A 57,671-nucleotide genomic window follows, 5' to 3' on the forward strand; every position below is an offset into this window, starting at 1 on the left:
CGGTAACACGGGTTCGAATCCCGTACGGGTCATTATATGATGGAGGATTAGCTCAGCTGGGAGAGCATCTGCCTTACAAGCAGAGGGTCGGCGGTTCGAGCCCGTCATCCTCCACCATTATATCATCGCGGGGTGGAGCAGTTCGGTAGCTCGTCGGGCTCATAACCCGAAGGTCGCAGGTTCAAATCCTGCCCCCGCAACCAAATTTTAAAATGGTCCGGTAGTTCAGTTGGTTAGAATGCCTGCCTGTCACGCAGGAGGTCGCGGGTTCGAGTCCCGTCCGGACCGCCATTTAAATACTTAGGCTCGGTAGCTCAGTTGGTAGAGCAACGGACTGAAAATCCGTGTGTCGGCGGTTCGATTCCGTCCCGAGCCACCACCTATGCCGGTGTAGCTCAATTGGTAGAGCAACTGACTTGTAATCAGTAGGTTGGGGGTTCAAGTCCTCTTGCCGGCACTGTTTTTTCAAAATTTAATGTGGAGGGGTAGCGAAGTGGCTAAACGCGGCGGACTGTAAATCCGCTCCCTCAGGGTTCGGCAGTTCGAATCTGCCCCCCTCCACCATTTATAGGGGCATAGTTTAACGGTAGAACAGAGGTCTCCAAAACCTCCGGTGTGGGTTCGATTCCTACTGCCCCTGCCAAATTTATGACATCTTGAGATTATGGCGGTTGTGGCGAAGTGGTTAACGCACCAGATTGTGGCTCTGGCACTCGTGGGTTCGATTCCCATCAATCGCCCCATATTATCATTGGGCTATAGCCAAGCGGTAAGGCAACGGACTTTGACTCCGTCATGCGTTGGTTCGAATCCAGCTAGCCCAGTCTCACTTTTTATATCAACTGCATATAATGTATTAAGTCCATTAAAAATGCGGAAGTAGTTCAGTGGTAGAACACCACCTTGCCAAGGTGGGGGTCGCGGGTTCGAATCCCGTCTTCCGCTCCAATTACGGCGGCATAGCCAAGTGGTAAGGCAGAGGTCTGCAAAACCTTTATCCCCGGTTCGAATCCGGGTGTCGCCTTCTTATTGCCGGGGTGGTGGAATTGGCAGACACACAGGACTTAAAATCCTGCGGTAGGTGACTACCGTGCCGGTTCAAGTCCGGCCCTCGGCACCAATTTTACTTACATGGTAAGTTGAATTGGTGTTTGTGTTTTATCATTATAACTAATCATATTAATGATCTACATAAGTAGATCATTTTTTTAATGCTTTGATTTATCATAACAAGTTAAGTTCCGATGCCTATTATAAAGCGGCTGTATAGCTAGTCTTTCAACACTTTTATTTTATATTTCCATAAAAACTTTTTTTGAAATACGTTGACACTTTATGAGATCCATGATATATTTATATTCGTCGGTTAGATACGACGTAAAACTTGCCGGTGTGGCGGAATTGGCAGACGCGCACGACTCAAAATCGTGTTCCTTCTGGAGTGTCGGTTCGACCCCGACCACCGGTATACTGAAAAACCCGTTTCTTAATAGAAACGGGTTTTTATTTTTTATTAAAGAAAAGGAGCCGAGGCTCCTTTTTATACTTACTCAGCGTATTGGTCTAGGATCTCTTCTAGCACCTCTTCTAGCTCTTCGGTATCTTCAAGCTCTGATTGGCTGAAACGGACGCGTACAAGCTGTTCTCCGTCATTATACATCTCTTCCAGCCACCCTCGGAGTCCTCTTGCCCTGCGGTCGACTTCGAAAATGATTTCCAAACCGTCTTCGTCTAAAAGGAAAATGAGCTCTAATTCATCAAGCATCTGACGATAATATCCGGAAGTCGGAACGAATTCGAATTCTTGAACGAACGGAAGACGACGCTGGAAGTAGGGCGCTTGTTCGCAGTCTGCTTCGTTAAGACGGAAGCCCAGGTTTTCGATTGCTTCAAGCACATTTTCAATCCAAGGGTGTGCTTCAACGAAAATGCGGTCATGATCGGATTTATCGATACCGCCTTGAATGTCAAGGTCTGTCACCACGGCAACCTCTACTTTCCCTACAGTGATCGGCGTATCTAGAGGCAGAGTGAATGTGAACGGAAATTGATGCTCTTCACCAGGCTGTATGGTAAATGAACCAGTGACCCGGAAAGAATGAATTGTAGCGTATTTCCGGTGCTCTTCATCGTCTTTTACAATGACATACCGTGTGCTAAGCTGTAAATCGATATAACGGATGTCCTGAGCGATTTTTCCGCCTTTGACATGTACCGTTCCCTGTACTTCTTCTCCTGGAAAATATGCGTCTTTTTCTAAAATTGTATCTACTTTTGCAGCTCCAATTCCGGCACTTGCCGCAAGCTTCTTAAAAAATGACATGTTAGATCTTCCCCTTTTTCTTTTTTCTCAACAGATATACGTAAGAAGGAGGAAAAAAGATTCATCTGATTCATACTTTTTTCCTATTATTCGTCTCGGCCTAGGGACAGACTAAGAATAATATTGAAAATAAAGGAGTGGATGGAAGTGAATAAAGAAAGTTTGGTTGCAGATGAATTACACAGAATGTTTTTGGCTGGTGAGCTGCAAATCACAGTAGAGGAGGATATAAACAATATTTCCGAAAGGCTGAGAAACGGCGATCTCAGTTTAGACCGATTAAGCGGTGAAGACGCGTTTATAAAAGAAACGGTAAATGAGGCTTTAAGAAGAGTGGAGCAATAAAAAAGAGATGGCATCTCATCTTTGAGATCCCGTCTCTTTTTGTGGTCTTTGCTGTAAGATAAAAGCGAATCGATTTGGAATTGCTCACCCGATCCACCCCTTTTCTAACAGAAAATCTGACAGTTCATCATGGAAATAAACAGCTGTATCTAATTGATCATGCAACGCTTTTCTGATGTGGGGATTTTCGGCTTCTGTTATTGCGACAGTGTATTTGTTAATGCTGGTTTTTATTGTTGTCAACAAATCAAGAATATCTTTGGGACAAAGACTTTGTTCAATGGGAAACCACCTCCTTTGTTTTTTTAGCAGCTCCTGATAAGAAAGTATTTGACTTTGTTTCTTGCTTCTATACAAAATGCTATAATAAGCAACAAATTTTGTTGGGGGGTGTGATGATGAAGCAGATTATTGCGATGGGGGGCGGGGGTTTTTCGATGGAGCCGGATAATTTGTCCCTCGATCAATATATCCTCAATCAATCAAAACGAGAGCAGCCTCGTATTTGTTTTTTGCCGACGGCGAGCGGAGATTCCCAAAACTATATTCAGCGGTTTTATCATGCATTTCAAACACTGGATTGTGTGCCGTCTCACTTATCTTTGTTTAAGCCGCCATCAACAGATTTAACTTCTTTTGTTATGGAAATGGACGTGATTTATGTTGGCGGGGGAAATACGCGGAATTTACTTGTGTTATGGAAAGAGTGGGGGCTTGACCAGATTCTCAGGGAAGCATGGAAGAACGGTGTGGTTTTAGCTGGATTAAGTGCCGGTGCGATCTGCTGGTTTGAAGAAGGGGTGACGGATTCAGCCGGACCGCTGACAAGTTTGAAAAGTTTAGGTTTTTTGCAAGGGAGCTTTTGTCCCCATTATGACGGGGAAAAGGATCGGAGACCGGCATACCACCAGCTGATATCTAACAAGTTCTTATGCAGTGGCTATGCAGCGGATGATGGGGCTGCTCTCCATTTCATAAATGATCAGCTGTTTCAGACTGTGAGTTCAAGGTCGGGTGCAAAGGCATATCGGGTGATGATGGCTGAACATGAAATAGCTGAAATCCCGTTGCCGGTCAAATATTTAGGGTGAAATTGGCTGAATATTATCTATATTCCTCTTTTTTTCAGATTGATTTTATGATAAGATGAGTGCGAAATCAATAGTTACTGGGGGTGCCCGCTTTCGGGCTGAGAGAGAAGGCAAGCTTCTTAACCCTTTGGACCTGATCTGGTTCGTACCAGCGTGGGGAAGTAGAGGAATTGTTTTTGTTATTGTCTTGCTGGGCAATAATATGTTTCTTTCTGACTGTAACCGGGTTCATTTATATGAATCCGGTTTTTTGTGCTGGTTATGGGCTTGATTTTGTCCTTTCAAACATAGAAAGGGGAAGGAAAAGGAATGCAAAACAATTCAGTGCAGCAAGCCAACATTTCCATTATGTCAAGTTTTTCAGGCAGCAAGAAGGTATACGTGGAGGGCTCTTCTTCGGACATCCAAGTGCCGATGAGGGAGATTCTATTGAGTCCGACGACGGGATCGTTCGGCGAAGAGGAAAACGCGCCTGTGCGTGTCTATGATACAAGCGGACCGTATACGGACCCTGAAGTAACCATTAATATTCAAGAAGGATTAAAGCCGCTCCGCCAAAAATGGATCACAGAGCGCGGTGACGTGGAAGAGTATGAAGGTCGGGCTATAAAACCAGAAGATAACGGTTATAAAAAAGCAAATCCAAACGTAAGCTACCCAGGATTAAAGCGGAAACCGCTGAGGGCGAAGGCAGGTCAAAATGTCACACAAATGCACTATGCAAAAAAAGGGATCATTACACCTGAGATGGAATTTATAGCCATTCGTGAGCATGTGTCTCCTGAATTCGTCAGAGACGAGGTAGCCAGCGGCCGGGCGATTATTCCTTCAAACATTAATCACCCTGAAAGTGAGCCAATGATTATCGGTCGGAATTTTCATGTGAAGATTAATGCAAATATCGGGAATTCAGCGGTTACGTCATCCATTGAAGAAGAAGTGGAAAAAATGACGTGGGCCATCCGCTGGGGAGCAGATACAATGATGGATCTCTCTACCGGAAAAGATATTCATACGACGCGTGAATGGATTATCCGCAATTGCCCCGTGCCTGTGGGAACTGTTCCGATTTATCAGGCGCTTGAAAAAGTAAACGGCGTAGCGGAGGATTTAACGTGGGAGATTTATCGTGATACGCTAATCGAGCAGGCAGAGCAGGGAGTGGATTATTTTACGATTCACGCGGGTGTTTTGCTTAGGTATGTACCGCTGACTGCCAAACGGACAACTGGTATTGTGTCACGCGGGGGAGCGATTATGGCGCAGTGGTGTCTGGCTCATCATCAAGAAAGCTTTTTATACACACATTTTGAAGAAATATGTGAGATTATGAAAATGTATGATATTGCTTTCTCTCTTGGGGATGGTTTGCGTCCCGGATCAATTGCTGATGCCATTGACGAAGCGCAGTTTGCTGAATTAGAGACGCTTGGAGAGCTGACGCAAATTGCCTGGAAGCATGATGTTCAGGTGATGATTGAGGGTCCTGGACATGTTCCGATGCATAAAATCAAAGAGAACGTCGATAAACAAATGGACATTTGTAAAGAAGCGCCTTTTTACACATTGGGGCCGTTGACAACGGATATTGCTCCGGGATATGACCATATTACTTCAGCGATCGGAGCGGCGATGATCGGTTGGTATGGGACAGCAATGCTTTGTTATGTAACGCCGAAGGAGCATTTAGGACTGCCAAACCGTGATGATGTTCGTGAAGGAGTCATTACATATAAGATCGCTGCGCACGCTGCGGACCTTGCAAAAGGGCATCCCGGAGCGCAAATCCGGGATGATGCGTTATCGAAAGCCCGTTTTGAATTCCGCTGGCGGGATCAGTTTAATTTATCTCTTGATCCGGAGAGAGCCCTTGAATACCATGATGAAACCCTGCCTGCTGAAGGAGCAAAAACCGCTCACTTTTGTTCCATGTGCGGTCCGAAATTTTGCAGCATGAGAATTTCACAGGATATTCGGGATTATGCGAAGAAAAACGATCTCAGTGAAGCAGAAGCCATAAATAAAGGATTAAAAGAAAAAGCAAAAGAGTTTGTCGATACGGGAAGCAATTTATATCAATAAAAAAGATGAAGATGGAGCATGCTCCATCTTCATTTTTTTAGAAAAACAGAGAGCGTCGAAGCGGAGGAATACTCTGTTCAAAGCGGAAAACATTTTCTGGATCATATTTCGTTTTGACACGGCGGAGTCGTTCAACGTTTTCGCCGTAATATGTTCTTGGCCAGTTTCTGATTTCGATATCTGGCCAATTTACGTAGTCTCCCATCGTTTCTTTCGAAAGGGACGTTCTCAGCCCCTCAATCCAGCGGACATTTTGTCTTTTTTCTCCAGGGGATGTCCAGTTTGTTAAGTATTCCTGGGCAATGATTGCGTCACGATAATAAAATGCCGTTTGGTCGGGAGCGATCCGTCCGGCTGCCCCGCCGAGTGCTTGCTGCCAGACACTGGCGTTTTGATTCGGAGCGTGCTCTAAAAAGTGTTTTAGTGTTGAAATCGCACGTTCTGATAATGGCTTTTCAATGAAAGAGCCGGAGCGTTTCATTTTTTGAGGCTGATTGCCTCCCGGGCTGTTAAAAAAGGTTACCGCTTCAATGAATGGCGTTGTTTTTACCATTCCGCTTGTCGGACTTCCTGCTTTCAATAAAGGCTTTAACAGTTTTTTTAACTCTGTTTTTGGCCCGACAAATTGGCCGAGGGCTTCTATGCGGTTTACTTCTTTAGGCCAAAACTCTATTGATGATGTAAGCCGGTCATCTGTATACGGGGCCCAGTGCTGCCACGTATTAAATACTTCCTCAAAATCATCCCATCCCCATGTAATAGAAAAAATCGACACTTGAGAGATGGGCACTGCTTTAAATGTCATGGAGGTGACTATGCCGAAATTGCCTCCTCCGCCTCCCTGAGACGCCCAAAATAAGTCTGGATGATTTGAACAGCTGACTGTAATCAGATCAGCGCCCTCTTTTTCGTCTGCTACGATCATCTCAAGCTGCACGAGGCTGTCGCAAGTAAGGCCGGCAGCCCTTGTTAAAAGTCCAATTCCCCCTCCGAGAGTTAAACCTGTGAGCCCTACATTAGCAATGGTGCCTGCGGGAAGCGTCAGGCCGTATTGCCAGAGTGTCCGATAGACTTCTCCCAATTCAGCCCCCGCTTCAATATAGGCCAGCTTTTTATCCTGATTCACAGTTATTTTTTTCATTTCGCTTAAATCAATAACAAGACCGTTATTTAAAAGGGAAAAGTTCTCATAGCTGTGTCTGCCGCCTCTAATACGGAAAGGCACACGGTTTTCACGCGCCCATTTCAGCGCATTGAGTGCATCCTGTTTGTTTTGGCAAAACACAATGATGTCAGGATACCTTTCTAAGCTTAGGTTAATATTGGTTCTTGCTTCGTTATAGCCCGGATCATCCCGTGTCACGATACGTCCGGTCAATTTTGTCTTTTCCACACTCCCACATCTCTTTCTCTCGTATTCTAGTTTCTCTAGTTTATGCGTCAGGGGAAAAGAGTGTATAAGGAAAAAGCGGGGATGCAATCTGAAACAGTGTCAACACCCTAAAAAATAGTTGACAGGTCGGTATTGTATGAATTAACATGGTCAGTACAAATTTTTCAAATTTATCGCGCTGATCGGAACACCGAAGGCTCTTATCGTTTAGATAAGGGCCTTTTTTGTATGAAAAAGGAGGGATTATTGATGGGAGTCAAAAAAGAAAAAGGGAGAAAACGATTCAGGAAGCGAAAAACCTACGGGAATCAGATTTTGCCGCTTGAGCTGCTGATTGAAAAAAACAAACGAGAGATTATAAACAGCGCGGAACTCATGGAAGAAATTTATATGAAGATTGATGAGAAGCATACGCAATGTGTAACTAAATATAAAAAAACCCGCTGACTACAGCGGGTCAGCTTGTAGAGAAAACGATGTTTTTTCTACAAGCTTTTTTGTTTTGTAATGTTTCTTTAGATTTTCAGCTGATTTCAAAAACAGAAAAAGAGCTCCCACATACCTAGCTCTGCTTGGCTAGGTATGTGGCAATCTTCTTCATGTTCTGGCATGCGGCTGTGAGGAGAACTTGTTCGCTCACATTCCGTTTTCCCCTCAACCTGCAATAGCGAAGCCCGTGCAGTTGTTTTGAATCTGCAAAGCTTCGCTCTATTTTTTCTTTTCTTTTTTTGTAGAGGTTTTTTCCTGAAACAGACAAGCGATTTTGCCTGATCTTTTCTTTGTGGTCTTCCCATACATGCCGGGTGATGACTTTCTGATGTTTTTTTGATTTTGTGCAGTTTTCAAGAAAAGGGCATGAGGAACATGTTTCAGGATTTGATTTATATGACCTGTATCCTTTTCGGTCAGTTGTTGAGTATGTGAGTGTTTGCTGGTTCGGGCAAATGTACCTGTCTTTTTCAATGTCGTAATGAAATTTCCATTTTGGAAACAAGCCTCTAGTAGGGTGATATCGTCTGTGGGCAATGACGCCAAAAATATGACGGTCAGATAATCCTTTACAGATAGGAGCTGTTAAATATCCGGAATCAAGGGCGACAGCTTCTACTTGAAAACCAAATCGTGCGATTTGGTGATCTAATCGGTCAAGATAAGGCACGGAATCATGGACATTTCCCGGTGTGACATGGGCATCGGTGATAATGTTGTATTTCATATCCGTTGTGCGGTGATCTAAATAGAAAAAACCTTCTGGTTTGTTTTCGCGATACAGATATCCACTTTCGGGATCAGTTGTACTGTGGCGGATCTCTTTTTCAGCTTTCACCTCCTCTTTGACTATTAGTGGCTTTTTTCCGTGTTCCTCTCGATCTTCTTGGATGGCGTCATTTAAATCTTTGATATAGTTTTGTGTATCCTGTTCAATCGTTTTTCTTGTGTATTTATGCTTGTTGGCATTGGCTTTAAGGTGAGTGGAATCGGTGAATAGGACACGTCCGCCCACCATGTCATGATTGATGGCCTGAAGAACGATCTCATCAAAAATATCTTGGAAGATGGTTGTATCTTTAAAACGTGTGCGTCTGTTCCAGCTGATGGTGGAGTGGTGTGGAACTGGATCGTTTATGTTCAATCCGAGAAACCATCTGTACGCCATATTGTAGTAAATTTCTTTTTCGAGCTGTCTTTCTGAACGGATACCATAGAGGTATCCGATAAACATCATTTTGAATAAAATCAGCGGATCAAGTGAGGGGCGGCCTTTGTTTTCACTGTAGTAAGGCTTAACCTTTTCAATGATAAAAGAGAAGTCTATGTATTTATCGATTTTTCGAAGCAGATGATCCTCTTCGACAAGTTGGTCGAGAAGAACAAATTCAGCTGCGTTTTGAGAAGAATTTCTTGTGTGGAACATGGGAAAGACACCGTCCTTTTGAAGTCTCTCTTTTATTTTATTACAGAAGAATGGATATTTTAAGAAAAAATAAAGGCTGTCGAGATTTTCTCGACAGCCTGACCCGCTGACTACAGCGGGTTTTTGCATTTCTACATTAAGCATCTTTTTTAATCGGCAATCCAAGGCCTTCTGCCACGCGTTTTCCGTATTCAGGATCCGCTTTGTAGAAGTGCTCGATTTGACGAAGCTTGATTTCTTCTTTTTCTACCGGCTTCATAGCATTAACGATATTTTCAACAAGGCGGGTACGTTCATCTTCACTCATTAAACGATACAGATCACCGGCTTGAGTGTAGTGATCGTTGTGATCGTAGCTTACGCTGTCAGCGATACCTTGTACCGGATATGCTGCTTGCTTATCCTCAGGTGACTCTTTTGGACCGCCGAAGCTGTTAGGCTCGTAATACACAGATCCGCCGCCGTTATCGTCAAAGCGCATTTGTCCATCACGCTGATAATTGTTTACTTTGTTGCGTGCGCGGTTGATTGGCAGCGCTTGATGGTTTGCACCGACACGGTAGCGGTGTGCATCATGATAAGCAAACAGTCGGCCTTGAAGCATTTTATCCGGTGAAACATCAATACCAGGCACGAGGGTTCCAGGTGAAAATGTCGCTTGTTCTACCTCTGCAAAGTAGTTTTCCGGATTTCTGTCTAGAACCATGCGTCCGACCTCGATTAACGGGTAGTCTTTTTGAGACCAAACTTTTGTGACATCAAACGGATCGAAACGGTACGTGTTTGCATCTTCTAAAGGCATGATTTGCACATATAGTTTCCATGCAGGATAATCACCGTTTTCGATTGCATTGAAAAGGTCTTCTGTATGGTAATCAGGGTTTTCACCAGCAATTTTTGCTGCCGTATTGACATCAAGGTTTTTCACGCCTTGTTCCGTTTTAAAGTGATATTTAATCCATACGCCTTCACCTTCGGCATTTGTCCATTTGAATGTATGACTTCCGAAGCCGTGCATGTGGCGAAGTGTTGCAGGAATTCCGCGGTCAGACATCAGGATTGTCACTTGGTGAAGTGACTCTGGTGAAAGTGACCAGAAATCCCATACAGCCGTAGGGTTTTTCAGGTGTGTTTTTGGATCTCTTTTTTGTGTATGGATGAAATCAGGGAACTTAATCGCATCGCGGATAAAGAATACAGGCGTATTGTTGCCGACGATGTCGTAGTTTCCTTCTTCAGTATAAAATTTAACAGCAAATCCGCGCGGGTCGCGAACTGTGTCAGCAGAGCCAAGTTCACCGGCAACTGTTGAGAAACGGATGAACAACGGTGTGCGTTTGCCGACTTCAGAAAGGAAAGCGGCTTTCGTGTATTTTGTTACGTCGTTTGTCACTTCAAAATATCCGTGTGCGCCTGCTCCTTTGGCGTGAACAACACGTTCAGGAACACGTTCTCGGTTGAAATGGGCCAATTTTTCGAGTAAATGTACATCTTGAATTAAAGTTGGTCCGCGAGAACCGGCAGTCATTGAGTTTTGATTATCTCCAACCGGAGCGCCCCAGCTAGTTGTCAGTTTATTTGAACTCATGTTATCACCTCTTGGAATTTATAAGAACATAATATCATCTCTAAGTAAAAAGTCAATATTATTTTATAATTATTATAAAATAGTTATCTCTATTAATCGATATCTAGTATCGAAAGTGTTGAAAAACCTTGTTATATCAGCTTTTGATAGTATTTAATAATTTTCAAAGAAATCCTTGTTTCTTCTCTACTTGCGAAACAAGCAGAGTAAGTGATAAACAAGGATATCAAAAATCGTATTTAAAAAAGAGTTGACATATCGGAATAATTTGAATTAACATGTTATTCAAACAAAAAAACAATTGGGCAGCTGATCGGACCGCCGAAGGCTCTCATCTCTACAAGAACAGAGATGGGGGCCTTTTTGTTTTTTTGAAGGCGGGGTTGGCAGAAAGAGAGGGATAAAAGTGGCTGTGACCATCAGCATCAAAGAAAAGGCATTTGTTCAAGAGGGCCGCAAAAACACGGTCTTAGAGAACATAGAATTATCAATCGCACCAGGCGAATTTCTAACGCTTATCGGACCGAGCGGGTGCGGAAAAAGCACCCTGTTAAAGATTATTGCAGGGCTTGATTCTGAATATGACGGGAGTGTTGAAATTAACGGCCGCAGCGTAACAGCTCCGGGTATTCAGCAAGGATTTATTTTTCAGGAACACCGCCTCTTTCCTTGGCTGACTGTTGAGCAGAATATTGCAGCCGACTTGAATTTGAAGGACCCAAAAGTCAAACAAAAGGTGGATGAACTGATCGAGATTGTCAGATTGAAAGGATCGGAAAAAGCATATCCGCGCGAGCTGTCAGGCGGCATGTCACAAAGAGTAGCCATCGCCCGGGCCCTGCTGCGGGAGCCTGAGGTGCTGCTTTTAGATGAACCGTTTGGTGCACTCGACGCTTTTACAAGAAAACACCTGCAGGACGTGCTGCTGGATATATGGAGGAGGAAAAAAACAACGATGATTCTCGTGACTCATGATATAGATGAATCTGTTTATTTAGGAAATGAGCTTGCGATCCTTAAGGCCAAACCGGGGAAAATCCATAAGCTGATGCCCATTCACCTGGCGTATCCGCGAAACCGGACGACTCCGGATTTCCAAGCGATCAGACAGAGAGTGCTGTCGGAATTCGAGAAAACAGAAGATTTGGAGTACGCAGAAGGATCAGGGATATAGAAAGGGCGGAAGCGGAAATGAAAAAAGGACTCATTGTATTGGTTGCCGTTATTTTTCTGCTCGCAGGCTGTGGAGCAAATGGAGCCAGCGGTGACCACAAACAATTGAAGGAAATTCGTATTGGTATTCAGCAAAGCTTAAGCCCGCTTTTGATCGCAAAGGAAAAAGGCTGGTTCGAAGATGCATTTGAAAAAGAAGGCATCAAAGTGAAATGGGTGGAGTTTCAAAGCGGTCCCCCCCAATTTGAAGGCCTTGCGGCAGACAAACTTGATTTTTCTCAAGTCGGTAATTCGCCTGTGATCGCTGGACAGGCGGCAGGCATTGACTTTAAAGAAATCGGTTTGTCTCAGGACGGTTTGAAAGCAAACGGCATCCTTGTCAATCAAAACAGCGGCATTCAAGACGTTAAGGGCTTAAAGGGGAAGAAAATTGCAGTCGCCAAAGGCAGCAGCGGGTTTGATTTTTTGTATAAAGCGCTTGATCAAGTGGGGTTGTCAGCTAACGATGTGACAATTATTCAGCTTCAGCCTGATGAAGCAGCTTCCGCATTTGAAAACGAATCTGTTGATGCCTGGTCCATTTGGGAGCCGTACTTGTCCTTAGAAACAATGAAACACGGAGCAAAAATCCTTGTGAACGGAGAAAGCACAGATTTATATTCACCGGGTTTTACTTTAGTAAGAACAAAGTTTTCAGAGGAGCATCCAGACGAAGTGGTCCGTTTTCTGAAGGTGTTTAATAAAGCCGTTGTATGGCAAAAGGAACATCTGGATGAAGCAGCGGACTTGTATTCTGACATTAAAGATCTCGATAAAAAGGTCGTCGAAAATGTGCTGAAAAATACTGAGCCTCTGAATGAGGTCATCAGTGACGACATTGTGAAAGCGCAGCAGGAAACAGCAGATTTTCAATTTCGAACAAAGGCGATAGATAAGAAAATTGATGTGAAGGATGTTGTCGATAACACTTTTATCAAAAAAGCATTAAAGGAACATTCCTCAGGAGGTGATCAATGATGAAAGCAGAGGCTGCGGGCTCGCTGCCCAAAACGAATGCGGAAGCGGTGCGAAAAAAGCCCGGAAGGAAGAGATACGGCTGGATGAAGGGGCTTTTACTGCCCGCTGTCATCATTGCCATCTGGCAGGTCATCGGCGGGCTGGGGGTTGTGTCCGCTACAGTGCTGCCTACACCTGTTACGATTGTTCTGACCTTTAAGGAGCTTATTTTGTCCGGCGAGCTGTTCGGCCATCTGCAAATCAGCATTTATCGGGCGGCGCTTGGTTTTTTGCTTGGCGCGGGGCTTGGATTGATGATCGGGATTTTGGCCGGATTCTCCAAACGGACGGAGCTGTATCTTGATCCGTCGTTGCAAATGCTTAGAACCGTACCTCATCTGGCCGTCACGCCGCTGTTTATTTTATGGTTCGGATTTGACGAAGTATCTAAAATTTTGCTGATTGCGCTCGGTGCCTTCTTTCCTGTCTATATCAATACGTTTAACGGCATCCGCGGGGTTGACGCGAAGCTGTTTGAAGTCGCCCGGGTGCTTGAATTTAAATGGCACCAGCAGATATCCAAAGTGATATTGCCGGCAGCCCTGCCCAATATATTGCTAGGCATTCGCTTATCGCTCGGCATTGCATGGCTCGGGCTCGTTGTGGCAGAGCTGATGGGCTCAAGCTCGGGAGTCGGCTATATGATCATGGATGCGAGACAGTTTTCACAAACGAATAAAGTCTTTGCAGGGATTATCATTTTTGCAGTGGTTGGAAAGCTGACGGATTCCTTCGTCAGGCTGCTTGAACGAAAGCTGTTAAAGTGGAGAAACAGCTACGAAGGATAAAAGATATAAAGGGGAGATGAATATGGAAATTCTTTGGTTTATACCGACTCATGGAGACGCGAGATATTTAGGATCTGAAAGTGATGGACGGACTGCGGATCATCTTTACTTTAAACAAGTCGCGCAGGCGGCAGACAGGCTGGGATATACAGGAGTTCTTCTGCCAACGGGAAGATCGTGCGAGGACCCGTGGCTTACAGCGTCGGCACTGGCAGGAGAAACAAAGGACTTAAAGTTTTTAGTCGCGGTAAGACCTGGTTTAATGCAGCCTTCTTTAGCAGCCAGAATGACATCCACCCTAGACCGCATTTCAGACGGCCGGCTGCTGATCAACGTTGTGGCAGGGGGCGATCCGTATGAGCTGGCAGGCGATGGCCTGTTTATCAGCCATGATGAGCGCTATGAGGCAACAGACGAATTTTTAACCGTTTGGCGGAGACTTTTGCAGGGAGAAACGGTTTCCTATGAAGGAAAGCATATAAAAGTGGAAAACAGCAATCTGCTTTTCCCGCCGCAGCAAGAGCCGCATCCGCCCATCTATTTCGGTGGTTCGTCACAGGCTGGGATTGAAGCTGCCGCAAAGCATACAGACGTGTACTTGACATGGGGTGAGCCGCCTGAACAAGTAAAAGAAAAGATAGAAAGAGTCAAAAAGCAAGCGGCAAAAGAAGGGAGATCCGTTCGATTTGGCATTAGGCTGCATGTCATTGCCCGTGAAACTGAACAAGAGGCATGGGAAGCGGCAGAGCGCTTGATCAGCCACTTGGATGATGACACCATTGCCAAAGCGCAGGCAGCTTTGAGCCGTTACGACTCTTCAGGCCAGCAGCGGATGGCCGTCCTTCATCACGGCGATCGGACGAAGCTTGAAATCAGCCCGAATCTGTGGGCGGGGATCGGCCTGGTCAGAGGAGGGGCAGGAACAGCTCTTGTCGGTGATCCGCAGACGATTGCCGACAGGATAGCGGAGTACCAGGCACTCGGCATAGAATCGTTTATATTCTCCGGCTATCCGCATTTAGAAGAAGCGTATTATTTTGCAGAGCTTGTATTTCCGCTTTTGCCGTTTGAAAATGATCGGACGAGAAAGCTTCAGAACAAAAGGGGAGAAGCGGTAGGAAACACTTATTTTGTCAAAGAGAAAAATGCATGAGTTTAACTAAAATACAGCCCCCCGAACATGGTATGATATTCAAAAAAAGGGGGCTTTTTTTCTGAAAGCCTTGAGAAGCGCGGCAGTCATTTGCCTCATAGCTATGCTGTCTGCATGCGGACATTCAAAACAGATGGAAATCAAAGCGGCGGACATATCAGATCTTGAAAAAAACAGAATGGATGTCGCAGCTTCACAGGCATTCACTGCCGAAGCCGTCAATATCGGTGAAGGTATTTCTTCAGCTGACATGTACATCGAACATTATCAAAAGGGAAAGCTTGTTGAGAGGTTTGGACCGGTTCGTGCAGATTATTCAGAGGAAAAACCCGATACCATACAATTTGTTTATTTTGAGAATGAAGAGGGGGAAGGAAAGAATAAACATACCACCATTCATTTTGGCATTGTGGATAAACAGGGAAATATAGCGGCTGATTCATCGGTGAAACGCGACGATAGCACAACACAGGAAATGACTCAGAATATTTCATCGCCGGAACCGATTACTTTCGAGAAGCCTGCTTTGATCGGCAGCAGTATTAGAGGGACTGACGAGACAATGCACACCTCTGAACATAAAAAAGAGCTCATTAAGCATCAAGATGCGTTACTGTATTATGTGGAATTGCATCATTAGAATGGGCGGCTTTAGGCCGTCTGTTTTACAAAGCGGTATGCTTGCTTTTTTGAATGGTGCATGATACATTTTAAATCGTAATAATTTCGATTTAAAGGGAGGCTATGTGACTTGGCTAAAAAATCAAAAGTGGCAAAAGAGTTAAAACGCCAACAGCTTGTTGAGCAATACGCTGGTATTAGACGCGAGTTGAAGGAAAAAGGAGATTACGAGGCACTCAGCAAGCTGCCAAGAGATTCAGCACCGGGAAGGCTTCACAACCGCTGCATGGTAACGGGGCGCCCGAGAGCATATATGAGGAAGTTTAAAATGTCCAGAATCGCTTTCAGGGAGCTGGCCCATAAAGGCCAGATTCCCGGTGTGAAAAAAGCAAGCTGGTAAGAAAAAACTCCGGCCGATTACAGCGCGCCGGAGTTTTTTTCGTTTTTCTTGAAAGAGATGACGTAGGAAAGGTGCTGGATGATCATGATGATAAACACAATAATAATAGGGAAAAACGGAATGCGCGATTGAAATAGCGGATAAAAAATGAGAAGTACCGCTGCGGCAGGCAGCGAGAAGTAGACAGCGATATATGACGCGCGACATGCTTTTGCCGTCATCATCTGCTCTCTTTCATCCTGCTCTTCAAACTCATCAGGCAGAAGAAGCTGCTTTCTGGCAGGGCGGCTTTTTTTCTGTAAGTACAAATAAACCGCAGACGCCGCAACAAACAGAATAAAGGGGGTGAGGTTTAATTCAAATACCATCCCGCCGCTCTTTGTGCCGAAAAAAGATGCTATGCCTTCTGAGGCTTCAAAGTATGAAATCAGCGTCCAGCATGCAAGGCCAAATAAAACAAGGTGAAAAGCTGCTTTTGTTTTCATGCTCATCTTAGTTTTCCTCCTCTAACCAAAAGACATCCTCCATTTTCATGGAGAAGGCTTTGCAGATTTTCAGTGCTAACAGCAGTGAGGGAACATAATCGCCTTTTTCAATAGCTGCCACAGTCTGTCTTGTGACGCCGACTGTTTCTCCTAGTTTTTCCTGAGAATAGCCGAAGCGTGCCCTCAGCTCTTTTACTTTATTTTTCATCATGACGTCTGTCCCCTTCACAATCTCGATTGATTATATTGTATAGTATACTTAACATTATGTAAATGGAACTTAACAACTTTACAAAAAGATAACTTTTTTTCGACAAAATTTTTATATTCCCTTGACGAAAAATAAATAAACATGTAATATAAAAAAAGTCAGAGCGGTACTGTTGCTGACAACCAAAAATGCGGGTGTAGTTTAGTGGTAAAACCTCAGCCTTCCAAGCTGATGTCGTGAGTTCGATTCTCATCACCCGCTCCATACATACGTTATTAACGCAGTGTTTCGTTTCTCAGATAAACGAAGTATTGCGTTTTTTTATGTAAAAAAGAACACGACATTCGTGTTCTTTTACGTAAGCCAATGTACTGTATGGGTGCCGCCGTGAATTTGTTCAAACATTTTCGTTAATGATGATAAGAGGTTAACAGCGCTGCTTTTCTGAATCGATGGCGGGAAAAAAATGATTTGCAGCATATTCTTAGTCTCGTTTGAAACGGGATAGTGGTTGACGCTGTTTTTGAAATCGCCAAAAATGCCGTTTTCATCAGAGAAAAGCAGTATGTTTTCTTTTTCTCCCAATGAGATCCGGACCGGCTCATGAAGCTTTCCGGCATCATAAATCATAATAGGCAGAGAATATTTTAATGCGAAAAAATCGATTGTGTCATGGGCCGAGTCTTTACTTTCCATGAATTGTTCCTTGGATATCGGGACCAGCATGTCCTCCATTGGGGTTGTTTCTCCCTCAAATGAAGGGTTAAGCTGTTTAAAGAGTTCCTGCCATTCCTTGACGAAGGATTCATCGGATATACCGCCGTCCGCATAGTCGAAAAACAAGGATTCTTGAAACAGGCGGAGTCTGCCTTTCAGCATTTGCGGTGAGGAGCCGACTTCGATATTCTCATAAATGACAGCAGCTGCATGTAAGCCGGCCGCACGTTCAGTAATAACAGAATCAAGTTTGATATTCACTAGCATTCACTCCAGTTACGTGATATCAACCTATTATAAACGCTGTATCGTTTTATCACAAAGAAAGGAGGCTGTGCAAAACATGAACATTTATCAGCTCAAAGAAGAATTAATTGAATACGCGAAAAGCATTGGCGTGGACAAGATTGGTTTTACGACCGCTGATACTTTTGACAGTTTAAAAGACCGTTTGATTCTTCAAGAATCACTTGGCTATCTCTCCGGCTTTGAAGAGCCGGATATCGAAAAAAGGGTGACGCCGAAGCTTCTTTTGCCGAAAGCGAAATCAATAGTGGCAATTGCTCTCGCATATCCTTCCAGAATGAAGGATGCGCCGAGAAGCACGAGAACTGAGCGCAGGGGCATTTTTTGCAGAGCCTCCTGGGGAAAAGACTATCATGATGTGCTGAGGGAAAAGCTTGATCTGCTGGAGAATTTTCTAAAAAGCAAGCATGAGGATATCAGAACGAAGTCAATGGTTGATACAGGTGAATTATCTGATCGCGCCGTTGCGGAACGTGCCGGAATCGGATTCAGTGCGAAAAACTGTATGATCACAACACCCGAGTATGGCTCCTATGTGTATTTGGCGGAAATGATCACAAATATCCCTTTTGAGCCTGATGTGCCGATTGAAGATATGTGCGGGTCCTGCACGAAATGCTTGGATGCCTGTCCGACGGGAGCCCTGGTTAATCCCGGGCAGCTTAATGCGCAGCGCTGCATCTCTTTTCTGACCCAGACAAAAGGATTTTTACCTGATGAATTCCGGACAAAAATCGGAAACCGCCTGTACGGGTGCGATACGTGCCAAACGGTATGCCCTCTCAATAAAGGGAAGGATTTTCATCTTCATCCGGAAATGGAGCCTGATCCTGAGATTGCCAAACCGTTATTGAAGCCGCTTTTGACCATCAGCAATCGAGAATTTAAGGAGAAATTCGGGCATGTCTCAGGTTCTTGGCGCGGGAAAAAACCGATTCAGCGAAACGCCATTTTCGCGCTTGCGCATTTTAAGGATGCTTCCGCACTGCCTGAATTGGCGGAACTGATGCATAAGGATCCGCGTCCTGTCATCAGGGGGACAGCCGCATGGGCAATCGGGAAAATCGGAGACCCCGCATACGCGGAAGAGCTTGAAAAAGCGCTGGAAAAAGAGAAGGATGAAGAGGCAAAGCTGGAAATTGAAAAAGGAATTGATTTGCTAAAAGCTTCAGGCATGACTAAACAAGGCTTGTCCTGACATACGTATAGAGCAGAAGGAAAAAACACTTGAGATCATCCAAGTGTTTTTTCTCTATAAAAAAGTATGGCGGGTGGGGTGAGCTTGAAGCACATTTTAGAACAATTAGCGGAGGAGAGGCTGGGCTTTCTGGTTAACGGGCATGCTATGAGACAGGAGTCTCAAGTCGGAGACCTTAAAGTCATGGAGCGTAAGAAAAAGCTTCTGGAAAAACGTAAAGTTGACATCATAAAAGCGAAAGCAAAGGCCGTGATTAATCATGTGCGGGTTGAGGATGACGGAACGACCTGCCTTTCGTATACCATCCATTACGAATACGTGTGTAAGGAACAAGATGACAGCTTGTATATAGAAGAGCACATAGAGGAGCGAATGGCTTTCCTGTATGATCACATTTTGATTAGTGATCAGGAAATTGCGAAAAAGCCGGCTGGATTTCATGAAGGGACCAGTATTATTGACTATTCTGAAGCTGAAGAGGAAAGAGAAGCGTTTGGCAGGGCTTTTCAATACGATCGTCTCGGCGCTGTCCAATATGCCGAGAAATTTTGGAACAAGCGCAATCCTGCTTATAAAAATTTCAGCGATAACTGTACAAATTTTATTTCTCAGTGTCTTCATGCAGGAGGCGCGCCGATGCGCGGTCATCCGAACAGGGGATCAGGCTGGTGGATGAAACAAAGCTCATGGAGCTACAGCTGGACGGTGGCTCACTCTATGAAAATGTATTTGTCGAATTCAAAGGCCGGACTGCGTGCGGTGCGGGTGAAATCAGCGGAAGAACTGATGCCGGGCGATGTGATTTGCTATGACTTCGAAGGAGACGGCCGGTTTAATCATACAACGATTGTCGTGGCAAAGGACAAAGGCAATATGCCGCTTGTCAACGCCCAGACCTATGACAGCCGGATGAGGTATTGGTCATATGAGGATTCTACGGCATACACGCCGTCAATACGATATGCCTTTTTTCATATCGTTGATGATACGACAAAAGAGTAATTAATGTTATAATGATGGGCGGATAAGAAAAACAGAGGTGAACATTGTGGCATTACATGTCGTTTTATATCAACCAGAAATTCCCGCTAACACAGGGAATATTGCACGTACTTGTGCAGCAACCAATACAACGCTACACCTGATTCGTCCGCTCGGCTTTTCAACGGATGATAAAATGCTGAAGCGTGCCGGACTCGATTATTGGGAGTTTGTTAACGTTGTGTATCATGATTCGTTAGAAGAATTGTTTGAGGCATATGAAAAAGGCCAGTTTTTCTTTATTACAAAATTTGGCCAGCAGCCTCATACATCATTTGATTACACTGATCTTGACGAGGATTATTTCTTCGTGTTCGGAAGAGAAACAAGCGGTTTGCCAAAGGATTTAATTCAAAATAATATGGACCGCTGCCTGCGTCTTCCGATGACAGAGCACGTCAGATCGTTAAATCTGTCCAATACTGCCGCGATTCTTGTTTATGAAGCGCTGCGCCAGCAAAATTACCGTGATTTAAAATAGTGAAAAAACCCGCTCATCGATGATGGGCGGGTTTTTTTGCAGATGTTGAAATGCTTTGTTTCGTTTTTGGGCTTAACAACGTAACAGTGTTATGTTACAATGTACCCATCAAAGGAGCTGGACTTATGGAAGAACAATTAATCTCTAAAAAAGAATTACTTGAAAGAACATCGATTTCATACGGTCAGCTGTATCGATGGAAGCGGAAAAACTTAATACCTGAGGAATGGTTTATTCGTAAATCCACATTTACAGGGCAAGAGACGTTTTTTCCGAGAGAGGAGATTTTAAAACGTATATCAATGATTCAAAAGATGAAAGAAAATTTGTCTTTGGATGAAATGAGGGAAATGCTGTCGCCGAAAATGAAGGATGTCAGCATGACCGCTGATGAATTGCTTCATAAAGGTTTGGTTTCAAGGCCTGCTCTTGAAGCCTATTCAGAAGACGGAGGAAGTCCGATTTTCTCATCCAGCGATTTGCTTTCGCTGTATGTGCTTGAGGGACTGCTGCAGTCTGGAAATGTCAGCCTTGCAGAAGCAAAAATGGCTGCAGAGGTATTAAAGAAGCATGATACTGAAGAGATTGAAAAACAGACGGAGCTGATTGTGCTCCGCAAGCTCGGTGTCACAACTTGTTTTATAGCGGCTGCGGCGGACAGCATTTTGTTTGAATCATCCGTAAAGGTTGTGGAACGGGTAGATTTATTAAAAGCTTCAGAGGAATTAAAAACAACATTTATGCAGGAGGGCCATCAATGGATGTAGTGGAAAAGCTGGTGATAAACGGATCAGGAAGTTCAAAGGGAGGAACATTTCAATCTGTTGAGATTAATGGCAGCGGGACAGTGGCCGGGGACGTGGAGTGTGACACTTTTTCTTTTAATGGAAACGGAAAAGCCGACGGCAGCGTCAAAGCGAAAGCGGTAACCATCAGCGGTTCAGGAAAGATACATGGAGACGTTGAAGCAGAATCTATCCGGATGAATGGCACTGGTTTTATTCAAGGAGAGGTATCTGCAAAACAATTGAAAATCGCTGGATCATCAACATTTGGCGGCACTGTCAAGGCTGACGGCATTGACATTAGCGGAAAAGCTGTCATGGAAGCAGATTGTGAAACAGAAACCTTTCAATCAGAAGGGAAATGCAAAATCAGCGGGCTTTTAAATGCAGACCAGGTGATCATTAAGCTTTCTGCAGGGGAAAGCTATGTGCGGGAGATCGGCTGCCTCCATCTTCAAGTGACCTGCAGAAAAGGAATGCTGACATTGCTCAGATTGATGCCGCAGCCTGTTCTAACAGCAGAGCTGATCGAAGGTGACGTGATTGAATTGACAAATACAAAGGCGAAAACCGTGCGCGGAAATAAAGTGGTCATCGGCCCGGATTGCCAGATTGAAACCGTCGAATACAGTGGGGACTATACCTGTGATCCAAGCGCGTCGGTTGAAACATCCACAAAGTTGTAAGGAGGATCGTAATGGAGACAACAAAACTGGGAAATTTAAAATTATATGGCGCTGGGCATGCCGCAGGAGGCGCGTATCACAATGTCAGCATCAAAGGAGAAGGTGTAGTTGGAGAAGGGCTGTCTGCTGTAGGCTGCCGCATATACGGAACGGGCCTTTTTCTCGGAAAAGCAGAGACTGAGCGGCTGCGTGTGCTCGGAGAAAGTGAATGTAAAGGCGATCTGACAGCCGGCAAAATCAATATATATGGGACAATGAAAGTCAGCGGTTCACTTCAATTTGATCGATTCAATCTGAAAGGCCAGACTGAAATTGGCGGGAATATGACTGGAGAATCCTGTGATGTGAAAGGGAAGCTTAGCGTAAAAGGTGATTGTGAAACAGAAATGTTCCATGTCACAGGCTGTGTTGATGTATCGGGGTTATTAAATTCGGGTGAGATCAAGCTGGGATTGAGCCATGATATAAGCCATGTGCAGGAAATCGGCGGAACAACAATTACAGTGAAAAGACGCGCGAGTTTTTTTAACCGGAAGAAAGGGAAACTGATCGCCGATGTCATAGAAGGAGATCGGGTTTATTTGGAGAATACCGAAGCGGCAGTTGTCAGGGGAAAAGAAGTGATCATCGGGCCGGGATGCAGCATCGGAACAATTGAGTACGAAAACAAATATGAATGCGATCCGCATTCACAGATTAAAGAAAAAACAAAACTGTAAAACATTGTTCTGTTATACAAAAAGGGTGCTCTTTCAGGAGCACCCTTTTTTATTCTTTTCCAGGCTTGCTTTCGTATCCTGCGGTAAAAATTGATACTAAAAAAGTGACAATGACACCCATCATGATGATTGTTTTCACCGTCTCTCCCCCTCTTCAATTTTTCCGTGCTGTCCGAGTCTGGATGATTCTGTATTTTTCTTTATTATGAACGGTCGCAGTCTGCCTTGTCAACGATGTATAAGTATCTTTATTTTTAAGAAACCAAAGCATGTATCACGAGATGGCGGCATAGATTGTATCAAAGTACCTTATTTGCATAGTGTATCAAACATGATAGAGGAGGTCCTTATGGATATATTAAAGAAAATTGAACAGTACAGAGAGGAAGAGCAGCGGCTGAAATGGGAAGGAACTTTCGCCGATTATTTGGAGATTATTAAAGAAAATCCGATGGTCGCGCAATCTGCTCATTCTCGAGTTTTTAATATGATAAAAGACAGCGGGATAGAGGAGATTGACGGACGCAAGAAGTACAGTTTTTTTGACCGCGAGCTGTTTGGGCTTGAAGAATCTCTGGAGCGTCTTGTGGAAGAGTATTTTCATCCGGCTGCCAAACGTCTAGATGTCAGAAAGAGGATTCTATTGCTGATGGGGCCTGTGAGCGGCGGTAAATCCACGCTGGTCACGATGCTCAAAAAAGGTCTCGAAGCGTACACGCTGACAGATAATGGCGCTGTATATGCGATTAAAGGCTGCCCGATGCACGAGGACCCTCTACATTTAATCCCCCATCATTTACGCGATGACTTTTACAGAGAATACGGCATTAGAATAGAAGGAAGTCTTTCTCCTTTAAATGTCATGAGGCTGGAGGAAGAGTACGGAGGAAGAATTGAGGATGTGAAGGTGGAGCGCATCTTCTTTTCAGAAGATAAGCGTACGGGAATTGGAACATTCAGTCCCTCTGATCCGAAATCTCAGGATATTGCCGATTTGACGGGGAGTATTGATTTCTCAACAATCGCCGAGTACGGTTCAGAATCGGATCCGCGCGCTTACCGATTTGACGGAGAGCTGAATAAAGCGAACCGCGGGATGATGGAATTTCAGGAGATGCTGAAATGTGATGAGAAATTTCTCTGGCATTTGCTTTCCTTGACACAGGAAGGGAATTTTAAAGCTGGGCGGTTTGCGTTAATTTCTGCTGATGAGCTGATCGTGGCTCACACGAATGAAACGGAGTATCGCTCATTTATTTCTAATAAGAAGAATGAAGCCCTGCACTCAAGAATCATCGTGATGCCGGTTCCTTATAATTTAAAAGTGTCTGAGGAAGAGAGAATTTATGAAAAAATGATCGCAGAAAGCGATGTGGCGGATGTTCATATTGCCCCGCATACGTTGAAGGTCGCCGCGATGTTCTCAATCCTTACCCGGTTAAAAGAGCCGAAGCGGTCGGATATTGATCTGGTCAAGAAAATGAGACTGTATGATGGAGAAAGTGTGGAAGGATATAATTCTGTCGACGTTGAGGATATGAAAAAAGAATATAATGATGAAGGCATGAGCGGCATTGATCCGCGGTACGTGATCAACCGGATTTCTTCAACGATTATCAGAAAAAATATGGAATCGATTAATTCTCTCGATGTTCTTCGCTCCTTAAAAGAAGGTCTTGATCAGCACCCATCAATTTCAAGCGAGGACAGGGAGCGGTATTTGAATTTTATTTCTGCCGCCCGCAAGGAATATGACGATATTGCGAAAAAGGAAGTTCAAAAAGCGTTTGTGTATTCATATGAAGAATCAGCAAAAACACTTATGGACAATTACCTCGATAACGTAGAGGCTTATTGCAATAAAAATAAGCTTCGTGATCCTTTGACAGGAGAGGAAATGAACCCTGACGAAAAGCTGATGAGATCCATCGAAGAGCAGATCGGCATTTCGGAAAACGCCAAAAAAGCGTTCCGCGAAGAAATTTTAATCCGCATCTCGGCCTATGCGAGAAAAGGCAAGCGGTTTGATTACAATTCCCATGAAAGACTGCGTGAAGCTATTCAGAAAAAGCTGTTTGCTGATCTGAAGGATGTCGTTAAAATTACGACCTCAACAAAAACGCCGGATGAGCAGCAGCTGAAAAAGGTAAATGAAGTCGTGGCCCGTTTAATTGATGAGCACGGCTACAACTCGACGAGCGCCAATGAGCTGCTGAAATATGTCGGCAGCCTGCTGAACCGATAAGCAACGTGACCCGTCCGAATAGGGCGGGTTATTTTGTCCCATTTTCTAAATAGTTTGTCAATTAAACGTGCATATGTGCATATGATGAATATAAATCTTTTCGAAAGACTTGTTTCATAATCTGGCACAAGCCGGAATACGTATGTATCACGACCACAAATGGTTAAGGAGGGGAATTCATGTCCCAAAATGACAGCGGCCATTTTTTGATTTCTGAGGAAAACTGGTCCCTCCATCGCAAAGGCTTCGATGACCAGCAGCGCCACCAGAAAAAAGTGCAGGAAGCGATCAAAAACAATCTTCCGGACCTCGTAACTGAGGAAAGCATTATTATGTCTAATGGAAAAGATGTAGTGAAGATCCCAATCCGTTCACTTGATGAGTATAAAATCCGTTATAACTATGATAAAAATAAACATGTAGGGCAAGGAGACGGCGAGAGCCAGGTTGGAGATGTTGTGGCCCGGGATGGATCAGACAAAAAACAAGGGCCTGGAAAAGGGCAGGGTGCCGGTGATCAGGCAGGCGAGGATTATTATGAAGCGGAAGTTTCATTAATGGATTTAGAAGAAGCGCTTTTTAAAGAATTAGAGCTTCCGAATCTCCAGCAAAAAGAGCGGGACAATATCATTCATACAGATATCGAGTTTAATGATATCCGTAAAACAGGGTTAACCGGTAATATTGATAAGAAAAGAACGATGATGTCAGCCTTTAAACGAAACGCAATGTCAGGAAAACCGTCGTTCTACCCAATTTATCCGGAGGACCTAAAATATAAGACGTGGAATGACATCACAAAGCCCGAATCAAAAGCCGTCGTTTTAGCCATGATGGATACAAGCGGCAGTATGGGGGTTTGGGAAAAATACATGGCCAGAAGCTTCTTTTTCTGGATGACCCGTTTTTTGCGGACAAAATACGAGACTGTGGAAATTGAATTTATTGCCCATCATACAGAAGCAAGAGTGGTCTCGGAGGAGGATTTTTTCTCAAAGGGAGAAAGCGGCGGAACCATTTGTTCTTCCGTATATCGGAAGTCGCTTGAGCTTATTGATGAAAAGTACAATCCCGCCCGCTATAACATTTATCCGTTTCATTTTTCTGACGGTGACAACCTGACATCTGATAACGCGCGCTGTGTGAAGCTGGTCAATGATATTATGAAGAAGGCCAATCTGTTTTGCTACGGCGAGGTCAATCAGTACAACAGGCATTCAACGTTAATGTCTGCATATAAAAATGTAAAAGATGAGAAATTTAAGTACTATATTTTAAAACAGAAATCTGATGTTTTTCAGGCTCTAAAGAACTTTTTCAGAAATGAAGAGTCTGGTGTAAGCCATCAATTTTCGTAATGAAAAGCCCATTTCAGGGCTTTTTTTTATTTAATAAAAGCAAGAAAACGCTTGCGAAAAAAATACGGGAGAAAAAGAAATTTTTCCTTTGACAAATCTTCTTTCATTTATTAATATTTTATCTTGTGAACTATTATTGAGGAATGAGGTGAAAAGGAGTTGACTGAATCAGAACGTGCTTTGCTCACTTTTGAACAGCTCTTCGATACGTCTCGGGCGATATATAAAAAACAGAAGAAGATATTGGAGATTGTGCTTGAGCCTTTTGATATTACAGTCCTTCAATATTTGCTGATGTTTAAAATTCATCAAAGCGGAAGCACCCCGCTAAGCAAGCTGGCAATGTCGCTTGATCTTAAGCCTGCTTCTGTGACGCGGATGACAGATATTCTGTATAAGCGCCAATTGATGAATCGATATGACAGTCCGGATGACCGCCGTATCGTCATGATTCAGTTAACCGAAGAGGGGGAAGAACTGATAGAAAAAGCCGCTGTGCAATATGCAAAAATGGGTGCCGGCTTGTACCAAAAGCTTGATACCTCCCAGCTGCAGTATTTGCGCAAACTAGCCGGAAGCTTAACGAAGCTTGCTGAAGGCTGTTCAGAAAAAAGCGGTAATTAAAAACTTCTCACATATTTTCACCAGCTTTCCGCAAAATGATAGAGGATGAAACGAAAGGAGAAAACAAAATGAACAGAGGACGTTTAATTCTGACCAACATTATCGGTTTGATTGTTGTTCTTGCAATTATAGCTGGAGGTGCTTACTACTATTATCAAAGCACAAACTACGTAAAAACAGATGAAGCAAAAGTAGCGGGCGATATGGCTGCTATTACTGCTCCAGCAGCAGGTAAAGTATCTGACTGGGATCTGGACGAAGGAAAAACAGTGAAAAAAGGCGACACAGTTGCAAAAATCAAAGGCGAACAAACTGTTGACGTAAAATCCATTATGGATGGAACAATTGTGAAAAACGAAGTGAAAAACGGACAAACCGTACAAGCTGGTACAACAATTGCACAAACGATTGACATGGACAACCTATACATCACAGCAAATATTAAAGAAACAGATATTGCGGATATTGAAGTAGGAAATAGTGTAGACGTAGTAGTTGACGGAGACCCTGATACTACATTTGACGGTACTGTAGAAGAAATTGGTTATGCGACTAACTCAACTTTTGATATGCTTCCTTCTACAAATTCAAGCGGAAACTACACAAAAGTAACACAAAAAATTCCTGTGAAAATTTCAATCAAAAACCCATCTGATAAGGTGCTTCCTGGAATGAATGCATCTGTTAAAATTTCTGAGTAAAACAGATCAGTCATCAAACCATGAAAGGAGGTTGTCTTAGATGGCTACAGGCAAAGAAAAAAATGCAAAAAACCCTATGTCATTGCTGATTGTGCTAATGGCGGGTTTATTTTTGGCAATTCTAAACCAAACACTGCTTAATGTTGCAATGCCGCACTTAATGACTGAATTTGGCGTAAGTGCAACGACGATTCAGTGGCTGACAACAGGTTACATGCTTGTTAACGGTGTATTGATTCCGTTATCTGCTTTCCTGATTACACGATTTGGCCAGCGGAGTCTCTTTCTCGTCGCGATGTTTTGTTTTACGCTCGGTACGTTAGTCTGCGGTATCGCACCTAACTTCTCTACAATGCTGATCGGCCGTTTGATTCAGGCCGTGGGCGGAGGTATCTTGCAGCCGCTCGTTATGACAACCATTCTGTTAATTTTCCCGCCTGAAAGCAGGGGGAAAGGAATGGGGATTTTCGGGCTAGCGATGATGTTTGCTCCAGCGGTCGGCCCGACTCTTTCCGGGTGGATTATTGAGCATTATACATGGCGCATTATGTTTTACGGACTTGTGCCGATCGGCGCAATTGTTATCATTGTGGCTTTCTTCATCTTTAAAAATATGGTGGAGCCGCAAAAAATCAAACTCGATACTCTTGGCGCAATCCTCTCGATTGTCGGATTCGCCTCCTTATTATACGGAGTCAGTGAAGCCGGATCTGACGGCTGGACCGACCCGATTGTATTGTCTACAGTTATTATCGGAGCCATTGCAATTGTTGCTTTTGTTGTTCAGCAATTGCGTCATGATGATCCGATGCTTGATTTCAGAGTGTTTAAATATGACATTTTCTCACTCTCGAGTGTCATTAATATCATTATAACAGTGGCACTTTACACTGGTATGTTCCTTTTACCGATCTATCTGCAAAACCTGGTCGGCTTTACGGCGCTTCAATCCGGTCTGCTTCTGCTTCCGGGTGCGATCGTTATGCTGATTATGTCACCGATCTCAGGTATATTGTTCGATAAATTCGGACCGAGACCGCTTGCGATTATCGGGCTTCTCGTGACAGTGGTAACAACCTATCAATACACGCAATTGACAATTGATACACCATATACACACATCATGCTGATCTATTCAATTCGTGCATTTGGTATGTCTCTCTTAATGATGCCAGTCATGACAGCCGGGATGAACCAGCTTCCTGCCCGTCTGAACAGCCACGGAACGGCGATGAGCAACACGCTTCGCCAAATCAGCGGATCAATCGGAACAAGTTTAATTACGACGATTTATACAAACCGGACGACATTCCATTATTCACAAATTGCAGATAAAACAAGCACGGCGGACCCGAACTTCCTCCATGCGTTCCAAAATGCAGTTTCGAATTTAATGGTGAATATGAATGTGTCTTATGATACGGCGAAAACATATGTGTACTCACATATTTATAAACACGCGTCACTCGATTCCAATGTCATGGGGATAAATGATGCCTTTATGTGGGCAACCTTATTCTGTGTAGCAGGTTTGATTTTAAGTATCTTCCTGCGTGACGTCAGAAAAGATAAATTGCGTAAGAAGAAAAAAGAGGAGCTTTCATTACTTCCTGCTCCAAAAGAAGCTAAGGAATCTTAATCTGTACAGGGAGGTTTCCTGAATGAAAATTTATGTAGTGTATGATAGTGAAGGCGAACATACTAAAGTGCTTGCAGAAGCAATTGCTGAAGGCGCGCGAGAAAACGACGCGGCTGAAGTGTTCATCGACCATGTAGATCAGGCTGATATCCGCAAGCTTAAAGATATGGATGCGATTATTTGGGGATGCCCAGGGCATTTCGGAACAATCAGCTCCGGTCTTAAAACTTGGATCGACAGACTTGGCTACTTGTGGGCTGAAGGCGAGCTGATCAACAAAGTCGGTGCTGTCTTCTGCACAACGGCAACAACACACGGCGGCTTGGAAATGACAATGCACAATTTAATCACGCCGATGTTCCACCAAGGCATGATTGTTGTCGGACTGCCTGGCAACGTGCCTGAAAACGCACTTTATGGCTCTTATTACGGAGCAGGTGTCACTTGTCCGGTAGACAGTGATGAGTTAATGTCTGAGGAAGGTATTCAGCTTGGACGCGCGTTGGGAAGACGTGTCAGCCAAGTCACAGGAAACCTAACAGCAGGACAGTAAGGAGAGGTTGAAATGGCCATTATTATAGCAATAATTGCTGCTGTCATTGTCATTGCGGCCCTTATTACATTTAACGTCCGCAACGCCTCACCTGGACCTGAGAAGCAAGAAGCAACCGATAGAATCGCACCTCCAGAAGAGGAAAAAAACGAAGCGCATTACCCTGCTGAAGCAAGGGCTGCCGAGCATACGCCATCCGTTGTCAAAAACGATTCTCCAAAAGAGAAGCGTGACACAATGGGTGATGATATTTACAGGCAGGCGCTGCAAAAGTTTAAGCATTCTGATGAAGTTCATGCAGAAGAAGAGGTCACTGAGGAAAGTGACAAAATGCAGGACCGCAGCTATCGTGATGCGCTGCTCTCTATGAAAAATAAGAAAAAGTAATGAAAAAGGCAAATCCGTTTACTCATGCGGGTTTGCCTTTTTTGCTGTTTCCATCAATTATGTTTTTATCAAATAAATCCATGGAATATGTTGTATTCCACCTTGATCTAGTGTACTATGTTACTCATACACCGAGGATTTTTTCCGGGAGGTAAAGACATGAATTCTTTTTTAGGTTTATTAAAGAAAGATATCAAGCTTTCAAGAATGTGGCTGCTAGTATGGATATGTGGAATCATTTTCTTATTGGGAACAGGCCATATTATAGCTTCTCGCACGAAAGAACCTCTAGTCATTTTTGGTTTTTTTGTTGCAGTTGCTTTTTTTCTGCTTTTCTTATCTCCTGTTTTTGTGTTTTATCACCTTCGCAAGGAAGGGAAATCACAGCTTTGGCTGTACAATCCAAATGGCGGCTTATGGCTGTTTTCTTCTAAATTGGCAGCATCTTTGCTCTATCAATTTGTAATTCAGTTGGCATTAACAGCCTATGGCATATGGATGTATCATATGCTCTCTGTAAAAAATCTGCTGGAGCATCAAGTTGATATAACGAGTACAGTGGCTTTGCTGAATATGTATGGGCTTATTTCTTCGTTAGATATGTCAGTAACAGTCATTGTGTTTTGGACTGTTTTTCACTCTCTCAGAAATTGGCGCGGAATGCGGTGGGCTGCGATGGTTCTGTTGGTTGCAGTGTGGTTATTCTTCGATGAATACATCATAAGCCCTTTGGTTGAATCTCAAAAGCATTTCTGGCCTGTAACTGTCTATTCCAATTTTGATTTCCACTTCCACAATGTTTGGAGATTGGAACTAAAACCTATCCATCTGTCTGTGCTAGGGTTTCCTATTGCTATAGTCATCACGTTCTTGCTGCTCATCATGGCTTCAAAACTGCTTGATCGTAAAGTAGAGGTGTAAATATGGACAATCAATTCCAATCCTCGAAACCGATTTATCTGCAGATCGCTGATCAGATCTTTTATAGGCTGGTCAGGAAGGAGCTGCTCCCAGGAGACAAGCTTCCTTCAGTAAGAGAAATGGCGATTCAAACTAAGGTAAATCCCAATACAATTCAAAGAACGTACAGTGAGATGGAAAGGCTGGGTATTGTGGAGACAAGAAGAGGTCAAGGGACGTTTATTGCGGAAAAAGCAGAAATCGTAGACGAGCTGAAAGACAAGCTGACACGAGAGGTGCTGGAAGGCTTTGTCAAGCAAATGAAAGAGCTGGGGCTAACGAAAGAGGAAATGTTAGAAGGGATTAAAACATTCACAGAGGGAGGCTAAAATGGAAATCAAGCTAGAACATGTATCAAAAAAATACGGCCGCCATACGGCCGTCAATAATGTGTCAATCACCCTATCATCCGGACGGATTTATGGCCTGATCGGACCGAACGGCAGCGGCAAGTCAACGACCCTGAAAATGATGGCTGGCCTTCTGTTTCCGACTTCAGGATTTGTAAAAGTAGATGGAAAACAAGCTACGAGAGAAATGGTGCGTCAAACGGCTTATCTTACTGAGCTTGATATGTTTTATCCGCATTTCACTGTTAAAGATATGGTGAATTTTTATCAGTCGCAGTTTCCTGATTTTCAAACAGAACAGGCTTATAAGCTATTGAATGAGATGCAGCTGAATCCGGAAAAAAAGATCAAAAAGCTATCAAAAGGAAATCGGGGCCGGCTGAAAATCGTTCTTGCTTTAGCGAGACGGGCAGACGTCATCTTGCTTGATGAACCTTTTTCCGGGCTTGATCCGATGGTCAGGGATTCCATCGTAAACAGCCTTGTGTCGTACATTGATTTTGAGCAGCAGATTGTCGTGATCGCGACACATGAAATTGATGAAATTGAGACTTTGTTAGACGAAGTAATCATCCTCGCCAATGGAGAAAAAGTTGCGCAGCGTGAAGTAGAAGATATTCGTGAACAGGAAGGCATGTCTGTTTTGCAATGGTTTAAATCAAAAATGGAAGTTTGCTAGAAAGAGGAGGAATATGATGAAAACAGTGTTGGAATTGAAAAACGTGACTAAAAACATCAGAGGCCGAACGATCATTGATGATCTCAGTTTTACGATTCGTGAAGGCGAGGTATTCGGTTTTTTGGGACCAAACGGAGCGGGGAAAACGACAACCATCCGGATGATGGTGGGGTTAATGAAGCTGTCGAAAGGTGATGTCCTCATTTGCGGCCAATCAATTACGAAAGAATATGCCAAGGCGATTAAGCATATCGGAGCGATCGTTGAGAATCCCGAGCTGTATAAATTTTTGAGCGGATATAAAAATCTCCAGCAATACGCAAGGATGGTCAAGGGTATCACGAAGGAAAAAATTGATGAAGTTGTTGAACTGGTCGGTTTAACAGACAGAATCCACGACAAGGTGAAAACATATTCTCTGGGGATGAGACAGCGTCTTGGCTTGGCACAATGCCTTCTGCACGATCCGAAAGTGCTGATTTTGGATGAACCGACAAACGGCCTTGATCCGGCGGGGATCAGAGAAATCAGAGATCATTTAAAGAAGCTAACCCGAGAAAGAGGAATGGCTGTCATCGTTTCAAGCCACCTGCTGTCAGAAATGGAACTGATGTGTGATCGAATTGCGATTTTGCAAAAAGGAAAGCTGATCGATATTCAAAATGTAAAAGATGAAAACATTGATGAGAACGATACATATTTCTTCCAGGTTGAGCAGCCGAATGAAGCCGCTGCTGTTTTAAATCAGTACGATTTGCTGAGTAAGACAAATGGTGTAGAAATCAAACTGGCTAAAGAAGAAGTCCCTGCGGTTATTGAATTGCTGGTGATGCAGCAAATCCGTATTTATGAGGTCAAGGTCATAACAAAATCATTAGAGGACCGTTTCTTAGAAATGACAGGTGAAACAAAAGAGGAGGTTCAGCATGCTTAATTTGATTTATAATGAGTGGATCAAAATTTTCAGCCGTGCCGGAACATGGGTGATGATCGGAATTCTGGGGCTGACAATGGTTGGATTTGCATTTTTGGCGAATCATTTTTCTGCCGGTGAAGCAAATTCTCATTGGAAACAAGAACTTCAAGCACAAAACGCCGAATTAAAGAAAGAAATCAAAGACGATCCTTCACTGAAAGATGGATATAAAGAAATAATCACACTCAACAACTATCGCATTGAACATAACATCCCAAATGACACGGGCTATACTGTATGGTCTTATGTAACGGATTCAGCAGGTTTTACCATCCTTACCGGACTGTTTACCATTATTATCGCAGCCGGAATTGTCGCGAACGAATTTAATTGGGGAACCATTAAGCTGTTAATGATCCGCCCGCTCAGCCGTTTTCAAATTTTGATGTCAAAATATATTACAGTTCTCCTGTTTGGGTTCCTATTGCTGTTGATTTTATTTATCGGTTCTACTTTGTTAGGGTTGATTTTCTTCGGGACGGGTGGTGAAACCGCCGCGAATATTCATTTAATCTATAAGGATGGCCATGTCATTGAGCAAAACATGATGAGTCACTTGGCCACAACGTATCTTTCTGAATCCGTCTCGGCCTTAATGGTGGCGACGATGGCGTTTATGCTGTCTGCAGTATTCAGAAACAGCTCTCTTGCAGTAGGGTTTTCCATCTTTTTATTGGTTGCCGGTACGACAGCCACTGCATTTATTGCAGCGAAATTTGACTGGGCAAAGTATATATTGTTTGCTAATGTCGATTTAACTCAGTATGTGGATGGCACACCGTTAATAGAAGGGATGACTATGACGTTTTCTATCGTCATGCTTGCGATCTACTTTATCATTTTTCTGCTGCTTGCTTTTGGAATCTTCATGAAACGGGATATTGCAAACTAATCAAGAAAGCTGTTTTGCATAAGCAAAACAGCTTTTTTGTCAAAATAAAAACTGCAGGTTTGCACCTGCAGTTTTTCATATCAATATATGCTTACGCTTCTTTAGTAACGTTAGCAGCTTGTGGTCCGCGGTTTCCTTCAACGATTTCAAAAGAAACAGCTTGGCCTTCTTCTAAAGTTTTGAAGCCTTCGCCTTGAATAGCAGAGAAATGAACGAATACATCGTCTTGACCTTCTACTTCGATGAATCCGAAACCTTTTTCAGAGTTGAACCATTTTACTTTACCTTCTAACATGAAATTTCCTCCTAAAGCGATCATAACGCTTAAATTCACTATTCTTGCTCTTAACAAACTTTCAAGACGAAAACTCTTACAAAACTTTCTTCTTAAAGATAGTTCGAACAAAAATAATTACCTTTACTCTACCAGTAATCTTCAGAAAAAACAACTGCTTATTGAAATTTTTTTCGGAAAATACCATATTTATTTTTCAATTTGATATTTATTTACGGAAATTCATCTGTTTTCTCGATATGTGATCATACGTTTGCCTTAGTATTCCTTCATTTTGGGAAGATAAGTAATAGGAATTGACAACCTTATTGGATATGAGTAAGGTAAAAGTTAATCAATATTACAAATGACAACGTTTATCAACTAAGAGAGCGTATGATTTTTATGTCTGATATTGCTTGCATGCTCTAATACATAGATAGGAGTATGGTCACAATGAAAAAGTGGCTTATATGCAGTTTCGTCCTTGTTCTTCTCGTTTCATTTACTGCATGTTCACCGTCTGCAGAACATGAATCGATAAAAATCGGGATTGCTGAGTCTGACGGGGCAATATGGAACTATATTGCTCAAAAGGCTGAAGAGGCAGGGCTGGATATTCAGCTGATCCCTTTTTCTGATTATGCGGAGTCTGATATCGCACTCGCTAACAAAGAAATTGATGCCAACGCCTTTCAAACCATTTCATATTTTCAGGCGTTCACTCAAAAATACAAACTTAATTTGGCGCCGCTCGGGACGACATACATAACGCCTATGGGCATTTATTCAAAACGATATGACCGAATCCAAGATATACCGCGAGGAGCCGTCGTTTCTGTTCCGGATAAAGCGTTCGATTTTGGCAGGGCGCTTACAGTGCTCCAGGAAGCGGGTTTGCTAACGCTGAAAAACGGATTTAACGGAACAGGTTCAGTTGATATGATTAAAGATAATCCGAGACACCTGAAATTAAAAGCTGTCCGGCAACAGGATGCAGTGAGCGGTGCCGACGTGTTTGTCATGAAACCATCAGAAGCAAAAAAAGCGGGCCTGAACCCGAAAAAGCATACGCTAAAGAGCGGCGGACTCATGTCTGAGGAAGAGATGAATTTGATTGTTGTCAGAGCGGAGGATCAAGATCGGGAAGCGCTGCAAACCATTCTTGAGCTTTATCAAGCTGATGATACAGCGGCATTTATAGAAAAAGAATATCAGGGAGATCTTGTCCCGGCTTTTCTGCCTTTGAACCGTCTTTCAGATTGGAAGAATGAATTCGAACATTGAATTCATTCTTTTTTTTCTGAAAAACACACTCTGTTCCGTCCCGTTTCTTTCGCTTTGTAAAGCATTTGATCGGCAAGAATGGGCAAGGATCCTGGCTGTTCCGTATTATTGGGGTAATGAGCGGCCCCTAGTGATATCGTAACTGAAAGCTCTTCGCCGTTTGTTAATACAATCGGTGCATCACTTACAGTGCTCCTGATCCGTTCAGCGATCCGGGCTGCTTTATCAAGAGAACAGTTCGGCAGGAGAACGGCAAATTCTTCACCGCCGATCCGAGCGGCAGGATCTGTATTTCGGATGCTCTGCTTCAGACGTAACCCCAGCTCTTTGAGCACCTGATCTCCTTCATGATGGCCATATTGGTCATTGATGGTCTTAAAATGATCGATATCCATATAAATCAGTGCAAATTGAAAATGCGGGGTATCGGCCGCCTGCTGATACAGAGCTTTTGTGGTTTCTTCAAACTTTCTTCGGTTATACACGCCTGTTAAAAAGTCAAAGTGCGCCTGAAACTTATATTGTTTAAAAAGAAGATGTGCATTTGTTTCATGATCAATAATATATAAACTGAGCATGCCGCCCGCTATTGATATGATCCAAAAATACAAATGAAGTTCGTATGAATGTAAATCTATAAGAAAATAAAAGGAAAAGGAGATCAAGCTATTTGTGATGATTAAAAGATAGAAAGCATGTTTTAGTTGAACTTTTTTTCTTCTAGAAACAATGAGTGACGGAATGGCAGCGATACAAATGATAATAACCGAGTATAGTGCAGATGTGTTCATCGTAATCAGCAAGCGGCCTGCAGTGATCATGGCCAGGGCCGTTGCCGTTGAAACCCAGCCTCCATAAAGAGCGGCAATCATAATAGGGATATTTCGAAGATCAATAATTGAATGCTGATAGGTAAATCCAAAAACCATCAGAATAACCCCGAGCAAACCGCAGGCCAGTCCTTTAACAGCTTGAAAAGATATGCTGTCTTTTTTATGTACTAGCCTTTCTTTAAACAGGTGGGTGAAGAGATAATTAAATGTGATTAAAATGGTCAAATTTACAAACAGTTCTTTCAGCAAATATTATCACCCTTATATAAGGTACTAAAGATGGAAGGGAAAGAAAAGAACAAAAAAGGCATTATATAAGGTTTTTTTACTTGAATTGATAAGTTAAAATAATTCGCACTTGACCCATCGGAATTAGTGTAATATAGTAAATGAGAAAATTTGAAGGGAGAGTTTACCTGCTTTGGAGACTTTACTGGTTGTATTACATGTATTTATTTTATTTTTACTTATCTTAGGGCTCTTTGTTATGCAGAAAAAACATGTTTCCTTCTCTAAACGTGTATTTACTGCGCTGGGGCTGGGGATTGTATTCGGATTTGCTCTTCAGCTGATTTACGGCCCGACTTCAAATATAGTCATTCAAACAGCCGACTGGTTTAATATTGCCGGGGGCGGATATGTCAAATTGCTTCAGATGGTTGTCATGCCGCTCGTCTTTATTTCGATTCTCGGTGCATTTACAAAGCTGAAGCTGACAAAAAATCTTGGGAAAATCAGCGGTTTGATTATCGGGATTTTAGTAGCAACAACAGCAGTTGCTGCAGCTGTCGGTATCGCGTCCGCGCTTTCATTTGATCTGCAGGCGATTCAGGTTGACCAAGGAAGTACAGAGCTTTCACGGGGGCAGGAGCTTCAGCAGAAATCAGAGGATATGACAGCGAAAACGCTGCCGCAGCAGATTGTTGAACTGCTGCCTGGAAACCCGTTTTTAGATTTCACGGGAGCTAGACCGACTTCAACGATCGCTGTCGTTATTTTTGCCGCTTTCCTTGGAGTGGCATTCCTCGGCGTAAAACACAAACAGCCGGAACAGGCAGAAACATTTAAAAAACTGGTTGATGCCGTTTATGCCATTGTCATGCGTGTTGTCACACTCATTTTGAGACTGACGCCTTATGGGGTGCTGGCCATCATGACAAAAACAATTGCCACGAGTGATCTTGACAGCATTCTAAAACTGGGCATGTTCGTGATTGCTTCATATGCCGCGTTAATCACTATGTTTATCATTCATTTGCTGCTGCTGACGTTCAGCGGCTTGAATCCGGTGATTTATTTGAAAAAAGCGGTGCCTGTACTTGTATTTGCATTTACGTCAAGGTCTAGCGCAGGTGCTTTACCGCTGAATATTAAAACACAGAGAAGCATGGGTGTACCGGAGGGAATCGCAAACTTTGCCGGTTCGTTCGGTCTTTCGATCGGCCAAAATGGATGTGCCGGCATTTATCCTGCGATGCTGGCGATGATGATTGCTCCGACTGTCGGCCAAAATCCATTTGACCCGGTGTTTATTATCACTGTTATCGCAGTCGTTGCCATCAGCTCCTTCGGTGTTGCCGGAGTCGGCGGCGGAGCCACATTCGCGGCGCTTCTTGTTTTATCATCATTAAACATGCCTGTCGCGCTCGCTGGTTTGTTAATCTCAATTGAACCGTTAATCGACATGGGGCGTACTGCTTTGAATGTCAGCGGAAGCATGACATCCGGTCTTATTACAAGTAAGGTCACAAAGGAAATTGATCAAGGGGCATTTCATGATCAATCCAGAGTGATTGAAGCTGAAGAAGCGTAACATATGAAAACGTGTAATCCGACAGGATTACACGTTTTTTTAACGGCCGGGTTCTAAGTCCTCCAGCATTTCCATCATCGTGTTGTCGTCCATGACATTCATCGCGCTTTGTTCAAAATGAATGGGTTCAGCATAATGCGGCTGTCTTTTTTTCGCGGCTGTCTCAGTTTGCCTAGTTTGAGACTGTGTATGCTGATGCTGTGTTTGCTGCTGTCCTGCGTGCTGGTGCTGACTGCCATTTTGCCGCTGGCTTTGATGTTGCGAACGGTCCTGTTTATCCCCGCTGCTGCCGCCAAATGCTTGTTTGACTATGTTTCCTACATTAGAAGCATCAAATGTGTTATTTTCTGAATGTCGTCTGTTCATTTGTCCTGTGATAAACCCGCTGATTCTTTGGCGGATCTGAGGTGATAATGCAGCAATAAGCATAGTTGATCCTATGATCAATGCTGCGGGGCTGATTCCTCTTCGCTGGTTGAACAACATGATCCCTCCTTTGCAGTGTATTCATATTTTCCCCCTCGTTAGACAAATTAACCGTTATATTTCCCGGGAAAGCATTTCCTCCAGATTTGCATGCATAATTAAAGCCAGTTAGAAAAACCTATACGTAAAGTGATAAAGGAGGAATTCACATGCTTGGAAAAAAACAAGTCCTTGCGTCTGTGCTTCTTATCCCTTTGCTTATGACTGGCTGCGGTGTGGCCGACCAAGGTGAGGGCAGACGTGATAATAATGATGTAAGAAATGTAAATTATCGAAATCCGGCCAATGACGATATGCGCAATGTAAACAACCGGGATAATGTTGACAACAATGTTACTGATAATGTCAATAACAATAACAATCGTGTAAATGACGATAATAACAACGACCGGAAACTCGAGGTTGCTGATGAAGCAGCTGATAAAGTAACAGACCTAAAAGAAGTAAAGCATGCCGATATCATTGTGGCTGGAAATCAAGCCTACGTTGCAGTCGTTTTAACCAATGGAAATAAAGGTGCAGTAGAAGACAATTTGAAGAAAAAAATAGCCAAAAAGGTAAGATCTACTGACAAAAACATTGATAATGTTTACGTTTCAGCTAACCCTGATTTTGTAGAGCGTATGCAAGGATATGGAAAACGTATTCAAAATGGTGACCCAATCGCCGGATTATTTGATGAATTTACACAAACTGTACAGCGCGTATTCCCTAACGCTGAATAAATAAAAAAAGCCGCACAATTTGTGCGGCTTTTTCTTTGCGTTAATGACACACTGCGAACTCAGGCTGCATAGAGTAAAAATAAAAAGGTACAAGACGGACCGGCTCAGGGAGGGAGACGTTTGCGGGATGGCATAGGAAAGCGTGCGGCATCCGCTCTATTCCTGTGCGGAGTCCTTGTGATGCTGGCTGTAAGCTCAGCCATCGTATCAAGCGCGATGTATATCCTGTCTTTTCCAGGTCAGGTATCTGGAATAACAAAAGAACAAGTGACGAAGCACATGAAGAAAGAGTCATTCAAACAGGCCGATATTTATTACACTTCTAAGGAAAAGTCCTTACTGCCATTGACGAAAGAAACGCTTGAATATGCGGTCAGTATTAATCAGATTATGATTGGATATTCGAATCAAAAGCCTATTGACATTATTTTTTTTCCTAATGAAAAACAGATGGAGGCTTACTCCGGTTTATTGGATGTAGTCGGTTTTTATTCTGAACGGGAGCAGTTGATTGGACTGTTGCCTGAAGAGAAAAAGAAACTGTTAGAAGGGGACGAGGTAGCGGTTTATTTGTACCAGAGATTGTTGATTCATGAATACTCGCACCATGCGTTTCATCAGAAATTGAAGGAGCTTGAGACGGATCCCGATGAGTTTCCGTTATGGTTTCATGAAGGGTTAAGCGAGTGGATTGCGAACTATGAATTGCTCATAGATCCGATCACGTTTTCTGTCGTGCCCTTTGACCGTTTGCAGACTGATCGAGACTGGCAGGAAGCCAGAGCCGAATATGACACTGATGTCTATTTGCAAAGCTTTTATATGATCGATGAGCTGACGGACAAATATGGGAAAGACATTATTTCAGAAATGATTAAGGAAACAGCAAGAAAAGGGGACTTTGAAAAAGGGTTTAAATCAGCAACAAAGGAAAGTCTTGATCAATTTGAAAAAGATTTTAAGAAAAAATTCGAAAAAAACAGTGCGGCATTGGATAGTATCTATCCAATGCCTTTGTTATTAGTGAAGTCCTTGCTGGCCCATTCCGCCTTGTGTCGGAGGCATTTGTCCTTGGGCAGGGGCGAATGAATTTCTCAGCTGTTCCATATCCTGCGCATCAAGCTGAGGAACCTGGTAATAGCCGTGTTTGTTTTGGTATAGGAAAATTTCAAATGCCATTTCAACATACTCCTGAATTTGCGCAGACAGTACGCGTCTTACGGCCGGATTTGTCATTTCCAGAGAAGCCATCGTCAGCATAGAAGCTTGTGCTTTAATCGCGCAAAGCATTTGTCGGCTGATGATGCTGTCATCAATATCATTCATGGATTGAACAGGTTTTTTAGGCTGTGACGGCTGCATGCCGTAAACAGTCTGGTTGTCTTCCTTCATCATATAAGTTGCTGTTTTTTGTGAAGGTTCGCTTCCTGTTTTGAAGCATTCTGCAGTTATATTGTATTGAGATGTGATGAATTGATGTTGACGATCAAGGATGTTTAATAATTCTTGATCCTTACAGAATTGTCTCAGCATCATAAACTGATCAAGCACAGTAAGTGTTCCGGAAAGCACCTCATGCATATCAAACATTTCATGTCCGCCATGGTTTTTATGCGGTTTGCCAGGAATACCTTTGTTCATTTGGGATTGCTGCTGCTGATTGAACTGATCCAAACCGAATTCCTCCTTTTTTTTCAGATCAGCTGTATTTTGTGTCAGTCTGCCGCTTATTATGCAGAAGCCTGAAAGGAATTATATGCTGTCTGTCGAAATGATAGACAGACAAAGTCATTGTCATTATGTGTATATTAAGGGAGGAAATATGATGAGGCGTATTCTGCATATTGTGTTGATCACGGCATTGATGTTCTTAAATGTAATGTACACGTGCGAAGCTGTAAAAGCAGCTGAACCGCAGCAGCCTATATCAGTTGAGAAGGCAATACAGCAAAAAGAAGGACAGGCGCTTATCGAAGGATATGCAGTCGGCCAGGCTGTTTCCCCGCAGCATTATAAGCTGACAAGCCCTTTTTCAAATGATTATAATGTCGCGCTGGCAGACCGTAAAAACGAGACATCGCCCGATCACATCCTTCCTGTGCAAATCCCCTCCGCCTTCAGAAGCCAATTTGGGCTGCAAACCAATCCGCTTCTTCTTGGAAAAAAGATAACGGTTCAAGGAATTTCCCGAATTAAAAGAGGGTATGGATGTCACGGTGACAGGGAAAATCACGTCTTACCAAGGGCTGAAAGAAATCGTTCCAAGCCCATCAGGCATCAAAATCAACCAGTCAAACCAATCCCTCCCCGCCCCCAAACACTTAACAATCAATGAACTCATTAACGGCAGCCTGGGTGATCAGTATGAAGGACGCCTTGTGAAACTAACCGCTTTTGTTTCCTCAATTCCAAGTTCTCCTGCCGGCGGCGGTTACAATGTAACAATGATTGATGACGACCATCATGCAATGACGCTCCGGGTTATGAATGAAACAGGGGTGATAAACGAGCTTGATGAGGGCAAATGGTATGAATTTACCGGTGTGTTAAGCAGATACCAAACCTTTCAGCTGCTTCCGCGAAAATCGGCTGACCTGAAGCTGCTTGAAGATCAGCCCGCACCTCCGTCTGCGGAGGGAGAATATGAAGGGATTGTTGACCGGGTTGTTGACGGCGATACCATTCATCTCAAATCTCCGGTTCTTGGAACGACAAAAATCCGGTTTGTAAATGTTGATACACCCGAAACATATCACACACCAAAAAATGACGCAGATGAAAATCAATTAAGATTTGGCAAAAAAGCATCTGACTATCTAAAAACGGTTCTGTCCCCAGGTGATAAAATTACTGTCAAGGTCGGGAGTGAAGCCAAGGACAGCTATGGCAGATTGCTCGGACAAGTCATAACCGAATCAGGTTCAAACGTGAACTTAGAGCTTGTGAAAAACGGATATGCTCCGACGTATTTTATTTGGCCGGTTGACAATGAAGAGGATTATCAGCAGTTTCAGGCCGCAGTAGCCACTGCAAAAAAAGACCAAAAAGGAATCTGGAATGAAAACGATCCGCTCATGGAAATGCCGTTTGAATTTAGAGCCAGAGAGCAAGGGAAAGGCTTGACAAGATATGTAGGGGATTCGTCGAATAAAACATATGTGCAGCCAGCTGACTGGAAGAAGGTAGCTGTGGAAAACAGAATTTTCTTCGCTTCAGCAAGTGAAGCGGAGAGCGCGGGATATAAAAAAAGGCAAACGGCACCTCAAGAACATGTGTCGCTTAGAATTCTCAGCATGAATGATTTGCATGGCAAAATCGATCAGCAATATGAGCTTGATCTTGATGGAAATGGAACTGTAGACGGCACGTTTGGACGCATGGATTATGCCGCCGCATATTTAAAAGAAAAAAAGGCTGAAAAGAAAAACTCGCTGATTGTGCACGCGGGAGATATGATCGGCGGAAGCTCTCCAGTTTCCTCTCTTCTTCAGGATGAACCGACTGTAGAACTGATGGAGGACATCGGATTTGATGTCGGAACCGTGGGAAACCACGAATTTGATGAAGGCACGGATGAACTGCTGAGGATCTTAAATGGCGGTGATCATCTGAAAGGAACAAGCGGATATGATGGACAGAACTTTCCCCTTGTATGTGCCAATTGTAAAATGAAATCAACTGGAGAGCCCTTTTTGCCGGCTTATGACATCATAAATGTGGAGGGCGTACCCGTTGCTTTTATCGGAGTTGTCACACAGTCGGCAGCTGGCATGGTTATGCCTGAAGGAATAAAAAATATCGAGTTTACAGATGAAGCAACAGCGGTGAATAAGGCGGCCAAAGAGCTGAAGAAAAAAGGCGTGAAGGCCATCGCGGTTCTCGCACATATGTCAGCTGAACAAAACGGCAACGCCATTACCGGTGAGTCTGCTGATCTTGCAAACAAAACAGATTCTGAAATTGACGTGATTTTTGCCGCGCATAATCATAAGGTAGTTAACGGCGAAGTGAATGGAAAACTGATTGTTCAAGCGTTTGAATATGGAAAAGCGATAGGTGTCGTTGATGTAGAGATTGATAAAACGACAAAAGACATTGTCAAAAAGTCCGCGGAAATCGTATATGTTGATCAAAGTAAAATCGAACCGGATGTCAGCGCGTCAGCCATTTTAAAGAAATACGAAACCATTGCGGAACCGATTATCAGCGAGGTAGTCGGCGAAGCCGCTGTTGATATGGAAGGAGGGTATTCAAATGACGGCGATACACCTCTTGGAAACCTGATTGCGGATGGTATGAGAACTGCCATGAAAACGGATTTTGCCCTTATGAATGGCGGCGGCATACGTGAAGCGCTGAAGAAGGGTCCAATTACGTGGGGAGATCTTTACAATATTCAGCCGTTTGGAAATGTGTTAACGAAGCTTGAGATTAAAGGAAAAGATTTAAGAGAGATTATCAATGCGCAAATCTCGCCGGTATTTGGGCCTGACTACAGCATCAGCGGGTTTACGTATACGTGGGATAAAGAAACCGGAAAAGCAGTTGATTTGAAAATGGCAGATGGCACCGAGATCCAGCCCGATGCCACATATACATTGACCGTCAACAACTTTATGGCGACAGCGACAGGAGCCAAATATCAGCCAATCGGACTGCTGGGAAAAAATCCGGTGACAGGGCCTGAGGATTTGGAAGCGACAGTTGAGTACGTGAAGAGTTTTGATGAGCCAATTGCGTATACAAAAGAGGGAAGAATTAAGCTTGCTGAAGCTAGTGATATTGAAGACCCTGTAACAGAAGACCCTATTAGGGAAGAGCCTGGAGATGATCCGGTGACGGAGGATCCGATTAAAGAGGATCCAAGGCCAGGTGAAGATTTGCCTGATATAAAAGAAACTCCGGGCACAGCACCGGTTCATCAGCTGCCGCCTTCAGCCATTTCGAGATTCAATGAAATACCAATCAACAACACAAAAACCGCTGATACTGCTAATAGCATCAGCACATTGCCGTTACGAAACGAGGGCGGGGAAAGTGGGTCTGAGCATCCTCTTCCAGATACATCAGCAAACTACTATAACTTTATGGTAATCGGTGCGGCGGTGACATTGTCAGGAACTTATCTATATGTCAGAAGAAAAAGGAGCGCCTCCAGAACGTGAAAAAAGTTATTCCACTATTTATCATTGCTGCCGGCCTAGTGATCGCAGGCTATGGAGGCTTTAAATTGATCGATACGAATATGAAAACGGAACAGACACTAAAAGAAGCAAAACTGGCGGCTAAAAAGCCGCAGGAAGCTTCGGGGATGAAAAATAGCACAGATCAAGCAAAGAACAAAGCATCATTTAAGCCTGAGACCGGCCAAGCGAGCGGCATTTTGGAAATACCGAAAATCAATGCAGAGCTTCCGATTGTGGAGGGCACTGATGCTGATGATTTAGAAAAAGGTGTCGGGCATTACAAGGACAGCTATTATCCTGATGAAAACGGACAAATTGTGCTGTCAGGGCATCGAGATACCGTGTTTCGCCGGACGGGAGAGCTGGAAAAGGGGGAGCGGCTCCGCATTCTCCTGTCATATGGAGAATTCACATATGAAATTGTAAAAACAAAAATTGTTGATAAGGATGACACATCTATTATCACGCTCCAGCATGAAAAGGAAGAGCTGATTCTGACGACCTGCTATCCATTTTCATACGTCGGGAATGCTCCGAAGCGCTATATTATATATGGAAAACGAGTGACTTAAAAAGCCGAGGCAGTGCCTGCGGCTTTTCTTCATGAAAAATATGTGCGGCAAAGGTTTTTCATATCAGCAGGGAAAGGGGCTTCAGCAACTATGAGCTCGTCTGTTATCGGGTGAACCGCTTGTACTTTATTGGCGTGCAGCGCCTGCCTGTTTAGCAGCTTGCTTCCGCCTCCGTAAAGCGAGTCTCCTGTCAACGGATGGCCGAGGCTCGCCAGATGAACACGGATTTGGTGTGTTCTGCCTGTTTCCAGCTCTAATTCAACGAGTGACAGCCGCTCTTTCGCATTGCTGGCCATTACCTTGAAATGAGTGACGGCTGTTTGCCCGCCTGGTGAAACCCGGCGTCTTGTCGGGTGTGACCGGTCTCTGCCGATCGGTGAACTAATTGTCCCTTTTTTCGTCCGTAGCTTACCTTCAGCGATGGCGGTATACGTACGCTTCAGCGTCTTTTTCTCTAACTGCTGGTCTAAGATGGCGTGTGCCAAACGATGCTTGGCAAAAACGATAGCGCCAGATGTATCCTGATCAAGACGATGGACGTGGCGCACCTTACATGTTTCGCCATTTATCTGATAATGATACGCGATCAAATTAGCCAGTGTGCCGGTTTGCCCATCCTCATTCGGATGCGTCGCTATGCCAGCGGGTTTATTGACGATGAGCATGTGATTGTCCTCAAATAAAATTTCAAGCTCGCCATACTCCGGAATGACCGAAGATGCTTCACTTTCCTGAAGATCAATGAACACGCGGTCTCCCTTTTTTACAATCATATTGTTTAAGACGGATTCGTGATTGACCTTTATCTGTTGATGGGACATCCAGTCTTGTATCACTGGTTTAGAAGCTTTGAGCGCTGTTTTGAGTACGGAAAACAGCCATTGGCCGTCCTGTTTTTCATTGATGAGGATCTCAAGCCCTCTGTCTTTTTGGTTCATGTTAAATGGCTCCTTTTCGAAGCGGAAGGCTGCTGTTTCTCATAGGAAACACTTACCTTAGCTTTCGCGTTTTTTTCTGTGCTATTCTTGAGTAAGACTTAGGATATTCGATGGCAAGAAAGGTGATTGACGTGAGAATTGTGAACGCAGCAACTGCAGAACAGGAGAGCTTTATCAAGGAGCTGTCTATGGAGCTGATCCATGATGTATTTCCTCTTTATTTCTCCGAACTGGACATTCAGCGCTTTAAAAAGAAAGGCGTTCTGTCTTTAAATAACCATTATTACCAAGGAACATTAAAAGAAGCATTTCAAATTATGGCTTGTCTGCAAATGATACATATTATCCTGACCAAGCCTTCGCCGCACTCTGATTTGAGTGATCGGGCGATTTTTGAAAAAAACAGCAAGATGCTGAATGATTTTGGGATTTATTTTCCGTTTGCTTTTTCTGACTTTCAAAAGAAGACTAACAAAGCCTTTTTCGGTCAAAGAAGGCTGATATAATCATGCGGCAAGAGCTTTTCTATTTTTAGAAAAGCTCTTTTTGTATCAGAGAAATCATATCATAAAACCTTTCCTCTAACTCCCTTTTTAAACGGCTCGTGTCTGAACATACTAATGATTGAAAGGGGTGCTGACAATGAGTTCAGTTAAAGATACAATGACAACGCAGGTGGCAACCGTTTCTCCGAATCAAACGATTCAGGAAGCGGCTTCTCTAATGAAACAGCATAACGTCGGGGCGATCCCCGTTGTAGAGCAAGGTGTTTTAAAAGGAATGCTGACTGACCGTGACATTGCATTAAGAACTACAGCTCAGGGCCGTGATGGCCAGACACCCGTTTCAGAAGTGATGTCAACAGAACTCGTATCAGGAAACCCTAATATGAGTCTGGAAGACGCGTCGCAGCTGATGGCCCAGCACCAAATCCGCCGCCTTCCTATTGTAGATCAAAACAATCTAGTCGGGATCGTTGCGCTTGGAGACCTGGCAGTCAATCAGATGTCGAACGAGTCTGCGGGATCAGCGCTGACAAACATTTCTCACCAAAACATTCATTAATAAGAAAGAGCTTGCAGTGTGCAGGCTCTTTCTTCACATAAAGCTTTACTTTTTGAAAGCAGACTTGTTTCGGGGTATAGTTGAGTGTATACATATGTCTCAATTCGGACTAAAGGAGTTGTACCCAGTGATTAAAGCGTTAATTTTTGATTTTGACGGGCTTATTCTAGATACAGAAACACACGAATATGAGGTTCTTCAGGAAATATTTGAAGAGCACGGCTCAGTGCTGCCGCTATCTGTCTGGGGGAAGGTCATCGGAACTGCTGCGGGTTTCCGGCCTTTTGACTATTTAGAAGAGCAGATCGGGAAAAAGCTGAACCATGAAGAGCTCACACAATTGAGAAGAGAGCGGTTCGCCAAACGCATGGAAACAGAAAAAGCGAGACCTGGTGTCGAAGCGTATTTGAATGCGGCAAAGGATTTGGGCTTAAAAATAGGCCTTGCCTCCAGCTCTGATTATAAATGGGTTTCCGGCCATTTGAAGCAAATCGGCCTGTTTGATGATTTTGAAGTTATTCAAACGGCGGATGATGTGGAAGAGGTAAAGCCGAATCCTGAACTCTATTTATTGGCGGCAAAGAACCTCGGGGTATCGCCAGCGGAATGTCTCGCGTTTGAGGATTCTGTCAATGGTTCGATTGCTGCGAAACGTGCAGGCATGAAGTGTGTCATTGTCCCGAATAAAGTAACGGGTACCTTGATGTTTGAAGACTATGATCACAGGCTTGAATCAATGGCGGAGATGGAGCTCGCCCTATTGCTTGATCATCTGAACTCACAAAACTAGAAAGGAGCGAGTAGGTTGTCTGAGAAATTAGATTTGACCCGGTTTGAAAAGAAAATGGTTATTCGCAATATCGAAGAGAAAGACATCGACAAGATTATCGATCTTCAAAAGGACTGCTTTCCAGGAATGGAGCCTTGGAAGCGGGAGCATTTAATCAGCCATTTGGAGCATTTTCCAGAAGGGCAGTTTTGTGCAGAATTCGAAGGTGAAATTATCGGTTCGTGCTCAAGTCTCCTGATTAACTTTGATGAATATGATGACCGCCATACGTGGCAGGACATTACAGATGACGGTTATATCACCAACCATAATCCTGACGGCTTGAATATGTATGGAATTGAAGTCATGGTGGACCCGAAGTACAGACGAATGAAGATTGGCCACCGTTTGTACGAGGCGAGAAAGGACTTAGCCAGACGCTTAAACCTGAAAAGCATCATCATAGGCGGACGGATTCCAAACTATCACAAATATGCAGAGGAAATGACAGCGAGAGAGTATGTTGAACAGGTGACACGCCACCAAATTTACGATCCGGTTCTTTCTTTTCAGCTGATGAACGGCTTTACCCTTATGCGAATTAACCCGAACTATCTCCCGGATGATACAGCTTCGATCAAGTATGCGACGCTGATGGAATGGAATAATGTCGATTATCTACCGCAGCAGACAAAACGCTATTATAAATCGGCGTTCCCTGTTAGAATTTGTGTGATCCAATACGAAATGAAGAAAATTTATTCCTTTGAGGAATTTGCGAATCAAGTAGAATACTATGTCGATGTTGCTTCCGACGCAAGATCTGATTTTGCGGTGTTCCCGGAAATTTTCACAACCCAGCTGATGTCCTTCCTTGAGGAACGGTCACCGAGCTTGGCGGTGCAGAGAATTACCGAGTATACAGAAGATTACATCAGCCTGTTTACTGACTTGGCTGTGAAGTATAACGTCAACATTATCGGCGGATCTCATTTCGTCGAAGAGGAAGGCAAGATCTATAATATCGCTTACCTGTTCAGACGGGACGGAACGATCGAGAAGCAATATAAACTCCATATTACGCCGAATGAACGCAAATGGTGGGGGATCAGCGCAGGAGACCAGGTTCGCGTGTTTGATACGGACTGCGGGAAAATCGCGATCCAGATCTGTTATGACATTGAATTTCCTGAGCTTGCCCGGATTGCGGCTGATAAAGGAGCCAAAATCATCTTTACGCCATTTTGTACAGAAGACCGTCAAGGCTATCTGCGTGTCAGATACTGTTCGCAGGCTAGAGCGGTTGAAAATCAAATTTATACGGTTATCTCGGGAACGGTCGGAAACCTTCCGCAAACGGAAAACATGGATATCCAATACGCTCAGTCAGGCATCTTTGCCCCGTCTGATTTTGAATTCGCTCGAGACGGCATTGTCGGCGAAACAAACCCGAATATTGAAATGGTCGTCATCGGCGACGTTGACCTGGAAATTCTCAGAAGACAGCGCCAAAACGGTACAGTGCGGCAGCTAAAAGACAGACGGCGTGATATTTATCATATTCAATATAAAAAATAACCCGAAAAAACCCGCCTGCATTGGCGGGTTTTTTAAAACAAAAGCGGAATTGTTTAGGTGCTTTCTTTAAAAAAAAAGTAAATTGTATAGTGGAGGTGCCTTATGGAGTTTCTGTATTTTCGCCATTTCCTATATCATACAGAAAACGGCTAGGCTTCACATTGCTATTGCAATGGCTGTCCAAGTTGTTTCGAGTGCGACCTTTATCAGTACGATGCTGAGCATTGTGACCTTGCCTGTTTTGCTTTGGAAGCTGCATCCTCTTTCTTCTTGAGAAAGAGGATGTTTTATTATTTACGCGGTTTATTGACTCTGACCCGGTCTGGCTTTATATTGAAGGCAGGGAAATCATCACCAAGACATCACATAAAGAGAAGGTCTGTTTCAATTGAATTGGCATTATAGGGAACGCTAATGAAATGGAGATGATGGGGATGGAAAACATTCAGCAAAATCAGGGATTAAAGCAAAAAGATGAGCAATTTGTGTGGCATGCCATGAAGGGAGCGCATCAAGCAGACAGCCTGATAGCCCAGAAGGCCGAGGGGGCCTGGGTAACCGACATAGACGGACGCCGCTATTTGGATGCGATGTCCGGTTTGTGGTGCGTCAACATTGGTTACGGCAGAAAGGAGCTTGCGGAGGCTGCCTATGAGCAACTAAAGGAGCTGCCTTACTACCCGTTAACGCAAAGTCACGCACCCGCAATTCAACTGGCGGAAAAGCTGAATGAATGGCTTGGCGGCGATTATGTTATCTTTTTTTCCAACAGCGGATCGGAAGCAAACGAAACTGCTTTTAAAATTGCCCGCCAGTACCATCTGCAAAACGGCGACCACAGCCGTTATAAATTCATCTCAAGATATCGGGCATACCACGGCAATACATTGGGAGCGCTCTCAGCTACCGGACAGGCGCAGCGGAAATATAAATACGAGCCTTTGAGCCAAGGATTTCTGCATGCAGCTCCGCCAGATATATACCGGAATCCTGATGATGCAGACACGCTTGAAAGCGCAAATGAAATCGACCGCATCATGACATGGGAATTAAGCGAAACGATTGCCGGGGTCATTATGGAGCCCATCATTACAGGCGGGGGCATCCTAATGCCGCCGGACGGATATATGAAAAAGGTGGAGGACATTTGCCGGCGCCACGGAGCCCTTTTGATTTGCGATGAAGTGATCTGCGGGTTTGGACGGACAGGCGAGCCGTTCGGGTTTATGCACTACGGTGTGAAGCCTGATATCATTACGATGGCAAAAGGAATCACAAGCGCGTATCTGCCATTGTCAGCGACTGCTGTGAAACGGGACATTTTCGAAGCGTATCAGGGGGAAGCTCCTTATGACCGTTTCCGCCATGTGAACACGTTCGGCGGAAGCCCGGCTGCCTGTGCCTTGGCGTTGAAAAACCTGCAAATTATGGAGGACGAACAGCTGATTCAGCGATCCCGCGATCTTGGAGCAAAGCTTTTAGGTGAGCTTCAAGCTCTGAGAGAACACCCGGCAGTCGGAGATGTTAGAGGAAAAGGGCTGCTGATTGGAATCGAACTCGTCAAAGATAAATTGACTAAAGAGCCGGCTGATGCCGCCAAAGTAAACCAAGTGGTTGCGACGTGCAAAGAAAAAGGGCTGATCATCGGCAAAAACGGCGATACAGTCGCCGGCTACAACAATGTCATCCAGCTTGCGCCGCCATTTTGCCTGACAGAAGAGGACCTTTCCTTTATCGTGAAAACGGTGAAAGAAAGCTTTCAAACGATATAATATAAAAGTGATTTATTAAAGGAGCACATGATGAGTTTTCACAACCAGCCGATCTTACCGGCTATTCGCAATATGAAGCAATTTGATGAGTTTTTGAACAGTTCGTTCTCTTACGGTGTTATTCTTGATATTCATCTCGGCCAGCTGAAGGGCGTGATCAAAGAAGCGCAAAAGCACGGAAAGAACATGATGGTGCACGTCGATCTCATTCAAGGGATTAAGCATGACGAATACGGTGCGGAATTTATATGTCAGGATATCAAGCCCGCTGGGATTATTTCCACAAGATCGAATGTGATTGCCAAAGCGAAGCAGAAGAAAATTTATGCCATTCAGCGCCTGTTTTTGCTTGATACAAGCGCGATGGAGAAAAGCATGGAGTTTATCGGCAAGCATAAGCCTGACTTCATCGAAGTGCTTCCCGGCATCGTTCCGTCACTCATTCAGGAAATAAAAGAGAAAACAGGGATTCCCATCTTTGCCGGGGGTTTCATCCGTACGGAAGAGGATGTAGAGCAGGCATTGAAAGCGGGGGCTGTAGCTGTCACAACATCTAATACCAAATTGTGGAAAAAATATGAAAACTTTTTGACGGAAAGTGATTGACACCGCTTTCATGCACTGATACAATTGCACTAGGTTAATACATTGTGATGGAGAACTCGGAGACCACAGCAGCTCTTTACGGCAAATGTTTATGCACCCGTAAAGCGGTTTGTTGTGGTTTTTTTATTCTCTTCTTCTCTATCATGCTTTTTAATCGTGACTTTAGGAGGAATGTGCTATGACAGCATTTTGGGGAGAAGTCATCGGTACGATGCTGCTTATCATTTTTGGTGCAGGTGTTTGTGCAGGTGTCAATTTAAAGAAATCGCTTTCATTCCAGTCTGGCTGGATTGTTGTTGTATTTGGATGGGGATTGGGTGTTGCCATGGCGGCATACGCGGTTGGCGGCATCAGCGGTGCCCATTTGAATCCGGCGCTAACGATAGCGCTTGCATTTGTAGGAGATTTTCCTTGGAAAGAGGTTCCGGTTTATATTGCGGCGCAAATGATCGGAGCGATCATCGGTGCGGTGATTATTTATCTGCATTACCTCCCGCACTGGAAGTCAACGGATGATCCCGCTGCCAAGCTGGGTGTTTTCTCAACAGGGCCCAGCATTCCGCATACATTTGCAAACGTTTTAAGCGAAGTGATTGGGACATTTGTCCTTGTACTTGGAATCTTGGCCATAGGTGCAAATCAATTTACAGAAGGACTTAATCCTTTAATCGTCGGTTTCCTCATTGTAGCAATCGGTATTTCTCTGGGAGGCACCACCGGCTATGCTATCAATCCTGCACGTGACTTAGGTCCGCGGATAGCCCACGCTTTTCTTCCGATTCCGGGGAAGGGCTCATCAAACTGGAAATACGCATGGGTTCCGGTAGTCGGCCCGATTTTAGGCGGATCATTCGGCGGCGTATTTTACAACGCTGCATTTAGAGGGCACATCACAAGCAGCTTCTGGATTGTAAGCGTTATATTGGTTGTGGTATTGTTAGGACTCTATGTTTATACGAAATCACATTCTGCTAAAACATTATCAAATTCAAAATATATTTAATCAAAGGGGAGACATCTTATGGAAACGTACATTTTATCCTTAGATCAGGGGACGACAAGTTCAAGAGCGATTCTGTTTAATAAAGAAGGCAAAATCGTTCACTCTGCTCAAAAGGAATTTACACAATACTTCCCGCATCCTGGCTGGGTTGAGCATAATGCCAATGAAATTTGGGGCTCTGTCCTCGCGGTTATCGCCTCAGTCATCTCTGAATCAGGAATCAGCGCTTCTCAAATTGCCGGCATCGGCATCACGAACCAGCGCGAGACGACGGTTGTGTGGGATAAAGATACAGGAAGTCCTGTCTATAATGCAATCGTTTGGCAGTCCAGACAGACGTCCGGCATTTGTGAGGAACTTCGTGAAAAAGGATATAATGATAAATTCAGAGAAAAAACTGGGCTTTTAATCGATCCATACTTCTCCGGCACGAAGGTGAAGTGGATTTTAGACAATGTGGAAGGCGCAAGAGAAAAAGCGGAAAAAGGCGAGCTGCTGTTTGGAACGATTGATACGTGGCTCATTTGGAAAATGTCAGGTGGAAAAGCGCATGTGACCGATTACTCCAATGCCTCAAGAACACTGATGTTTAATATTTACGATTTAAAATGGGACGATGAACTCCTCGACATTCTAGGCGTACCAAAATCCATGCTCCCTGAAGTGAAGCCGTCCTCTCATGTGTATGCGGAGACTGTTGATTATCACTTCTTCGGAAAAAATATCCCGATTGCTGGAGCGGCAGGCGACCAGCAGTCCGCATTGTTCGGCCAGGCATGCTTTGAAGAAGGCATGGGGAAAAACACTTACGGCACAGGATGTTTCATGCTGATGAATACAGGGGAAAAAGCAATTAAGTCCGAACATGGGCTTTTGACAACAATCGCTTGGGGCATTGACGGAAAAGTGAACTATGCGTTAGAAGGAAGCATTTTTGTCGCAGGCTCTGCCATCCAGTGGCTTAGAGACGGTTTGAGAATGTTCCAGGATTCATCGCTAAGCGAATCTTATGCAGAAAAAGTGGATTCAACTGACGGCGTGTATGTTGTTCCAGCATTTGTCGGACTGGGAACGCCTTACTGGGACAGCGATGTGCGCGGTTCGGTTTTCGGCCTGACAAGAGGGACAACAAAAGAGCACTTTATCCGTGCGACACTGGAGTCATTGGCTTATCAGACCAAAGATGTGCTTGACGCAATGGAAGCAGATTCAAACATTTCATTAAAGACGCTTCGTGTAGACGGAGGAGCTGTAAAAAACAATTTCCTAATGCAGTTCCAAGGAGACCTGTTGAATGTTCCTGTGGAGCGCCCGGAAATTAATGAAACGACTGCACTTGGCGCGGCTTATTTGGCGGGTATCGCTGTGGGATTCTGGAAGGACCGTTCTGAAATCGCGAACCAGTGGAATCTGGATAAACGGTTTGAACCTAAATTAGAAGAAGAAAAACGAAATGAGCTGTATAAAGGCTGGCAAAAAGCCGTGAAAGCAGCTATGGCTTTTAAATAAAGTAATACTATGGTATAATGGTTACAAGTTAATAAGAACGGTCCTGAGATGAGGAGAGACCACAGCACCAAAGTGTAAGCATGCACTTTGGCTGTTGTGGTCTCTTTTTCTATTTACCGTGACAACAAGGAGGAAACGTAATGATGAAACATCAATTTTCAAGTCTTGAAAGAGATCGCATGCTGACAGACATGACGAAAAAAACATATGACCTATTTATTATCGGAGGAGGAATTACAGGAGCCGGAACAGCTCTTGACGCGGCATCAAGGGGAATGAAGGTCGCACTAAGCGAAATGCAGGACTTTGCGGCGGGAACATCAAGCCGATCAACGAAGCTGGTACATGGCGGCTTGCGCTATTTAAAACAATTTGAAGTGAAAATGGTCGCTGAGGTAGGAAAAGAGCGGGCGATTGTGTATGAAAACGGCCCGCATGTCACTACACCGGAATGGATGCTGCTTCCGTTTCATAAAGGCGGCACATTCGGTTCATTTACAACATCTATCGGGTTAAGGGTATATGACTTCCTTGCAGGTGTGAAAAAGTCAGAACGAAGAAGCATGCTTTCAGCAAAAGAAACGCTGCAAAAAGAGCCTTTGGTGAAAAAAGACGGCTTAAAAGGCGGCGGGTACTATGTGGAATACCGCACTGACGATGCGAGACTGACCATCGAAGTCATGAAGGAAGCGGTGAAATTCGGGGCAGAGCCTGTGAATTACTCCAAAGTGAAGGAGCTTCTTTACGAAAAAGGCAAAGCCGTCGGCGTATTAATTGAAGATGTGCTGACAAAGAAAGAATATAAAGTGTATGCGAAAAAAATTGTCAATGCTACAGGCCCTTGGGTCGATCAGCTCAGAGAAAAAGACCATTCGAAAAACGGAAAGCATTTGCAGCATACAAAAGGCATTCACCTTGTATTTGACCAGTCTGTCTTTCCGCTGAAACAGGCTGTATATTTCGATACACCTGATGGACGGATGGTATTTGCGATTCCTCGTGAAGGCAAAACATACGTGGGAACAACAGACACTGTTTACAAAGAGGCGCTGGAGCATCCGCGGATGACAACGGAGGATCGTGATTATGTCATCAATTCAATCAATTACATGTTCCCGGAACTGAATATCACTGCGAATGACATCGAATCCAGCTGGGCGGGGCTGCGTCCGCTGATTCATGAAGAAGGCAAAGATCCTTCTGAAATTTCACGGAAAGACGAGATTTGGACATCTGACTCAGGCCTGATCACCATTGCCGGCGGAAAACTGACTGGATACAGAAAAATGGCGGAGCACATCGTTGATCTTGTCCGTGATCGCTTAAAAGAAGAAGGCGAAAAGGATTTTGGACCATGTAAAACGAAAAACATGCCAATCTCTGGCGGGCACGTCGGCGGTTCGAAAAATCTCATGTCCTTCGTTACCGCGAAAACAAAAGAAGGAATTGCAGCCGGTTTATCAGAAAAAGACGCAAAACAGCTGGCGATCAGATACGGCTCTAACGTAGATCGCGTCTTTGACCGGGTAGAAGCGCTGAAAGATGAGGCCGCGAAACGCAACATTCCGGTTCATATTCTTGCTGAGGCAGAATACAGTATAGAAGAAGAGATGACTGCAACCCCTGCTGACTTCTTTGTCCGCAGAACGGGACGTTTATTTTTTGATATCAATTGGGTAAGAACATATAAAGATGCCGTTATTGATTTTATGAGCGAGCGATTCCAATGGGATGAGCAGGCGAAAAACAAACATACAGAAAACCTCAACAAGCTTTTACACGATGCGGTCGTACCGCTTGAGCAATAAATCATAACGGGCTGTCTGCAGCCCGTTATTTCTTTTTACGTGCCGAAAGGGCCAGATCTCAGGTTATCAAGTGACAGAGGCACCCGCTTCATATAAAATAATGGCATAAGCTGATACATAGGAGGACGAATATGACTTGGAGAAAGAGCTATGAACGCTGGCAACAGACAGAACATTTAGATCCGGAATTAAAAGAGCGCCTTATTGAATTAGAGGGGGATGAACAGGCCCTTGAGGACTGTTTCTATAAAGACCTTGAATTCGGTACCGGCGGAATGCGCGGGGAAATCGGCGTCGGGACAAATCGGATGAATATTTACACTGTGCGCAAAGCATCGGCCGGGTTTGCGGCATACATCTCGAAGCAAGGAGAGGAAGCGAAAAAACGGGGCGTTGTCATTGCTTATGATTCCCGCCATAAATCTCCGGAGTTCGCGATGGAAGCGGCAAAAACACTTGCGACACAAGGCATCCAAACATACGTGTTTGATGAGCTTCGCCCGACGCCAGAGCTGTCATTCGCTGTCAGACAGCTGAACGCTTATGGGGGAATTGTGGTAACGGCAAGCCATAACCCGCCTGAATATAACGGCTACAAAGTATACGGGGATGATGGCGGCCAGCTGCCTCCAAAGGAAGCGGACATCGTCATTGAGCAGGTAAACGCGATTGAAAATGAGCTGACGATCACAGTGGACGAAGAAAATAAGTTAAAAGAAAAAGGCTTAATCAAAATCATTGGTGAAGATATTGATAAAGTTTATACAGAAAAACTGACGTCGATTTCTGTACATCCTGAATTATCGGAAGAAGTAGATGTAAAGGTTGTTTTCACACCGCTGCATGGAACTGCAAATAAACCGGTCAGACGCGGTCTTGAAGCACTCGGCTACAAAAATGTAACGGTTGTCAAAGAACAGGAACTGCCGGATTCAAACTTCTCCACTGTTACATCGCCAAACCCCGAAGAGCATGCGGCATTCGAATATGCTATTAAGCTTGGGGAGGAGCAGAATGCAGATATTCTCATCGCGACAGATCCTGATGCTGACCGCCTCGGCATCGCGGTGAAAAACGATCAAGGCAAATATACAGTGCTGACAGGAAACCAAACCGGAGCGCTGTTGCTTCATTACCTGCTTTCTGAAAAGAAAAAACAAGGCATCCTGCCTGATAATGGTGTTGTTCTCAAAACGATCGTCACAAGCGAAATCGGCCGTGCTGTAGCTTCTTCATTCGGCCTTGATACGATTGATACGCTGACAGGCTTTAAGTTTATCGGTGAAAAGATTAAGGAATACGAGGCATCAGGCCAGTATACCTTCCAATTCGGTTATGAAGAGAGCTACGGTTATTTAATCGGGGATTTTGCCCGCGATAAGGACGCCATTCAGGCTGCGCTTTTGGCAGTTGAAGTTTGCGCGTTTTGTAAAAAACAGGGAATGTCATTGTATGAGGCGCTCATCAATCTCTTTAACGAGTATGGTTTTTATCGTGAAGGGCTGAAATCCCTGACGCTGAAAGGC

Annotated in this window: 57 protein-coding genes, 15 tRNA genes, 1 pseudogene and 1 riboswitch (2 of these 74 only partly in view); of the genes and pseudogenes, 60 read left to right on the top strand and 13 right to left on the bottom strand. The window is 44.0% G+C overall.

Annotated elements, in window-relative coordinates:
- The 14 genes from NYE53_RS04785 to NYE53_RS04850 form a co-directional block, all read left to right on the top strand.
- A tRNA-Glu gene (locus NYE53_RS04785) sits at positions 1–32 on the top strand; it begins 40 nt to the left of the window's first position.
- A 9-nt stretch (positions 33–41) separates the two neighbouring features.
- Positions 42–117 (top strand) — tRNA-Val (locus NYE53_RS04790).
- 9 nt (positions 118–126) lie between these two features.
- Positions 127–203: transfer RNA gene (locus NYE53_RS04795), tRNA-Met, on the top strand.
- Between the two features lie 11 nt (positions 204–214).
- Positions 215–291 (top strand) — tRNA-Asp (locus tag NYE53_RS04800).
- A 12-nt stretch (positions 292–303) separates the two neighbouring features.
- Positions 304–379: transfer RNA gene (locus NYE53_RS04805), tRNA-Phe, on the top strand.
- A 5-nt stretch (positions 380–384) separates the two neighbouring features.
- Positions 385–457 (top strand) — tRNA-Thr (locus tag NYE53_RS04810).
- A 22-nt stretch (positions 458–479) separates the two neighbouring features.
- Positions 480–564: transfer RNA gene (locus tag NYE53_RS04815), tRNA-Tyr, on the top strand.
- 5 nt (positions 565–569) lie between these two features.
- A tRNA-Trp gene (locus NYE53_RS04820) sits at positions 570–643 on the top strand.
- Positions 644–667: 24 nt separating this feature from the next.
- Positions 668–743, top strand: a tRNA-His gene (locus tag NYE53_RS04825).
- A gap of 9 nt (positions 744–752) precedes the next feature.
- A tRNA-Gln gene (locus NYE53_RS04830) sits at positions 753–824 on the top strand.
- Positions 825–873: 49 nt separating this feature from the next.
- Positions 874–948 (top strand) — tRNA-Gly (locus NYE53_RS04835).
- Between the two features lie 5 nt (positions 949–953).
- Positions 954–1,024 (top strand) — tRNA-Cys (locus tag NYE53_RS04840).
- Between the two features lie 7 nt (positions 1,025–1,031).
- Positions 1,032–1,120, top strand: a tRNA-Leu gene (locus NYE53_RS04845).
- A gap of 266 nt (positions 1,121–1,386) precedes the next feature.
- Positions 1,387–1,468: transfer RNA gene (locus NYE53_RS04850), tRNA-Leu, on the top strand.
- Between the two features lie 78 nt (positions 1,469–1,546).
- On the opposite strand, the gene spo0M is transcribed toward NYE53_RS04850, so the two are convergent.
- A complete protein-coding gene (gene spo0M / locus NYE53_RS04855) occupies positions 1,547–2,323 on the bottom strand; it encodes a sporulation control protein Spo0M (RefSeq protein WP_003233481.1) in 777 nt (258 codons plus the stop codon).
- 141 nt (positions 2,324–2,464) lie between these two features.
- Between spo0M and NYE53_RS04860 the strand changes: the two genes are divergently transcribed.
- A complete protein-coding gene (locus tag NYE53_RS04860; RefSeq protein ID WP_014479229.1) occupies positions 2,465–2,668 on the top strand; it encodes a hypothetical protein in 204 nt (67 codons plus the stop codon).
- 84 nt (positions 2,669–2,752) lie between these two features.
- On the opposite strand, the gene NYE53_RS04865 is transcribed toward NYE53_RS04860, so the two are convergent.
- A complete protein-coding gene (locus tag NYE53_RS04865; protein WP_339247541.1) occupies positions 2,753–3,025 on the bottom strand; it encodes a spore coat protein in 273 nt (90 codons plus the stop codon).
- A gap of 41 nt (positions 3,026–3,066) precedes the next feature.
- Here NYE53_RS04865 and NYE53_RS04870 point away from each other — a divergent pair, with 41 nt between their 5' ends.
- Positions 3,067–3,759, top strand: a complete 693-nt coding sequence (locus NYE53_RS04870) for a Type 1 glutamine amidotransferase-like domain-containing protein (RefSeq protein ID WP_251188527.1) — start codon at positions 3,067–3,069, stop codon at positions 3,757–3,759.
- Positions 3,760–3,828: 69 nt separating this feature from the next.
- Positions 3,829–3,936, top strand: a riboswitch (TPP riboswitch).
- A gap of 132 nt (positions 3,937–4,068) precedes the next feature.
- Positions 4,069–5,841, top strand: a complete 1,773-nt coding sequence (gene thiC / locus NYE53_RS04875; RefSeq protein WP_339247544.1) for a phosphomethylpyrimidine synthase ThiC — start codon at positions 4,069–4,071, stop codon at positions 5,839–5,841.
- Positions 5,842–5,878: 37 nt separating this feature from the next.
- On the opposite strand, the gene NYE53_RS04880 is transcribed toward thiC, so the two are convergent.
- Complete coding sequence (locus NYE53_RS04880) at positions 5,879–7,234, bottom strand: FAD-binding oxidoreductase (protein WP_339247547.1); 1,356 nt, start codon at positions 7,232–7,234, stop codon at positions 5,879–5,881.
- A 249-nt stretch (positions 7,235–7,483) separates the two neighbouring features.
- On the opposite strand from NYE53_RS04880, the gene senS reads away from it, so the two are divergent.
- The gene (gene senS, locus NYE53_RS04885; RefSeq protein ID WP_003245192.1) at positions 7,484–7,681 is read left to right on the top strand and encodes a transcriptional regulator SenS; all 198 of its coding nucleotides are present in this window, start codon (positions 7,484–7,486) and stop codon (positions 7,679–7,681) included.
- 115 nt (positions 7,682–7,796) lie between these two features.
- Here the strand turns inward: senS and NYE53_RS04890 are convergent, their stop codons facing one another.
- Positions 7,797–9,149, bottom strand: coding sequence for an IS1182 family transposase (locus NYE53_RS04890; protein WP_327830730.1), 1,353 nt, complete (start codon positions 9,147–9,149; stop codon positions 7,797–7,799).
- Between the two features lie 136 nt (positions 9,150–9,285).
- A complete protein-coding gene (gene katA / locus NYE53_RS04895) occupies positions 9,286–10,737 on the bottom strand; it encodes a catalase KatA (protein ID WP_014476225.1) in 1,452 nt (483 codons plus the stop codon).
- Positions 10,738–11,143: 406 nt separating this feature from the next.
- Between katA and NYE53_RS04900 the strand changes: the two genes are divergently transcribed.
- The 6 genes from NYE53_RS04900 to rpsN all read left to right on the top strand — a co-directional run bounded on the left by NYE53_RS04900 (position 11,144) and on the right by rpsN (position 15,928).
- Positions 11,144–11,911, top strand: coding sequence for an ABC transporter ATP-binding protein (locus NYE53_RS04900; protein WP_021479704.1), 768 nt, complete (start codon positions 11,144–11,146; stop codon positions 11,909–11,911).
- A 17-nt stretch (positions 11,912–11,928) separates the two neighbouring features.
- Positions 11,929–12,927 (top strand): aliphatic sulfonate ABC transporter substrate-binding protein, encoded by a 999-nt coding sequence (locus NYE53_RS04905; RefSeq protein ID WP_339247549.1) that lies wholly within the window; start codon positions 11,929–11,931, stop codon positions 12,925–12,927.
- Positions 12,924–13,754: an ABC transporter permease gene (locus NYE53_RS04910; RefSeq protein WP_010886451.1), complete on the top strand. Its 831-nt coding sequence runs from the start codon at positions 12,924–12,926 to the stop codon at positions 13,752–13,754. The genes NYE53_RS04905 and NYE53_RS04910 overlap by 4 nt, the downstream gene beginning before the upstream one ends.
- Positions 13,755–13,776: 22 nt before the next feature.
- Entirely contained in the window at positions 13,777–14,907 is a 1,131-nt protein-coding gene (ssuD, locus tag NYE53_RS04915) for an FMNH2-dependent alkanesulfonate monooxygenase (RefSeq protein ID WP_134154994.1), read from the top strand.
- Between the two features lie 103 nt (positions 14,908–15,010).
- Positions 15,011–15,547, top strand: a complete 537-nt coding sequence (locus NYE53_RS04920) for a hypothetical protein (protein WP_032725752.1) — start codon at positions 15,011–15,013, stop codon at positions 15,545–15,547.
- Between the two features lie 111 nt (positions 15,548–15,658).
- Positions 15,659–15,928, top strand: a complete 270-nt coding sequence (rpsN, locus tag NYE53_RS04925) for a 30S ribosomal protein S14 (RefSeq protein WP_003233455.1) — start codon at positions 15,659–15,661, stop codon at positions 15,926–15,928.
- Between the two features lie 17 nt (positions 15,929–15,945).
- Here rpsN and NYE53_RS04930 read toward each other — a convergent pair whose 3' ends face one another.
- On the bottom strand, positions 15,946–16,419 hold the full coding sequence (locus NYE53_RS04930) for a membrane protein (RefSeq protein ID WP_014476230.1): 474 nt from the start codon (positions 16,417–16,419) through the stop codon (positions 15,946–15,948).
- A 1-nt stretch (position 16,420) separates the two neighbouring features.
- The gene (locus tag NYE53_RS04935; protein ID WP_009966860.1) at positions 16,421–16,621 is read right to left on the bottom strand and encodes a helix-turn-helix transcriptional regulator; all 201 of its coding nucleotides are present in this window, start codon (positions 16,619–16,621) and stop codon (positions 16,421–16,423) included.
- A 193-nt stretch (positions 16,622–16,814) separates the two neighbouring features.
- Between NYE53_RS04935 and NYE53_RS04940 the strand changes: the two genes are divergently transcribed.
- Positions 16,815–16,888 (top strand) — tRNA-Gly (locus NYE53_RS04940).
- A gap of 90 nt (positions 16,889–16,978) precedes the next feature.
- Here NYE53_RS04940 and NYE53_RS04945 read toward each other — a convergent pair.
- The gene (locus tag NYE53_RS04945; protein ID WP_335389016.1) at positions 16,979–17,602 is read right to left on the bottom strand and encodes a B3/4 domain-containing protein; all 624 of its coding nucleotides are present in this window, start codon (positions 17,600–17,602) and stop codon (positions 16,979–16,981) included.
- An 82-nt stretch (positions 17,603–17,684) separates the two neighbouring features.
- Here NYE53_RS04945 and queG point away from each other — a divergent pair, with 82 nt between their 5' ends.
- The 19 genes from queG to NYE53_RS05040 all read left to right on the top strand — a co-directional run bounded on the left by queG (position 17,685) and on the right by NYE53_RS05040 (position 33,921).
- Positions 17,685–18,845 carry a tRNA epoxyqueuosine(34) reductase QueG gene (queG, locus tag NYE53_RS04950; protein ID WP_339247552.1) on the top strand — a complete coding sequence of 387 codons (1,161 nt, stop codon included), beginning with the start codon at positions 17,685–17,687 and terminating at the stop codon, positions 18,843–18,845.
- Between the two features lie 66 nt (positions 18,846–18,911).
- Positions 18,912–19,847 (top strand): amidase domain-containing protein, encoded by a 936-nt coding sequence (locus NYE53_RS04955; RefSeq protein ID WP_015252502.1) that lies wholly within the window; start codon positions 18,912–18,914, stop codon positions 19,845–19,847.
- Positions 19,848–19,884: 37 nt separating this feature from the next.
- Positions 19,885–20,367, top strand: coding sequence for a tRNA (uridine(34)/cytosine(34)/5-carboxymethylaminomethyluridine(34)-2'-O)-methyltransferase TrmL (trmL, locus tag NYE53_RS04960; RefSeq protein WP_003233442.1), 483 nt, complete (start codon positions 19,885–19,887; stop codon positions 20,365–20,367).
- Between the two features lie 125 nt (positions 20,368–20,492).
- A complete protein-coding gene (locus NYE53_RS04965; protein ID WP_339247554.1) occupies positions 20,493–21,134 on the top strand; it encodes a YhbD family protein in 642 nt (213 codons plus the stop codon).
- Positions 21,125–21,838: a polymer-forming cytoskeletal protein gene (locus tag NYE53_RS04970; RefSeq protein ID WP_339247556.1), complete on the top strand. Its 714-nt coding sequence runs from the start codon at positions 21,125–21,127 to the stop codon at positions 21,836–21,838. Before NYE53_RS04965 ends, NYE53_RS04970 begins: the two co-directional genes overlap by 10 nt.
- Before the next feature lie 11 nt (positions 21,839–21,849).
- Positions 21,850–22,557, top strand: coding sequence for a polymer-forming cytoskeletal protein (locus tag NYE53_RS04975; protein ID WP_161476344.1), 708 nt, complete (start codon positions 21,850–21,852; stop codon positions 22,555–22,557).
- Positions 22,558–22,906: 349 nt separating this feature from the next.
- Positions 22,907–24,802 (top strand): serine/threonine protein kinase PrkA, encoded by a 1,896-nt coding sequence (gene prkA, locus NYE53_RS04980; RefSeq protein ID WP_003239626.1) that lies wholly within the window; start codon positions 22,907–22,909, stop codon positions 24,800–24,802.
- Positions 24,803–24,981: 179 nt separating this feature from the next.
- Entirely contained in the window at positions 24,982–26,160 is a 1,179-nt protein-coding gene (yhbH, locus tag NYE53_RS04985; protein WP_003233432.1) for a sporulation protein YhbH, read from the top strand.
- A gap of 159 nt (positions 26,161–26,319) precedes the next feature.
- The gene (locus NYE53_RS04990; protein WP_003233431.1) at positions 26,320–26,784 is read left to right on the top strand and encodes a MarR family transcriptional regulator; all 465 of its coding nucleotides are present in this window, start codon (positions 26,320–26,322) and stop codon (positions 26,782–26,784) included.
- A 35-nt stretch (positions 26,785–26,819) separates the two neighbouring features.
- Positions 26,820–27,485 (top strand): HlyD family efflux transporter periplasmic adaptor subunit, encoded by a 666-nt coding sequence (locus tag NYE53_RS04995; protein WP_014476241.1) that lies wholly within the window; start codon positions 26,820–26,822, stop codon positions 27,483–27,485.
- Between the two features lie 40 nt (positions 27,486–27,525).
- Positions 27,526–29,124: an MFS transporter gene (locus NYE53_RS05000; RefSeq protein WP_003233429.1), complete on the top strand. Its 1,599-nt coding sequence runs from the start codon at positions 27,526–27,528 to the stop codon at positions 29,122–29,124.
- 22 nt (positions 29,125–29,146) lie between these two features.
- The gene (locus tag NYE53_RS05005) at positions 29,147–29,677 is read left to right on the top strand and encodes an NAD(P)H-dependent oxidoreductase (protein ID WP_003233428.1); all 531 of its coding nucleotides are present in this window, start codon (positions 29,147–29,149) and stop codon (positions 29,675–29,677) included.
- 12 nt (positions 29,678–29,689) lie between these two features.
- Positions 29,690–30,064, top strand: a complete 375-nt coding sequence (locus NYE53_RS05010) for a hypothetical protein (RefSeq protein WP_003233427.1) — start codon at positions 29,690–29,692, stop codon at positions 30,062–30,064.
- Positions 30,064–30,219, top strand: a complete 156-nt coding sequence (locus tag NYE53_RS05015; RefSeq protein WP_003233426.1) for a hypothetical protein — start codon at positions 30,064–30,066, stop codon at positions 30,217–30,219. The genes NYE53_RS05010 and NYE53_RS05015 overlap by 1 nt, the downstream gene beginning before the upstream one ends.
- Before the next feature lie 4 nt (positions 30,220–30,223).
- The gene (locus NYE53_RS05020) at positions 30,224–30,985 is read left to right on the top strand and encodes a hypothetical protein (protein WP_339247560.1); all 762 of its coding nucleotides are present in this window, start codon (positions 30,224–30,226) and stop codon (positions 30,983–30,985) included.
- Positions 30,986–30,987: 2 nt separating this feature from the next.
- Entirely contained in the window at positions 30,988–31,353 is a 366-nt protein-coding gene (locus NYE53_RS05025; RefSeq protein ID WP_003233424.1) for a GntR family transcriptional regulator, read from the top strand.
- Position 31,354: 1 nt separating this feature from the next.
- A complete protein-coding gene (locus NYE53_RS05030; RefSeq protein ID WP_339247562.1) occupies positions 31,355–32,053 on the top strand; it encodes an ABC transporter ATP-binding protein in 699 nt (232 codons plus the stop codon).
- Positions 32,054–32,069: 16 nt separating this feature from the next.
- Positions 32,070–32,987 (top strand): ABC transporter ATP-binding protein, encoded by a 918-nt coding sequence (locus NYE53_RS05035; protein WP_339247565.1) that lies wholly within the window; start codon positions 32,070–32,072, stop codon positions 32,985–32,987.
- Positions 32,980–33,921 carry an ABC transporter permease gene (locus NYE53_RS05040; RefSeq protein WP_014663313.1) on the top strand — a complete coding sequence of 314 codons (942 nt, stop codon included), beginning with the start codon at positions 32,980–32,982 and terminating at the stop codon, positions 33,919–33,921. Before NYE53_RS05035 ends, NYE53_RS05040 begins: the two co-directional genes overlap by 8 nt.
- 91 nt (positions 33,922–34,012) lie before the next feature.
- On the opposite strand, the gene cspB is transcribed toward NYE53_RS05040, so the two are convergent.
- Positions 34,013–34,216 (bottom strand): cold shock-like protein CspB, encoded by a 204-nt coding sequence (gene cspB / locus NYE53_RS05045; RefSeq protein ID WP_003224086.1) that lies wholly within the window; start codon positions 34,214–34,216, stop codon positions 34,013–34,015.
- Positions 34,217–34,651: 435 nt separating this feature from the next.
- Here cspB and NYE53_RS05050 point away from each other — a divergent pair, with 435 nt between their 5' ends.
- On the top strand, positions 34,652–35,482 hold the full coding sequence (locus NYE53_RS05050) for a MetQ/NlpA family ABC transporter substrate-binding protein (RefSeq protein WP_339247568.1): 831 nt from the start codon (positions 34,652–34,654) through the stop codon (positions 35,480–35,482).
- A 2-nt stretch (positions 35,483–35,484) separates the two neighbouring features.
- Here NYE53_RS05050 and dgcK read toward each other — a convergent pair whose 3' ends face one another.
- Entirely contained in the window at positions 35,485–36,564 is a 1,080-nt protein-coding gene (gene dgcK / locus NYE53_RS05055; protein WP_015383186.1) for a diguanylate cyclase DgcK, read from the bottom strand.
- A 172-nt stretch (positions 36,565–36,736) separates the two neighbouring features.
- Between dgcK and tcyP the strand changes: the two genes are divergently transcribed.
- Positions 36,737–38,128, top strand: a complete 1,392-nt coding sequence (gene tcyP, locus NYE53_RS05060; protein WP_003244685.1) for an L-cystine transporter TcyP — start codon at positions 36,737–36,739, stop codon at positions 38,126–38,128.
- A 39-nt stretch (positions 38,129–38,167) separates the two neighbouring features.
- Here tcyP and NYE53_RS05065 read toward each other — a convergent pair whose 3' ends face one another.
- The gene (locus NYE53_RS05065; RefSeq protein ID WP_339247571.1) at positions 38,168–38,614 is read right to left on the bottom strand and encodes a hypothetical protein; all 447 of its coding nucleotides are present in this window, start codon (positions 38,612–38,614) and stop codon (positions 38,168–38,170) included.
- 149 nt (positions 38,615–38,763) lie between these two features.
- Here NYE53_RS05065 and NYE53_RS05070 point away from each other — a divergent pair, with 149 nt between their 5' ends.
- On the top strand, positions 38,764–39,339 hold the full coding sequence (locus NYE53_RS05070) for a YhcN/YlaJ family sporulation lipoprotein (RefSeq protein WP_326223866.1): 576 nt from the start codon (positions 38,764–38,766) through the stop codon (positions 39,337–39,339).
- A gap of 120 nt (positions 39,340–39,459) precedes the next feature.
- A complete protein-coding gene (locus tag NYE53_RS05075) occupies positions 39,460–40,428 on the top strand; it encodes a hypothetical protein (RefSeq protein WP_339247576.1) in 969 nt (322 codons plus the stop codon).
- Here the strand turns inward: NYE53_RS05075 and NYE53_RS05080 are convergent.
- Entirely contained in the window at positions 40,360–41,013 is a 654-nt protein-coding gene (locus NYE53_RS05080) for a spore coat protein (protein WP_009966881.1), read from the bottom strand. The genes NYE53_RS05075 and NYE53_RS05080 overlap by 69 nt on opposite strands.
- An 82-nt stretch (positions 41,014–41,095) precedes the next feature.
- Between NYE53_RS05080 and NYE53_RS05085 the strand changes: the two are divergent.
- Positions 41,096–44,504 (top strand): annotated as a pseudogene (locus tag NYE53_RS05085) (5'-nucleotidase C-terminal domain-containing protein).
- The gene (gene srtA, locus NYE53_RS05090; protein WP_339247579.1) at positions 44,501–45,097 is read left to right on the top strand and encodes a sortase SrtA; all 597 of its coding nucleotides are present in this window, start codon (positions 44,501–44,503) and stop codon (positions 45,095–45,097) included. The pseudogene NYE53_RS05085 and the gene srtA overlap by 4 nt, the downstream one beginning before the upstream one ends.
- Positions 45,098–45,126: 29 nt before the next feature.
- Here srtA and NYE53_RS05095 read toward each other — a convergent pair whose 3' ends face one another.
- Positions 45,127–46,035 carry an RluA family pseudouridine synthase gene (locus NYE53_RS05095; protein WP_339247581.1) on the bottom strand — a complete coding sequence of 303 codons (909 nt, stop codon included), beginning with the start codon at positions 46,033–46,035 and terminating at the stop codon, positions 45,127–45,129.
- Positions 46,036–46,145: 110 nt separating this feature from the next.
- On the opposite strand from NYE53_RS05095, the gene NYE53_RS05100 reads away from it, so the two are divergent.
- From NYE53_RS05100 to pgcA, 10 genes are all read left to right on the top strand, one after another.
- Complete coding sequence (locus NYE53_RS05100; protein WP_072173884.1) at positions 46,146–46,541, top strand: YhcU family protein; 396 nt, start codon at positions 46,146–46,148, stop codon at positions 46,539–46,541.
- Between the two features lie 136 nt (positions 46,542–46,677).
- Positions 46,678–47,100, top strand: a complete 423-nt coding sequence (locus NYE53_RS05105; RefSeq protein ID WP_003245462.1) for a CBS domain-containing protein — start codon at positions 46,678–46,680, stop codon at positions 47,098–47,100.
- 127 nt (positions 47,101–47,227) lie between these two features.
- Positions 47,228–47,890 carry an HAD family hydrolase gene (locus NYE53_RS05110; RefSeq protein WP_003233396.1) on the top strand — a complete coding sequence of 221 codons (663 nt, stop codon included), beginning with the start codon at positions 47,228–47,230 and terminating at the stop codon, positions 47,888–47,890.
- A 15-nt stretch (positions 47,891–47,905) separates the two neighbouring features.
- On the top strand, positions 47,906–49,447 hold the full coding sequence (locus NYE53_RS05115) for a bifunctional GNAT family N-acetyltransferase/carbon-nitrogen hydrolase family protein (protein ID WP_032725279.1): 1,542 nt from the start codon (positions 47,906–47,908) through the stop codon (positions 49,445–49,447).
- A gap of 419 nt (positions 49,448–49,866) precedes the next feature.
- Positions 49,867–51,219 (top strand): aspartate aminotransferase family protein, encoded by a 1,353-nt coding sequence (locus NYE53_RS05120; protein ID WP_089172500.1) that lies wholly within the window; start codon positions 49,867–49,869, stop codon positions 51,217–51,219.
- 27 nt (positions 51,220–51,246) lie between these two features.
- The gene (glpP, locus tag NYE53_RS05125) at positions 51,247–51,825 is read left to right on the top strand and encodes a glycerol uptake operon antiterminator GlpP (RefSeq protein ID WP_003233388.1); all 579 of its coding nucleotides are present in this window, start codon (positions 51,247–51,249) and stop codon (positions 51,823–51,825) included.
- Positions 51,826–52,003: 178 nt separating this feature from the next.
- Positions 52,004–52,828 carry a glycerol uptake facilitator protein GlpF gene (gene glpF / locus NYE53_RS05130; protein WP_268549476.1) on the top strand — a complete coding sequence of 275 codons (825 nt, stop codon included), beginning with the start codon at positions 52,004–52,006 and terminating at the stop codon, positions 52,826–52,828.
- 18 nt (positions 52,829–52,846) lie between these two features.
- On the top strand, positions 52,847–54,337 hold the full coding sequence (gene glpK, locus NYE53_RS05135) for a glycerol kinase GlpK (protein WP_014476263.1): 1,491 nt from the start codon (positions 52,847–52,849) through the stop codon (positions 54,335–54,337).
- A gap of 140 nt (positions 54,338–54,477) precedes the next feature.
- Positions 54,478–56,145, top strand: coding sequence for a glycerol-3-phosphate dehydrogenase (glpD, locus tag NYE53_RS05140; protein ID WP_015715569.1), 1,668 nt, complete (start codon positions 54,478–54,480; stop codon positions 56,143–56,145).
- A gap of 131 nt (positions 56,146–56,276) precedes the next feature.
- On the top strand, positions 56,277–57,671 hold the 5' portion of the coding sequence (pgcA, locus tag NYE53_RS05145; RefSeq protein WP_339247587.1) for a phosphoglucomutase. The gene runs 351 nt beyond the window's last position; 1,395 of the gene's 1,746 nt are visible here — the first part of the coding sequence; its start codon is at positions 56,277–56,279; the stop codon falls past the right edge of the window.

Source organism: Bacillus sp. FSL R5-0523, assembly GCF_037975295.1.
Classification (GTDB): Bacteria; Bacillota; Bacilli; order Bacillales; family Bacillaceae; genus Bacillus; species Bacillus subtilis.

Coding starts and splice junctions, on each gene's coding strand:
- spo0M (WP_003233481.1), bottom strand. CDS start 2,323: ATGTCATTTTTTAAGAAGCTTGCGGCAAGTGCCGGAATTGGAGCTGCA.
- NYE53_RS04860 (WP_014479229.1), top strand. CDS start 2,465: ATGGAAGTGAATAAAGAAAGTTTGGTTGCAGATGAATTACACAGAATG.
- NYE53_RS04870 (WP_251188527.1), top strand. CDS start 3,067: ATGAAGCAGATTATTGCGATGGGGGGCGGGGGTTTTTCGATGGAGCCG.
- thiC (WP_339247544.1), top strand. CDS start 4,069: ATGCAAAACAATTCAGTGCAGCAAGCCAACATTTCCATTATGTCAAGT.
- senS (WP_003245192.1), top strand. CDS start 7,484: ATGGGAGTCAAAAAAGAAAAAGGGAGAAAACGATTCAGGAAGCGAAAA.
- NYE53_RS04890 (WP_327830730.1), bottom strand. CDS start 9,149: ATGTTCCACACAAGAAATTCTTCTCAAAACGCAGCTGAATTTGTTCTT.
- katA (WP_014476225.1), bottom strand. CDS start 10,737: ATGAGTTCAAATAAACTGACAACTAGCTGGGGCGCTCCGGTTGGAGAT.
- NYE53_RS04905 (WP_339247549.1), top strand. CDS start 11,929: ATGAAAAAAGGACTCATTGTATTGGTTGCCGTTATTTTTCTGCTCGCA.
- NYE53_RS04910 (WP_010886451.1), top strand. CDS start 12,924: ATGATGAAAGCAGAGGCTGCGGGCTCGCTGCCCAAAACGAATGCGGAA.
- ssuD (WP_134154994.1), top strand. CDS start 13,777: ATGGAAATTCTTTGGTTTATACCGACTCATGGAGACGCGAGATATTTA.
- NYE53_RS04920 (WP_032725752.1), top strand. CDS start 15,011: ATGCTGTCTGCATGCGGACATTCAAAACAGATGGAAATCAAAGCGGCG.
- NYE53_RS04930 (WP_014476230.1), bottom strand. CDS start 16,419: ATGAGCATGAAAACAAAAGCAGCTTTTCACCTTGTTTTATTTGGCCTT.
- NYE53_RS04935 (WP_009966860.1), bottom strand. CDS start 16,621: ATGAAAAATAAAGTAAAAGAGCTGAGGGCACGCTTCGGCTATTCTCAG.
- queG (WP_339247552.1), top strand. CDS start 17,685: ATGAACATTTATCAGCTCAAAGAAGAATTAATTGAATACGCGAAAAGC.
- NYE53_RS04955 (WP_015252502.1), top strand. CDS start 18,912: ATGGCGGGTGGGGTGAGCTTGAAGCACATTTTAGAACAATTAGCGGAG.
- NYE53_RS04965 (WP_339247554.1), top strand. CDS start 20,493: ATGGAAGAACAATTAATCTCTAAAAAAGAATTACTTGAAAGAACATCG.
- NYE53_RS04970 (WP_339247556.1), top strand. CDS start 21,125: ATGGATGTAGTGGAAAAGCTGGTGATAAACGGATCAGGAAGTTCAAAG.
- NYE53_RS04975 (WP_161476344.1), top strand. CDS start 21,850: ATGGAGACAACAAAACTGGGAAATTTAAAATTATATGGCGCTGGGCAT.
- prkA (WP_003239626.1), top strand. CDS start 22,907: ATGGATATATTAAAGAAAATTGAACAGTACAGAGAGGAAGAGCAGCGG.
- yhbH (WP_003233432.1), top strand. CDS start 24,982: ATGTCCCAAAATGACAGCGGCCATTTTTTGATTTCTGAGGAAAACTGG.
- NYE53_RS04995 (WP_014476241.1), top strand. CDS start 26,820: ATGATAGAGGATGAAACGAAAGGAGAAAACAAAATGAACAGAGGACGT.
- NYE53_RS05000 (WP_003233429.1), top strand. CDS start 27,526: ATGGCTACAGGCAAAGAAAAAAATGCAAAAAACCCTATGTCATTGCTG.
- NYE53_RS05005 (WP_003233428.1), top strand. CDS start 29,147: ATGAAAATTTATGTAGTGTATGATAGTGAAGGCGAACATACTAAAGTG.
- NYE53_RS05010 (WP_003233427.1), top strand. CDS start 29,690: ATGGCCATTATTATAGCAATAATTGCTGCTGTCATTGTCATTGCGGCC.
- NYE53_RS05015 (WP_003233426.1), top strand. CDS start 30,064: ATGAAAAAGGCAAATCCGTTTACTCATGCGGGTTTGCCTTTTTTGCTG.
- NYE53_RS05020 (WP_339247560.1), top strand. CDS start 30,224: ATGAATTCTTTTTTAGGTTTATTAAAGAAAGATATCAAGCTTTCAAGA.
- NYE53_RS05025 (WP_003233424.1), top strand. CDS start 30,988: ATGGACAATCAATTCCAATCCTCGAAACCGATTTATCTGCAGATCGCT.
- NYE53_RS05030 (WP_339247562.1), top strand. CDS start 31,355: ATGGAAATCAAGCTAGAACATGTATCAAAAAAATACGGCCGCCATACG.
- NYE53_RS05035 (WP_339247565.1), top strand. CDS start 32,070: ATGAAAACAGTGTTGGAATTGAAAAACGTGACTAAAAACATCAGAGGC.
- NYE53_RS05040 (WP_014663313.1), top strand. CDS start 32,980: ATGCTTAATTTGATTTATAATGAGTGGATCAAAATTTTCAGCCGTGCC.
- cspB (WP_003224086.1), bottom strand. CDS start 34,216: ATGTTAGAAGGTAAAGTAAAATGGTTCAACTCTGAAAAAGGTTTCGGA.
- NYE53_RS05050 (WP_339247568.1), top strand. CDS start 34,652: ATGAAAAAGTGGCTTATATGCAGTTTCGTCCTTGTTCTTCTCGTTTCA.
- NYE53_RS05065 (WP_339247571.1), bottom strand. CDS start 38,614: ATGTTGTTCAACCAGCGAAGAGGAATCAGCCCCGCAGCATTGATCATA.
- NYE53_RS05070 (WP_326223866.1), top strand. CDS start 38,764: ATGCTTGGAAAAAAACAAGTCCTTGCGTCTGTGCTTCTTATCCCTTTG.
- NYE53_RS05095 (WP_339247581.1), bottom strand. CDS start 46,035: ATGAACCAAAAAGACAGAGGGCTTGAGATCCTCATCAATGAAAAACAG.
- NYE53_RS05100 (WP_072173884.1), top strand. CDS start 46,146: ATGGCAAGAAAGGTGATTGACGTGAGAATTGTGAACGCAGCAACTGCA.
- NYE53_RS05105 (WP_003245462.1), top strand. CDS start 46,678: ATGAGTTCAGTTAAAGATACAATGACAACGCAGGTGGCAACCGTTTCT.
- NYE53_RS05120 (WP_089172500.1), top strand. CDS start 49,867: ATGGAGATGATGGGGATGGAAAACATTCAGCAAAATCAGGGATTAAAG.
- glpP (WP_003233388.1), top strand. CDS start 51,247: ATGATGAGTTTTCACAACCAGCCGATCTTACCGGCTATTCGCAATATG.
- glpF (WP_268549476.1), top strand. CDS start 52,004: ATGACAGCATTTTGGGGAGAAGTCATCGGTACGATGCTGCTTATCATT.
- glpK (WP_014476263.1), top strand. CDS start 52,847: ATGGAAACGTACATTTTATCCTTAGATCAGGGGACGACAAGTTCAAGA.
- glpD (WP_015715569.1), top strand. CDS start 54,478: ATGATGAAACATCAATTTTCAAGTCTTGAAAGAGATCGCATGCTGACA.